Source organism: Acidovorax sp. LjRoot66 (genome assembly GCF_964253305.1).
GTDB lineage: Bacteria > Pseudomonadota > Gammaproteobacteria > Burkholderiales > Burkholderiaceae_C > Acidovorax.
In genome coordinates this window covers 109,038-165,747 of the sequence record NZ_CAXUQU020000001.1, presented here as the reverse complement: position 1 = coordinate 165,747, position 56,710 = coordinate 109,038, and the positions used below count along the sequence as shown (strand labels likewise).

Here is a 56,710-nt window from a genome sequence, read left to right as displayed (position 1 = left end):
ACGTTTGTGATGTGACAAGAATGTCGTCCAGGGGTTCCAAGGGATGGCCAGGCAACACTTCGGGGACAATTGACCCATTTGGGGGAGGGGTTCAGACGCTGTGTAGTCAGCTTGGCGGGGTGGCACGGAACCTGCTCAGGGAAAAGTAGCCTGGAGAAATTTTCGACAGGTGTTCACTTGCAACCGACTCCCAGGAGAATTTATATGAAGCGTTTCATGCAAAAGGGCTTTACCCTTATCGAACTGATGATCGTTGTTGCGATTATCGGTATTTTGGCCGCTGTGGCACTTCCTGCCTACCAAGACTACACCGTGCGCACCCGCGTGACGGAAGGTTTGAACCTGGCTCAGGGTGCCAAGAACATGATTGCCACCGATGGCACCAGCACCGCAGAATTGGCTAATGTTGTTACCACTTGGAATGCTCAGAATGCTGGCACCGGTGCCAATTCCAAGTTTGTTAACAAGGTTTTGATTGGTGCAGGCGGTCCCATCACTATCACCTACAATCCCACCTCTACTGGTGTGGCTGCAGCGGCAAACACGCTGGTGGTTGCTCCATATGTTCGTTCTGCAGCAGCTGGTACTTCGATCACTCTGGCCGCAGCATTGACTGCTGGAACCAGTGGTGCTTTGGATTGGGCATGTGCGTCTACGACTCAAGTGTCTGCAACGAATGCCAAGATGGCGGGTGTTCCAGCAGGTACTCTGCTGGCAAAGTACGCTCCTGCTACCTGCCGTTGATCCGGTAGACTAGCCTCTCCGGAGGCTTTAAAGAAAGAGAGTGCTCCTGCACTCTTTTTTTTTGGAGAATGATAATGGCATTGGATTTGGATCGCTGGAGATTTGCCGCTCGAGTGGCCGGCTGGCATTTGGTAATGAGCGTATTGATTGTAGGTTCGGCTGCGGCACTCATCTTTTTCGGCTGGTATCCCGGACCCTTCCGTCAAATTTTCGATTTGCAAATCGTTGTTGGTATCTTGGTCATCGTAGATCTGGTATGTGGGCCGGCACTCAATTTTCTGCTCAGCAATCCTCGAAAAACCCGCATTGCATTGCGGATTGATTGGGTGACGATTGCAATCATACAGATGTCCGCATTGCTCTATGGTGTTTATTCAGTTTCTGAAGGACGTCCAGTTATGGTGGTATTTGAAATAGACAGATTTGTTGTGGTTACAGCGGCTGAAATAAATAGCCAAGATCTTGATGCCGCGCCGTTCGAATTTCAAAAATTGCCATCAATTGGTTTCAAATTGGCGGGAACTAGGTTGCCTAAAGATAATAATGAATTTATTATTAGCATTGAGCAGTCTCTTCAAGGGGTAGAGCCCAGTGCTCGACCCAATTGGTGGATCGCATATCAAGATGCGTTGCCTAAAATATCGCAGGCAGCAAAGCCGTTAGAAGAACTTTTGCAACGCAAGCCAACCACAAAGCATGCGTTGGAAATTGCAGTAATAAAAACGGGAAAAGAACTTGGCGAGCTACGATATCTGCCTTTGACCAGTCGTAAAAGTAAGGAGTGGATAGTATTACTGGATCGAACGGCTTATCCGGTAGGGTATGCTCCAGTCGATGGATTCTAATGGGAGTTAACCTATAATTGATTTGGCATTCCTTCTCAGCCAAAAGAAGAGCTGTTGGATTTGAGGTGGGCTCTATTACCGGGCGGATTCAAATCTGAAGTGCAACACCTGCCAACCTGTAAGGTCCGCAGATGCACAACTCCTCCCGTTTCAGCCACTACAGCCAGCTGCAGCCCGAAGACCGAGTCACCATTGCCAGCCTGAAGTAGCAGAATTTCAGCGTGCGGGCCATCGCAAGGCAACTGCTGCGCTCACCGGCCACCATCAGCCGGGAGCTGGTGCGCAACGGCCATCCATCGGGCCATCCATCGGACTATGGCAGCGTCAAGGCGCAGAGTCTTTGCCTGCAGCGCAGGCGCGCTGGTAGGCCCGCAGTCAAGCTGCACGCTGACTCCATCCTGTGGGCCCTGGTGGGCCATTTGCTGCGGCTTCACTGGTCGCCCGAGCAGATTGCCCTGACACTGGCACGCTTGCATCCCAAAGGCCATAAGCACCGAGTGTCACACGAGACCATCTACAACTGCATCTATGCCATGCCCGTGGGCGAGCTGCGCAAAGAACTGATCGCCACCTTGCGGCACGCCCACAACAAGCGCGTGCCGCGCAGCAAGGGCAAGGACCGCAGGGTCCAGATCCCGGACATGCTGAGCATCCATGTGCGTTCTCCAGAGATCGAAGACCGCCAGTACCCCGGGCACTGGGAAGGCGACTTGATCAAGGGCGAAGGCAATGCCAGTGCAGTAGGGACGTTGGTGGAGCGCACCAGCCGATTGGTCATGCTGGTCAAGCTCCCTGAGTTCAAGCCGGCCGGTGCTGCCAACGTCTTGCAGGGCTTCACGGACAAGCTGCTGGGCATGGCGCAGCCGATGAGACTGAGCATCACGTACGACCAGGGCAGGGAGATGAGCATGCACAAGAAGCTCAGCGAGCACACCGGCATAGCGGTGTACTTCTGCGACCCGCACAGCCCCTGGCAAAGGGGCTCCAACGAGAACATGAATGGCCTGGTGCGCCAGTACCTGCCCAAGGGGACCGCCCTGAGCATCTACAGCCAGCAGCAACTCGATGCGATAGCCGATGAGATCAACAACCGTCCCAGAAAGGCGCTGGGGGTACGATCATCGTTGGCCGTGTACCGCGAGTTGCTGATCAACAACCCGCAGCACTCCACTCTTGTTCATTGAAATCCAGGGTGTTGCGCTTCGCTTTTGAATCCGCCCCGCTATTGACAAGCGAGAAATGCTAAGTCAAAAGGCGAAAGCCTGCGGCGGGCGAGTTTATACAAATGGTCCAGATCGATTTTAGCGTAGACTAATCAAGAAAACATAGCACTGAGACATCGGTGCTGCTAGACGTGCTGATAAAGCAGTCCCGAGCAAGCACTCGATTTGTTCGAAACAAGCGTGATTGTGCTCGCGTTGCAAGACATCATTGATTAAAAAATCGCCGCATTAGGTGATTGCTATCATAAACGGCGATTGTGGATAAAATGATTAATTCAATTGCTTTTGCTTGGTGTATTCGATAGCAATCGACTGAAGAAGCATACGCTGCAGACCATAATGTCCTACAGGAGTGACCTGTCCACCGAAGGACTTTTCTGCTGCCACAACATCGTCCCAGCGCTCTTGATGCGCAAGGCCAAGCAATAAATTAGAAAGAGCGATAGGGCCAAACTCTCCCTTAAGAACTTGGTCTGCTGGTAATTTCTCAAACCAAAGTTTGCCTTGTAATTCCATTTGCGAATAGTCTCGTCTGGCTACAGCATCAAGGAGTGAAAATACACGAGTGAATTCTTCAGGGATATTTTTGCATTTAAGCCAAGAATGCCCTATCCAGACGCCTTGCAGAGCATCGGGGGGCAAAAGGGCTATCGTCAAATCTGCTACTTCCCGCATTCGTGTTGCTACTGTGTAACGCTCAATTTCACTCCAACTATTTTTGCAGATAGATGCAGAAATATCTTTGAGTAAGGTCGCAGGATCTAAAGCCGATCTTGTGCTCAACCCCTGCATGAGATGCTCAGTTGGTTCCCCTTTCAATTCGGCCGCCAAAGCGCGCGCTCTTCGCGTCATCATCTCGGGAACGAAGTGATTTAATCGAGTCGTAGGCGTGGAACTTGAAAGGGGCTTTCTAATGTTAAGAGCTTCAAGCATTGGCGCTGCATGCGTGGGCAAGCTTGTAAATGCCTCCGCCTGCTTGCTTTTATAACGCGTTTTAGGCGCATTTAGGCCAAGGATAGGAGAATAATCGGAATTTACTGGCCTGTTACTATAAAGACGACCTAGGCCGCGTACTATCCGTCCATCTCCAATCTGTCGAAAAGAAAATTGATCCTGACTGGCTATTCCAAGTCGAGCCAGCTCCGCAGCCAGTGGTCCTTTAAGTAAACGATGAAGCTCGGCTTTAGGTACAGGACCTTTGGGGCTGGCAATTATCAGGAGATCTGAAAAATTTGAAAGCCAGGCTGAATAATCTTCAAATGCTGGGGTCATTGCATTGAGAATAGATCCAACTAATGGCTCGTCAATTTCGTATAGCTGAACCCACTGAACAAATAATCCGCCCTCGTTAAGGTGGCGAGGTATGAACTCATAAAATTCTTTGGAAAAAAGTGAACCGACCCCTGAAATCCAGGGGTTGGATGGCTCGGAAATTATTAAGTCATATTTCTCTTTTTGGCCTGCAAAGTGCGCTTTTGCATCATCAATGACAATATTCGAACGAGGGTCTTCGTAGGCGCGGGCTACACGGGGCCCAAATGCTCGGGCACCCTGAATCATCGCTTCCTCGATTTCTATAGTATCCACCTTTTCGAGGCGGCTATCTCCAAGAAGTGTATGCGTTGTCAAGCCAGAACCAAAACCTATAACGCCAACCCGTTTAGGTGACTCAAGCATTGAAAGCGGCAGAGCTGCGGCAAGAGCCATTGTGGGTTCATCAAGGCGGGGAGCCTCATCTTTTCTCAAAGAAAGAGCTGCATCAATTTTTCCATTGGTAGCAATTTGAATTCCGCCGTCTGATGCCTCTGTTACAGAAATACTTGCCGTCTTTCCATCTCGATAATAGATGACCTTCATGTCATTATCTATCATGGATTTTCCGTGGCGAAATACCCCAGAGGCAAGTTTCATGGGGTCAAATGGAATACGCACTGCAATCATCAGTGCTACTGCAGATAAAGCCAATGCCATGCCAAACCGTAATAAGGATCCTTTATTGGTTGCCTGCATTCTCAATAGTGCTAGACCAATGGCCAGATCAATTATGGCGGCAATGCAAAGGGTGAGCTTTAAACCAACAATGGGAATAAATAAATGAATTGCCGAAAAGACTCCAACGATTGAACCCAAAGTATTCCACGCATAGACTCTGCCAATTGCTCGCTCGCCTTGACCTTCTCTAAGAAGAGCAATTGTAAATAGTGGCAAGGTAGTGCCGGCAAAAAAAGCTGCTGGCAGCATGATTGCAATGGAAATCGCCGCCGTTCCAGCATTAAAAAGAACATAGCCCCCATCGGTCTTCGCAAGGGATTCAATTAACCAACCCACCCATTCGAATGCGTTGGCATACACAGCTAAGGAGGCAAGAGCCGCGACTCCCATTCCAATCTGCATCATACCAACAAGCCGCAATGGTGAGTCAGTTCTATCGGCTTGATTTCGCACCCACAATCCACCAAATGCTATTCCAGCAATAAAAGAAGCGAGCATTAGTTCGAAAGCATGCATTGTGCTGCCCACAGCCATGCTCAGCATACGAATCCAAACGATCTCGTAAATAAACGATGCAGCACCCGAAAGAGCAGTGCCGAAAAGTACAACACGCAAGAGCGAATTGCGACTAATTCTATCTTCAGGTTGAGAAACGCCTGCTTTTACATTCAAAATCACTGGTTCTGGTTCACGTGCCAACCACCATGCAAGAGCTGCAACCACAAAATTTAATAGTGCAGCAGCTATCATTGCACCCTGCAAACCTATCCAGGGAAGAAGAATAAAAACGGCAGCTAGAGCACCGACTGCTGCACCGATACTGTTAGTAAAATAGAGACCACCCAAAAGGCTACCATCACGTCCGGGAAATCTACGTATCAATCCACCACTCATAAGTGGGAAGGTCATCCCCAGTAAAATCGTTTGTGGCAAAATTAAAATTGCAGCCACCACCCAACGCAGGGAATTAATGGCTAATGGGGATGTGACGGCGGGTATTAATGTGTCGTAACTAAATTCCGTTACATTGATGAACGCATAATGAAAGGCCAAGCCAAAAACTCCAATTATTATTTCAATAATTGCATAGCCTCGGATGAGATTGCGCCATTTCTGACCTGCACGAGCTATCCATGAAGCACCTGCTGCCATGCCACCCATAAATATCGCCAAAACCAATGCCTGAGCATAGGCGGCATGCCCAAGAAATAATCCGAGATAATGAGACCAAATTGATTGATATATTAGTCCTGCAAATCCAGATAAGACAAAAATTGCGAGCAACCAAGCTCGATATCGGTATTTTTCTACTGTCACAGATAATATCTCCATATTTAATAATCAAAATGGTGGATTCCATAAACTAAAAATATTTCTGGTATCCGTGCAAACAAAGAATTTTTCTAGCACGAAGCGATAACCATTGCGTCACTTGAGTACGGAAGAGCAATTCTTGTTCCATACGCAAGAAAATTTGAGACTATCGGCTTCCCCCTTTCTTCTCCACCACCCTCACCCCCTCCACCGCCATCCCCCGGTCCACCGCTTTACACATGTCATAGATGGTCAGCAAGGCAATCTGCACCGCAGTAAGTGCCTCCATCTCGACCCCCGTCTGGCCCACTGTTTCAACGGTGGCCGTGCAGGCGATCCCGATCACGCCAGGATGCTGCACACCAGCCACCTCAAACTCCACCGCCACCCGCGTCAACGCCAGCGGGTGGCACAACGGAATCAGATCACTGGTCTTCTTCGCCGCCTGGATGCCGGCAATCCGTGCAATACCCAGCACGTCGCCCTTCTTGGCGGTGCCGGCTTCGATGATGGCCAGCGTGGCCGGCTGCATCTCGATCCGGCCCGTGGCAACCGCGATGCGGTGGGTCGCGGGCTTGGCGCCCACGTCCACCATGTGGGCTTGGCCCTGGGCGTCGAAGTGGGTGAGGGTTGGCGTGGTGGTCTGATCAGGGTTGGACATGGATCTTTTGCTGGAGACGGCTATGGCAGGCGGCAGGCGATTCTTGGTAACCAGTTGAATCCTCGGGGAAACACTGGAGCGTCAGGGCATCATACGGTCCATGCGGAAAATCCCAAGCGTGGCGACCCTCCCCACCCTGCCTATTCAACTTGTTTGTGGCCCGGCAGCGGGAAACCCTACTGGCGTGGCCCACCGCCTCTGGCGTGCGCGAGCGGTAGTGACATCCCTGGCACTCGCCCTGGCCAGTACGGCCATTCTTCCCGTGCGTCTGGCCCATGCCCAGCTCCCCACGCTGGGCGACGGCAGCGAGCTCACCACCAGTGGCGAGCGGCGACTGGGTGACCGCATCATCCGAGAGCTGTACCGCGACCCGGACTATATCGACGATGCCGTGCTGTCCGAGTATGTCCAGAGCCTGTGGCTGCCGCTGATGGATGCGGCGCGCAAGCGCGGTGAACTCTCGCCGGAGCTGGACGAGCGCTTTGCGTGGGAGATTCTGCTCGGGCGCGACCGCTCGGTGAATGCCTTTGCGTTGCCGGGCGGCTACCTGGGCGTGCACCTGGGCCTGATCGGCGTGGTGACTTCGCGCGACGAACTGGCCTCGGTGCTGGCGCATGAGCTCAGCCACGTCACCCAGCGCCATATCTCTCGGCTGATCGCGCAGCAGAGCAAACAGACGCCCCTGCTCCTGGGTGCCATGATCCTCGGGGCCCTGGCGGCCAGCAAGAACCCGGGTGCCGCGCAGGCCATGGTGGTCGGGGGGCAGGCGCTGGCCATGCAGACGCAGCTCAATTTCTCGCGCGACATGGAGCGCGAAGCCGATCGTGTCGGCTACGGGCTCATGGAGCCTGCGGGGTTTGCTCCCCAGGGCTTCGTGAGCATGTTCGACAAGCTGCAGCAGGCCAACCGCATCAACGACAACGGCTCCTGGCCCTACCTGCGCAGCCACCCGCTGACCACGCAGCGCATGGCCGACATGCAGTCGCGTCTGCCGCCGGGCAAGGCACAACAGCCCGCCCCCGTGTCCACGCAGGAGCACGCCATGGCCTCCGCGCGGGCGCGGGTGCTCTCCAATCCAGGGGTGGACACCCAGCGCCAGTGGATCGCGGAACCGGCCAGCACCGGCTTTGCCAGCCAGAGCGCGCCGCGCAAGGCGGCCATCCTCTATGCCTCGGCCCTGGGGAGCAGCCAGCTGCGCGATGCCAAGGCGGCACGCACGACCTGGGCGCTGCTGGAGGCGCAGGTCCGTGGCGACCTGCCAGCCCAGCGGCTGGCGCAACTGCTCAAGGCAGAAATCGAACTGGCCGCCGGCGATGCAGACGCGGCCCTCGCTGCGCTGCCTGCTGGGGCCGCCAACGACCACCGGCCGGAGCTGCTGCTGCGCACCCGCGCGCTGGTCAAGCTCGGCCGCTCGGGCGAGGTCACCGGGGCGCTGCAGACCTGGATCGCCAACCACCCGCGGGACGCCACCGTGTGGCAGTTGATGGCCACCGTGTGGCAGGCCAACGGCCAGCCCCTGCGCGCTGTCCGTGCCGAGGCCGAGGCCCATGCCACGCGCTATGACTATGCCGCAGCGGTAGACCGTTTCAAGGCGGGGCAGGACCTGGCCAAGCGCAGCGGTGCGTCAGCGGACCACTTCGAGGCGTCCATCATCGACACCCGCCTCAAGGCCATGGAATCACTTCTTCGTGAACAGGCCGCCGAGCGCTGATTCGATCACCACGCCGAGCAGCGAGTAGATCAGCGAGCCGATCAGCGCGGCAGCAAAGCCGGTGACCTGGAAGCCATCGAGCACGCTCGCCGCAGCCCAGAACATGAGCGCGTTGATGACAAAAAGGAACAGCCCCACCGTCACAATGGTCACGGGCAGTGTCAGCACCACGAGGATGGGGCGCAAGATCACATTGAACAGGCCGATCACGAAAGCTGCGATCAGCGCCGACGGGAAGCTCTGCACCACCACACCGCTGTAGACATAGGCCACGAACAGCAGCGATGCGGCGCTGAGCAGCCATTTCAGAAGAAGTCGGATCATGGGCCACAGGATAGCATTTGGCTGTGGCGAGAGGGGGGGCGCGCAGGCGGCCGGAACACTTCGACCACCTTCCCCTCGAAGCCTGGTTACTCGGTGCCCAGCACCATCAGCAAACCCACGCTGGCAAACAGGCTGCTCAGCGTGCCCGGCAGCGACCAGCGGCCGCCGGCCGGCACGGGCGTGCCCGCATCGGGGGCCATTGCATCCAGCTTGGGGCGGCGCGCGTCCACCACCTGGGCCTTGGTGCTGCCCATGTCGGCCTGCAGCCGGTCCGTCAGCTCCGGCAGCGGGCCCTTGGCCAGCACCATGGTGACGTGGTCGGGGTGGGCCCTGAGGCCCGGCACCACCTGGGCGAACAGCTTGTCGGCCCATTTGGCGCGCCAGTTTTCGCGCGCGCTGTGGCTGACCCACTTGCTGATGCGATGGGTCATGCGTGGCGCGCACGCCACCAGCACCCAATGCGTATTGCCCGCCGAACCGCGCGCAAACAGGGGCGCGAGGATCTGCTGTGCATGGTCTGCGTCGTCCACGTACACGATGACTTTGTCCATATGCGTAAGCTCCCTGGTCGGGGGCTGCCGCCAAAGGCGCTCGGCGAGCGCCCCGCAGTCAGCCCATGGGGTCATTGAAGTCCGCTTAACCGTGTTCCACCGGGGCGGCAGTGGCAGTGCGGCGTGCCAGGATCATCTTGCCAAGCGCCAGCACCAGCAAGGCACCTGCCACGCTTGCACCATACCTGATCATGTCGGTCTGCGGGATCTTGATCATCCACTGCCACTTGTCAGGATTGGAGAAGACCGGGTCGGTCACCAGCATGCCGCCAGCGATCCAGCCCAGCAGCATCCCGCCCAGCGTGATGATGAACGGGAAGCGCTCCATCAGCTTGATCACCAGCTGGCTGCCCCAGACGATGATCGGGATCGAGATCAGGAGGCCCAGCACCACCAGCAGGAACTGGTGCTCGCCGGCGTTCTGTGCAGCGCCAGCGATGGCGATCACGTTGTCCACGCTCATCACCAGGTCGGCGACGATGATGGTCTTGATGGCGGCCAGCAGCTTGTCGCTGCCCTGCACGTCACCGTGGCCATCTTCATCGGGGGCCAGCAGCTTGACGCCGATCCACACCAGCAGCACCGCGCCCACGAACTTGAGGAACGGCAGCGCCAACAAGGTCATGGCGAAGGCGATCAGGATCACGCGCAGAACGATGGCGCCTGCCGTGCCCCAGATGATGCCTTTGGTACGCTGCGCGGGGGGCAGCTTGCGGCAGGCCAGGGCAATGACCACCGCATTGTCGCCACCCAGCAGGATGTCGATGATGATGATCTGTCCCAGCGCGAGCCAGAATTCGGGCGAAGCCAAAAATTCCATAAATTCCTCAATATCGGTAGATAAAAGGAGGGCTTGGCGACAATGTAGCGCCAAGTCCATCCGGGGGATAGAGGGCCTGCGGTCGGAGGATCAAGGGCTCGCCCGCGTTGCGCGGGTCGTCGAATCGGGAGGGCGGCCTTGATCAGCCCACAGAGGGCCCATCAAAGGTCTTGCTCGGCCCAGCGCCTTTCCTGCGCGCTGCACCCGGCCTGCCGGAAGCGGTGTTTCGCTTCGTATTGACGACAGGTCCGATGCCACGCGATGGCTGTGCCCTGTGGGCGCAGTGCGGGTGCGTGGCGGGAGCTACTCCCCTTCGAAGCCGCAATTGGACCATCCCCCGGCCGTGAACGCAAGCCCCGCAGAGCGCGGCCGGCTGGCACCCAAGGGATAACGAGCACATGCCGCCACGCATTTTGATCGGCACCTTTTTGCCTTTGCGGTGTGACAAAACCGTGACTATCATGTGTTTCGCCATGCATCTGCACCACCCGCAGGCTGCATCCCCGCCTTTCCCCACTGGATCGAGGACCGAGACCCATGACCATCTCCACTACCGGGCGCCGCTGGCAGCTCGCCCTCCTCAGCGCAGCCGCCGTGGCCGCTCTGGCTGCCTGCGGAGGCAGCAACGACACCCCCATCGCCGAGCCCGTGGAGCAGTACGTGCCGCCCGAGCCGCCCTCGGGCTACACGCCCAAGACCATCGCCTATGCCAACAAGGACATGGTCGCTGCGGCCAACCCGCTGGCCGTGCAGACCGGCACCGCCATCCTGGCCAAGGGCGGCAGCGCCATCGATGCGGCCATCGCCGTGCAGATGGTGCTCAACCTGGTGGAGCCGCAATCGTCGGGAATTGGCGGCGGCGCCTTCATGCTGCACTTCGACAAGGGCGCCAACCGGCTGCTGGCCTATGACGGCCGCGAGACTGCGCCCATGGCTGCCACGCCCAACCTGTTCATCGGTGCCGATGGCAACCCGCTGGCCTTCCTGACCGCGGTGGACGGTGGTCTCTCCGTGGGCACCCCAGGCGTGCTGCGCATGCTCGAAGCCGCGCACAAGGCGCACGGCAAGCTGCCCTGGAAGGACCTTTTCGATCCCGCCATCAAGCTCAGCGAAGATGGCTTTGCGATCTCCGAGCGCATGAGCGTCTCCATCGCCGGCTCGGCCGCGCGCATCAAGGCCCAGGGCGAGCCCGGCGCCAGCTACTTCCTCAAGGCAGACGGTACGGCCAAGTCCACTGGCACACTGCTCAAGAACCCCGAGCTGGCTGCCACGCTGCGCACCATCGCGGCGGGCGGTGCCGATGCCTTCTACAAGGGTGCCATCGCCGCCGACATCGTGGCCAAGGTCTCGGGCCACCCCACCAACCCGGGCAAGCTCGCGCTGTCCGACCTGAACAACTACACGCCCAAGGTGCGTGAACCCGTGTGCGGCGTGTACCGCACCAAGTACCGCGTCTGCGGCATGCCCGCGCCCAGTTCGGGCGGCATCGCCGTGCTGCAGACCCTGGGCATGCTCGAAAGCTTCGACCTGGCGGCGATGAAGCCCAACACGCTTGACTCGGTGCATGTGGTCTCCGAGGCTTACCGCCTGGCCTATGCCGACCGCGCCCTGTACGTGGCCGACCCGGACTTCGTTGCCGTGCCCCAGGCCGGCATGATCAATGCCGACTACCTCAAGGGCCGTGCGCGCCTGATCGACATGCAGCGCAGCATCGGCACGCCCGTGGCCGGCACGCCTCCCGGCGTGGTGGCAACCCGCGGTGCCGACAGCTCACTGAACTTGCCCTCCACCACCCACCTGTCCATCGTGGATGCCTCGGGCAATGCCGTATCGATGACCACCACCATCGAGAACGGCTTCGGCAGCCTGCAGATGGTGCGTGGTTTTCTGTTGAACAACCAGCTCACCGACTTCTCGTTCACCGCCACCGACTCCGCCGGCAAGGCCATCGCCAACAGCGTGCAGCCCGGCAAGCGGCCACGCAGCTCCATGGCGCCGACCATCATCTTCAACGCCGCCACCGGCGACTTCGAAGGGGCCATCGGCTCGCCCGGCGGCAGCGCCATCATCCAGTACACCGCCAAGAGCATCCTGGGCATGACCGACTGGGGGCTGAACGTGCAGCAGGCCATCAACCTGCCCAACTTCGGCGCGCAGACCAACGCCACCACCTCCATCGAGAAGGGCTCGGTCATCGACACGGCCGCCATCCGCGATGGCCTCAGGGCCCGTGGCCACACCGTGGCGCAGACCGATACCTTTGCCAGCGGCCTGCACGGCGTGGTGTTCAACGGCGTGCGTGCCAACGGCAATGCCGGCCTGCTCTCGCGCAACCCCGCAGCGGGTACTTACGCCGGCGGCGCTGATCCGCGGCGTGAGGGCATTGCGCTGGGCAACAACTGAGCCGATTAACCTCCTTGCCCGCATGCCGGGCAAGGCCGGTTATGCTCCGGGCCCCTGCCGGTTAGAACCTGGCGGGGGCTCTTTTTTTATGCCCCCCTCGTCCATCCACATCACCGACATCGAAGCCGCCATCAACCACTGGCGCGAGCGCTCCCCTTCGCCCGATGGCATGACCCTGGCGCCGCAGATCCGGGCCCTGGCCGAGGTGTATGCGCTGATGGTCTACTGGCACGAGGACGAGGCGGACGAGGCCAGCTTTCCGCCAGAGGCCATGGCGGCATGGAAGGCCTGGTACGACACCACGCCCGACACCCCGTGCATCGCCATCTGCTCCACCAGCCAGGGCGATGACCAATGCAAGGGCTGCGGCCGCAGCTTCGACGAGGTGCAGCACTGGCTCGCCTACACCGCAGCTGAAAAGCGCAGTGTGTGGCGCCGCATCACGCTGGAGCACTCGGCCTGGCGCTTCAACCGGTACTCGGAGCGCGCGGCAGAAGGGCCATCGGCGAAGCCCCCGGTGCCTGAGGCCGCTGTAGGCTTACCGGGGCCCCCGGCACGGAGCCGGCTCCGCCAGGCATAGCGGCCCCTGTACGCCGCGCCCCCAAACCGGTATGGTGGGGCCATGCTGCGACTGACCCAGGCCCCCAACATCGCGATTGCCACGCTCTGGGCCGACATCCTGTGCGAGGCCGGCATGACCGCCTCGGTGCAGCGCCAGTATCTGGGCGCCGTCGCTGGCCACCTGCCGCCCGACCAGTGCCTGCCCGAGATCTGGCTCGAATACGATGAGCACGCCACGCGTGCGCGCATCCTGCTGCAGGACCTGCAGAACATCCCGCAGCGCCGCTGGGTGTGCCGTTGTGGTGAGACGGTGGAAGGTGGTTTCGAGCAGTGCTGGCACTGTGGTGCCCTGATGCCCCTGGACTGAGCGGAGCGGGCTCCGCTACCGCCCTACTTCCAGCGCACCGGCTCCACGACCACGCTGCCCAGATTGCTGCTCAGCGTCAGGGCGCTCTCCTGTACCGTGGCCTGCAGCTGCATGCTGCGCTCGGCCAGGGCCGCAAGGGCCTGCGATGCCTCAGTGGGGATGCGCCAGACCTGCAGTTTTTCCAGACGCGAGAGTTTGGTCTCGATGCCCTTCCACCAGATCTCGGCCGCGTGGTTGAAGCAGTACACCACCACGCTGTCGGACTTGCTGCAGGCCTTGGTCAGCGGCTTGTCCTCGGGCTGGCCGACCTCGATCCACACGCGCTTCCTGCCCGTGAAATCGGTCAGCGACGCGTCTGGATCGTCCGGGTCCGACAGACCGGCGCCAAAGGCCAGCGTGCCGTCGCCATTGCAGATGTCGTTGAGGTCGTGCGCATGGATGGCCAGCGCCGCCAGGCGCACCATCATGCGCTCGTCGGTCTCGCTCGGGTGCCGCGCCAGCGTCAGCGCATGGTCCGCGTAATAGCCGTGGTCGATGTCGGCGATCTGCAGATTCGCCTTGAAGATGGTGGATTTGATGGCCATGCGGTCTCACTGAACAACAATTGACCGCTGCCCATGCCCGTGTGCAGGCAACAGAGGCCGTGAAAATAGGAAATCACCATGCGCCACAGGGCACAGGCGATTTTCGTCGCGGGCATGCCGCGCCTGGGCCGCTGGGCTCAGGGCTTGCGGCAGAAACTGCTCAGGCCCGACGGGCCAGCGCTGCTGCCTTGCCGGTGTAGCTGCCCGGCGTCATCGCCAGCAAGCGGTCCTTCTCGGCCTGCGGGATTTCCAGCGACTGGATCAGCCCGTGCAGCGCCTCGGCCGTCACGGTCTTGCCGCGCGTGACTTCCTTGAGCTTCTCGTACGCGCCCTGCACGCCAAAGCGGCGCATCACCGTCTGGATCGGCTCGGCCAGCACTTCCCAGGATGAGTCCAGATCCTCGGCCAGGGCTTCCTCGTTGAGCTCGAGCTTGTTCAGGCCGGTCAGCAGCGAGGCATACGCCAGCGCGGCGTAGCCCAGGGCCACGCCCATGTTGCGCAGCACCGTGCTGTCGGTCAGGTCGCGCTGCCAGCGGCTGACGGGCAGCTTTTCCGACAAGTGGCGCAGCAGCGCATTGGCCAGGCCCAGGTTGCCTTCGGCGTTCTCGAAGTCGATGGGGTTGACCTTGTGCGGCATGGTGCTGGAGCCGATCTCGCCGGCCTTCAGGCGCTGCTTGAAGTAGCCCAGGCTCACATAGCCCCAGATGTCGCGCGACAGGTCCACGAGGATGGTGTTGGCACGTGCCACGGCATCGAACAGTTCGGCCATATAGTCGTGCGGCTCGATCTGGATGCTGTAGGGCTGGAAGGTCAGGCCCAGGCCCAGGGGCTCGGGGGTTTCGATGACCTTCTTGCTGAACGCTTCCCAGTCGAAATCGGGCCAGGCCGACATGTGGGCGTTGTAGTTGCCCACGGCGCCATTCATCTTGCCCAGAATCTTCACGCCGGCAATGCGTTCGCAGGCGGCCTGCAGGCGCACCACCACGTTGGCCATCTCCTTGCCCACGGTGGTGGGGCTGGCCGTCTGGCCGTGGGTGCGGCTGAGCATGGGCACGTCGGCGTAGGCATGGGCCATCTCGCGCAGCTTGAGCACCACGCGGTCCAGTCCTGGCAGCACGACCTGGTCTCGGCCCGAGCGCAACTGCAGCGCATGGCTGGTGTTGTTGATGTCTTCGCTGGTGCAGGCAAAGTGCACGAACTCGGCGGCCTTTTCCAGCTCGGGGCGCGCCTCGAACTTGCTCTTGATCCAGTATTCCACGGCCTTCACGTCGTGGTTGGTGGTCTTCTCGATGTCCTTGATGGCGGCCGAATCGGCTTCCGAGAAATTCTTCACCAGGCCCAAAAGGTAGGCACGCGCGCCGGTAGTCAGCGGCTTGAACTCGGCAAAGCCTGCGTCCGACAGCGCGATGAACCAGGCCACTTCCACCTGCACGCGCCGGTGCATGTAGCCGTGCTCGCTCATGATGGGGCGCAGGGCGGCGAGTTTGTTGGAATAGCGGCCGTCGAGCGGCGACAGGGCAGTGATGGTGGACAGGCTCATGGGGCCAGATTGTAGGCTGCACGCACGGGGAAACCCCAATCCGCCCAGTGCACCCGGTGGCCTGGTGCGCCGCAGACAAGCTGTTGCAAATCTGCACCAGTGCGCTGCAGCTCTCGTGGCAGGCCGCTACAGGCGCTCCTGCGCGTTCTGGTATCCCCCATGCGGGGGGCTTGCGGGACAGGCGCCAGGGGGCGCAGCCGATAGAATCGGTCGTGTAACGTCAGCTTATCCCGCGCACTGGAAACCACCCCATGAAATTGATCGGAGCCTCCGCCAGCCCTTATGTACGCAAGGTGCGCGTCGTCATGGCCGAAAAGAAGCTCGACTACCAGTTCGTGCAGGAAAACGTCTGGGCCGACGACACGAGCATCGCCACCTCCAACCCGCTGGGCAAGGTGCCCTGCCTGGTGATGGAAGGCGGCGAGGCCGTCTTCGACTCGCGCGTGATCGTCGAGTACCTGGACACCCTCTCTCCTGTGGGCAAGCTCATCCCCAGCCAGGGCCGTGAGCGTGCCGAGGTCAAGACCTGGGAAGCCCTGGCCGACGGTGTGGTGGACGCGGCCATCCTCGCCCGCCTGGAAGCCACCTGGGCCCACCGCAAGGACAGCGAGCGCAGCCAGGCCTGGATCGACCGCCAGATGCGCAAGGTCAACGACAGCCTCAAGTCCATGAGCCAGGGCCTGGGCGACAAACCCTACTGCAGTGGTATCCACCTGAGCCTGTCGGACATCGCCGTGGGCTGCGCCCTGGGCTGGCTCGAATTCCGCTTCCCGGACGTAGCCTGGCGCAGCGAGTACCCCAACCTGGGCAAGCTGCTGGACAAGCTCATGCAGCGCCCGAGCTTCGCAGACACCAAGCCCTCTTGATCGCACCGGAGGGGCCAGAGGGGCTGGCCCTTGCCGTATGCTTGGCGCATATGGACGAAACGGTTCAAAATCCCCAGCCATCCGCCAGTGCCAGCCGCCCGGCGCGGCAACGCGCTGCGCGCGAGGCTGCGGCCACCCCCGGTGCCGAGCGCGTACGCGTGAACGACCCCGACCGCACGATGGCCAACATCCTGCAGGTGGCCACGGCGGAGTTCGCGGACAAAGGCCTGGCCGGTGCCCGCATCGATGAGATCGCGGCGCTCACCAGCACCAGCAAGCGCATGATCTACTACTATTTCGGTAGCAAGGAAGGCTTGTACGTCAAGGTGTTGGAGGAAGCCTATCGCCGCATCCGGCAGATCGAGTCGGAGCTGCACCTGGAAGACCTGGCGCCCGAGCAGGCCCTGCGCACCCTGGTCGGCTTCACCTTCGACTACCAACTGGCCAACCCCGACTTCATCCGCCTGGTGATGAACGAGAACATGCACCGCGGCGAGTACATCAGCCGCTCCACGACCATCCAGGAGCTCAACATCCCGGTCATCCATGCGGTGCACAAGGTCTACCAGCGCGGCGTGGGCGCAGGCGTCTTCCGACCCGACGTGGACCCGGTTGATCTGCACATGTCGATCTCGGCGCTGTGCTTCTTCAACGTCTCCAACCGGCACACCTTCGGCGCCATCTTCAAGCGCACGCTCGACTCGCCGGCCGCCATGGCCGAGCGCCGCGAATCCATCGTCGAGATGATCGTGCGCTTCCTGCGCCCCTGAGCTTTCGCGGCAACCACGCCCCGGCTGCGGGGGATCAGGGTTTGTACCTGGATTAAATACTAACCAGTTCGTACAAAATCTCGATCACAACGACCGGAGACTGGCAATGCTGGAATGGACCGACCGCCTGCTGGGGCGATACACCCGCTTGCTCGACATGCTCGGAGGCCTTTGCCTGGCCCTGATGGTGGTGCTGGTCTTCGGCAACGTGGTGGCGCGCTATGCGCTCAACTCGGGCATCACCATCTCCGAAGAGCTTTCGCGCTGGCTGTTCGTGTGGCTCACCTTCATGGGCTCCATCGTGGCACTGCGCGAGCACGGCCACCTGGGCACCGACATGCTGGTGTCGCGCCTGCCGCCCGTCGGCAAGCGCGCCTGCCTGGCACTGGCCCAGGCGGCCATGCTGTTCGTATCCTGGCTGCTGCTGTCGGGCAGTTGGGCGCAGATGCTGATCAACTGGGAGACCGAGGCCCCCGTCACCGGCGCATCGGTGGCGATCTTCTACGCCAGCGGCGTGCTCATGGGCGCCTCGGGCATCGCCATCCTGCTGCGCGATCTGCTGCGCACGCTCTTCACCCCGCTGTCCGAACAGGAGCTGGTCATGGTGCAGGAGAGTGAGGAGTTGTCCGCGCTGGCACAACGCAATGGGGTCGATTCCGATCTGCCTGCCAAGCGCCCCTGATCCGCCGCACCGCACGCCCACAGGACACCTGCCCATGACCGTCGCCATCTTCCTCGGATCCCTGCTGCTCGCCATGGCGATCGGCATCCCCATCGCCTATGCGCTGCTGCTCAGCGGCGTGGCGCTGATGTGGCACCTGGACCTGTTCGACGCGCAGATCCTGGCGCAGAACGTCATCAATGGTGCCGACAGCTTTCCCCTGCTGGCCGTTCCTTTCTTCATGCTGGCCGGCGAGATCATGAACGTCGGCGGCCTGTCGCGGCGCATCGTCAAGCTCGCGCTGACACTGGTGGGGCACGTGCCTGGCGGTCTGGGCTACGTAGCCATCATGGCCGCTGTGCTCCTGGCCGCCGTCTCGGGCTCGGCCGTGGCCGATGCCGCAGCCCTCGCCTCGCTGCTGCTGCCGATGATGGTGGCTGCCGGGCACGACAAGGCCCGCTCTGCCGGCCTGATCGCATCGGCCGGCATCATCGCCCCGGTCATCCCGCCTTCCATCGGCTTCGTGATCTTCGGCGTGGCCGCCAACGTGTCCATCAGCAAGCTGTTCCTCGCGGGCATCGTGCCCGGCGTGCTGCTGGGCCTGTCGCTCGCGGTCACCTGGTGGTGGCTGGTGCGCAACGAAAAAGTACAGCCCCCGCCCAAGGCTTCGCGCGCCGAACTGCTCAAGGCGCTGCGCGAAGCCGTCTGGGCCCTGGGCCTGCCCCTCATCATCCTGGTGGGCCTGCGCATGGGCGTATTCACCCCGACCGAGGCGGCCGTGGTAGCTGCCGTGTATGCCCTGCTGGTGGCGATGTTCGTTTACCGCGAGATCGGCGTGCGCCAACTGGCAGGCATCTTCCAGGCCTCGGCCCGCACCAGTGCCATCGTGATGTTCCTGGTGGCTGCCGCCATGGTCTCGGCCTGGCTGATCACTGTGGCCGACCTGCCCACCAAGGTCATCGGCATGCTGGAGCCTTTCATGGGCAACCAGACGCTGCTGCTGGTGGCCATCATGGTGCTGGTGATGGTGGTGGGCACGGCGATGGACATGACGCCCACCATCCTCATCCTGACCCCGGTGCTGATGCCGGTGGTCAAGGCCGCCGGCATCGACCCGGTGTACTTCGGCGTGCTGTTCATCATCAACAACGCCATCGGGCTGATCACGCCGCCGGTGGGCACGGTGCTCAACGTCGTGGCCGGGGTGGGGCGCATCTCCATGTACCAGGTCACGCGTGGCGTGCTGCCTTTCATGCTGGCCCAGTTCTTCGTGATGTTCCTGCTGGTGGTGTTCCCCTCCATCGTCATGGTGCCGCTGCGCTGGCTCACCGGCTGAAACTGTCACCGTCGTCGTTCCGTTCTGCTACCCACTACACCAAGGAGACTTTCATCATGAACCTCGTGAAGACCCTGCTGGCCACGGCCCTGGTCGCTGCATCGCTGCTGTCCGGCGCCCACGCCCAGGAGCGCACCATCAAGTTCGCCTTCCAGAACCAGAAGGAGCACCCTCAGGCCCAGGGCGCGCAGAAGTTCGCCGACCTCGTGGCCGCCAAGACCAATGGCCGCATCGCGGTCAAGCTCTTCCCCGGCGGCACGCTGGGCGGTGACCTGCAGACCGTCTCGGCGCTGCAGGGCGGCACGGTGGAGATGACCGTGCTCAACGCCGGCATCCTCTCCGCCCAGACCAAGGAATTCGGCATCTACGACTTCCCCTTCCTGTTCGCCTCGCCGCAGGAAGCCGATGCTGTCACCGACGGCCCCTTCGGCAAGAAGCTGCTCGACAAGCTGCAGGCCAAGAACCTGGTGGGCCTGGGCTACTGGGAGCTCGGCTTTCGCAACCTGACCAACAGCAAGAAGCCCATCACCAAGGCAGAGGACATCGCCGGCCTCAAGATCCGCGTGATCCAGTCGCCGATCTACATCGACATGTTCAACGCACTGGGCGCCAACGCCGTGCCCATGCCCTTCCCCGAGCTCTACACCGCCATGGAGCAAAAGGCGGTGGACGGCCAGGAGAATCCGTTCTCGACCATCCTCTCGTCCAAGTTCGCCGAGGTGCAAAAGCACCTCACGATCACGCGCCACATGTACAACCCGCAGGCCGTCATCGTCAGCAAGAAGTTCTGGGACAGCCTGAACCCGGCGGACCAGAAGGCTGTTACCGAAGCCATGGCCGAGGCCACCACCTTCCAGCGCAGCGTCTCGCGCTCGCAGGCCGATGTGGCGCTGGAGGAACTCAAGAAGGCCGGCATGCAAGTGACCGAGTTCTCGCCGGCCGAGGTCGACAAGCTGCGCGCCAAGGTCAAGCCCGTGGTGGAAAAGCACAGCGACAAGGTCGGCGCCGAGACGGTGCAGGAGGTCTACGCCACGCTGGCCAAGCTGCGCGGCGGCAAGTAATCCGGCAACCCGCATGGTCCCGGCTTCGGCCAAGGCCATGCGGCAAGGCCTGTATCCCATGGACACCCTGCTTCTCGACTCCCCGCCCACCATGTCTTCCACAAGCCCCCGCAAGGTACTGATCGGGCTGATCGGTGCAGGCATCCAACAATCGCTGTCGCCCGCGCTGCACGAAGAAGAAGCGCGGCACCACGGCATGCGCCTGCACTACCAGCTGATCGACCTGGACCGATCCGCATCTTCGCCCGCGCAGCTGCCCACCCTGCTGTCGGCGGCACGCATCATGGGCTATGCCGGCTGCAACGTGACCTATCCCTGCAAGCAGGCCGTAATCGCGCATCTCGACGACTTGTCCGAGGAGGCGCGGGCCATGGGTGCCGTGAACACCGTGGTAGTGCAGGATGGCCGGCTGGTGGGGCATAACACCGACGGCTCGGGCTGGGCCTGGGGTTTTCAACGCGCATTGCCAGAGGCCGATCTGGCCCATGTGGTGCTGCTGGGCGCAGGCGGTGCTGGCGCGGCCATTGCCCATGCCGTGCTGCGGCTGGGCGCGCAGCGCCTGGCCATCGTGGATGCGCAGCCCGAGCGCGCCGCGCAACTGGCGGCGGACGTCAATGCGCTCTACGGTGCAAGGGCCCGTGCCAGCGACATCGCCACTGCCATGGCGCAGGCCACGGGGCTGATCCACGCCACGCCCACCGGTATGGACAAACTGCCCGGCGTGCCTCTGGATGTGGGCCTGCTGCGCCCCGCCATGTGGGTGTCCGAGGTGGTGTACTTCCCGCTCGAAACGGCCCTGGTGCAGGCCGCACGCGCCCTGGGTTGCCGAGTCTCGGACGGCGGCGGCATGGCCGTGGGCCAGGCCGTCGGGGCGTTCGAATTGTTCACCGGCGTCGCCCCCGATCCTGCGCGCATGGATGCGCACTTTCGCCAACTGGTCACCAGGCGCTGACCCGGTGCGTCCACCCTTTCTCAAGGAGCCCCGCCCATGAGCCCCCCGATGACGGCCGACCGTGAATCCCTGGGCAACCTGCCCAACCCCCTGGGCCTGCAGGGCGTGGAGTTCATCGAATACGCCACGGCCCGCCCCCAGGCACTGGGCCAGGCGCTGGAGCGCATGGGCTTCAAGCCCGTGGCGCGCCACCGCTCGCGCGAGGTGCTGCTGTACCGCCAGGGCGGCATGAACATCATCGTCAACGCCCACCAGGGCGACGAGCCGGCCCGTGACGCGCAGGCGCCCGGTGATGCCCCGGTGCTGGCCGCCATTGCCTTTCGCGTCGGCAATGCTGCCGCCGCTTACCGGCGCGTGCTGGAGCTCGGCGCCTGGGCCGTGCATACCGAGGTCGAGGTCATGGAGCTCAACATCCCGGCCATCCACGGCGTGGGCACCAGCCGCATCTACTTCGTCGACCGGCACCGTGAGTTCTCGATCTACGACGTGGACTTCGTACCGATACCGGGGGCGGACCCACGCCCGCCAGCCCAGCACGGCCTGCACCTGTTCGGCCTGGTGCAGTACATCGGCCTCGATCGGCTGGCCGACTGGACCGCCTTCTATGGTGAGCTGTTCGGCTTTGCCGAGCTGCCGCCCGAGCAGAGCTTTGGCGTGCTCACGCAGGGGCGCATCCTCGCCAGTCCCTGCGGCACGCTGTACTGGCAGCTCATCGAGCCGCTGATCGACGCGCTCGATGCCGACCCCGGCGAACTGCTGCAGCGCGTGGCCTTCGGCACGGGCGACGTGCTGGCCACGGTGGCAGCCCTGCGCGCACAAGGGGTGGATTTCGTCGAATCGCCCACGGGCGTGCACAGCGAAGTCCGAGGAGCGCTTACGCGTGCCGATGCGGGTGGCGCCAGCTTCGAGCTGGTGCTCGACCCGCGATGAAAACGGCACTCCCCATGCGCGCCCAGGCCATGCAACGCAACGTCGCCGATTTCGGCATGGACACCATCAGCCTCGCCGGTCCGCTGGAGGCCAAGCTGGCCGCCGTGAAGGCCGCCGGCTTCGGCCAGATCATGCTGGCCGCGCGCGACCTCGTCGGCCACCCCGAGGGTATCGACGCTGCCGTGCAGGCGGTGCGCAGCAGCGGCCTGCGCGTCACGGGCTTTCAGGTGCTGCGCGATTTCGAGGGGCTCTCGGGCCACCTGCACAGCTACAAGCTGGGCATCGCCCAGCAGATGATCCTCATGGCGCGCGCGCTGGGCACCCGGGTGCTGCTGGCCTGCAGTTCCACTTCGCTGCATGCCACGGACGATCCCGAAGCGATTGCGCGCGACCTGCGCAAGCTGGCCATGCTGGCGCTGCCCCACGGTATCCGCATTGCGTTCGAGGGCCTGTCCTGGGGCCGGCACATCAACGAGGTGCACCAGGCCTGGGCCGCGGTGCAACGGGCCGATTGCCCCAACCTGGGCCTGGCCATCGACTCCTACCACCAGTTCGCCACCAGCACGCCGCTCGAAGCCCTGGAGGGCGTGGACCCGGAGCGCATTTACCTGGTGCAGCTGTCGGACTTCATGTGGCAGGAGACGCGCACGGTGCAGGAGCGCATCGACACGGCGCGGCACTTCCGCGTGTTCCCGGGCGAGGGCGTGCACAGCCAGGCGCTGGTCGATTTGGTGCGCAAGCTCGACGGCTTGGGCTACCGGGGCGACTACAGCTTCGAGGTCTTCAACGACGACTACCAGCAACTGCCCCTGCCCTATGTGGCCGGCCGCGCCTGGAACAGCGCGGTGTGGCTGGCCGAAGGCGTGCTGCAGCGTGCCGTGCCCTTGCCTGGGCATCTGCGTCTGCAAGCGCGTCCGTGACGACGGCTGTGCTCAGCTGTTGGCGCGTTTCTTGAGCCAGCGCATGAGCCCACCCACCACGGGCAGCTTTTCGTACAGCTCCTCGGCTGCATCCCAGTAGTCGCGGTGCAGCGTGACCAGGCCCTGGTCGTCGAACACCAGGTGCGAGGCGCCGCGCACCGTCTGTGCCACGCCCTTGTGGAAATTGCGGAAGGCGAACAGGAACTCCCAGGTCAGGAAGCACTGCTGCCCCTGCACCACGCGGCCCGTCACCACGAAGCGCGGCTGCTCCAGCGCCACGAACATGTGCTCGAAGATGTGCCGGATGGCGGGCAGGCCCTGCACCTCGTTGAACGGGTCCTTGAAGCGCGCATCGGCCGCATACAGGCGGCCCAGTGCCGCCACGTCGGCCGGGGCCAGGGTCTCGAAAAAGGCGATCACGCGGGTGACGGCTTCTTCGGTGGATGGGGTGGTGTCTGGCGGCGGCATGGGGCTCACAGTCCGGTGAACTTGCGAATGGCCGGAAAGTACCACCCATACGGCAGCACGCGCAGCATCTTCATCACGCGCGTGAAGCGCTTGGGGAAGTGGATGTCGAACGCGCCTTGCCCCCAGCCCTTGAGGATGGCCGTGGCCGCCTCTTCGGGCGTGATCAGCGCGGGCATGCGAAAGTCATTGCCCTCGGTGAGCGGCGTGGCCACGAAGCCGGGGTTGACCACGCTCACGCCCATGCCCAGGCCGTGCAGGTCCAGGTACAGTGCCTCGGCCAGGTTGATCAGCGCCGCCTTGGTCGGGCCGTAGGCCAGGCTCTTGGGCAGCCCGCGAAAGCCGGCCACGCTGCTGACCAGGCTCACATGCCCGGGGCGGCCCGACTGTGCGGCGGCCAGCATGTCTGGCAGCACGGCGGCCAGCAGGTGCAGCACGCCTGTGTAGTTCACCTGTTCGTGGCGCAGCATCACGGGCAGGTCGAACTCCGTGGCTCGCATGTGGTGGTAGGTGCCTGCGCAGTAGCACACCAGGTCCAGCGGTCCACCCGCCAGCACCTGGGCTGCGGCCGCCTTCACGGCCTCCGGTACGGCGGTGTCCAGCGGCAGGGCGACGCTGCCAGGGTGCTGCACGGCGAACGCGTTGAGCGCCGCTTCGCTGCGGGCCGAGACGATGACCTCGGCCCCGCGCGCATGCAGGGCCGATGCCGTGGCCCGGCCGATGCCGCTGGAGGCGCCCACCAGCCAGGCCCGGCGGCCCTGCCAGTCGCGCAGGCGGGGATTCAGGCTCATGGCGCCCGCCGGGTGAACGACAGCGTGATCTCGCCCAGCCGCACGCCGAACTTGCTCATGGTGGCGCGGTTGAGCATCACGCGCTCGTCCATGAGGTACATCCAGTCGTCCAGGTCCACGTGGTAGACCGTGCCATCCACGGGCAACGCCAGCGTGTAGTTCCAGCGGAAGGCGTTGCCGCGCACCTGCCCCACGGCCTGGCCGATCACGTCGCCGGCCGTGCCTGTGTAGCGGCCATCGGCCTCACGGGTGAGGCGCCAGATGCGCCGCTCCGTGCTGCCGTCCGAATAGGTGAAGGCCTCGTCCAGCACGCCCTGGTTGCCCGTCCACTGGCAGTTCATGACCACGGTGAAGCGTTTGACGATCTTTCCGCTGCGGTCCTGGAACATGCCGTGCGCGTCGATCACGCCATTGAAATACTGCGCCAGGTCGAGCACGGGCTTTTCGGCCGCGTAGTCGGCCAGGTTCTGGCCCGCGCAGCCCGACAGCGCCACGGGGGCGGCCACGGCGGCCGCCGAAAGGAGTAACAAGCGTCGCTGCATCATGGTTTGCCTTGGAGGGATGGAATGGCTGCGGCAAGGGGTGATTGCCGCAGGATCAGGAAGTACAGCGCTGCCGCGGCCACCAGCTTCAAGGCGCAGGGCAGCACGGCATAGGCCAGGCCCAGCGTCTGCAGACCCTCTGCGCTGCGCGTGCCGGGCGTGTAGCCCAGTGCGTCGAGCAGGGGCAGGGCCAGGCCTGCGGCGAGTGCCAGGTTGAGCTTGGTGGCAAAGTTCCACCAGCCGAAGTAGGCACCCTCGTGCTGGCCGCTGTCGCCTTCGGCCGCCACCACCCCGGCCAGCAGGGCTCCGGGCAAGGCGAGGTCGGTGCCCAGGGCCACGCCCGAAAGCGCGCACACGGCAAGGAAGGGCATGCTGTCGCCAGTGCCGAGCCCAGCCGTCCAGCCAAACACGGCCACGGCCAGCAGCATGCCCCCCAGCCAGGTGCGGGCCAGCCCCCAGCGCGCCACGGCGCGCAGCCACAGCGGGATCGAGAGCGCTGCGCAGAGGAAGTACGCGGCCAGGAACATCGGCTCCTGGCCCGGCGGGGCCTGCAGCCGGTCCTGGATGAAGAACAGCACCAGTGTGGCCGGTACGGCGCTGGCAATGCCGTTGAGCACGAACACCGCCAGCAGGCGGCGAAAGGCGGGCCGCGTCCAGGGCCGCCAAAGGTCTGCACGGTCTGTGGCGTGTGGCGCAACTGGCGCGGGCCGGGGTGCGCGCAGCCACGCCAGCCAGCCCAGCACCAGGGCGGCCGCAAACACGCCCAGCATCACCGGCAGGCCCAGCAGCGCGGGCAGTACCGAGGCGAGCACCACGCCCACCAGGGCCGCGCCCTCGCGCCAGGCGACGATGCGGCTGCGCTGCAGCTCGTCACCGCCCAGGCGCGCACCCCAGGACTGGTGCGCAATGCCGAGCTGGCTGTAGGCCAGGTAGGTGACCAGCAGGCAGACCAGCGCCCAGGCCGCGAGCGCGCCCTGGCCCTGCACCTTGGGGAAGAACAGCGCGGTGAGCCCGACGGCCAGCACCACGGCCGAGACCGCCCCCGTGGAGAGAACCGCCAGCGGCGAGCGCTCGAACAGCCGGTCGGCCCAGCGGCCGAGCAGCGGGTCCGAGACGGCATCGAACAGGCGCGCGGCCAGCAGCACACCGCCCAGCGTAGCCAGCGGCATGCCGAACTCACGCGCGTAGTGGTTGGGCAGCAGCACGTACAGCGGCAGCGCCACGAAGGCCAGCGGCAAGCCGAGCAGGCCATAGGCCAGCCCCTGGCGCCAGGGCAGCAGCGCGCCGGCGGTCACGGCGTCCCCGCAGCAGAGGGTGCAGCGATCAGCGCCTGGCGCAGCGCCGGCTCGGAGGTGCGCGGCGACAGCCAGATGCCGAAGAACAGGCGCGAGAACTCGGGGTCCTTGACCTCGCCCACGACCTGCCCGCCCATCTGGAACACGGCGCCCGCCCCGGGCTGGTAGATGCCGGTGAGCTGGTCGCCCGCCTTCACGTCGGGCAGGGCGGCCTGCAGGGCCTGTTGCCAGCGTGTGGCCTGGGCGGGGGTGAAGCGGCCCACGCGGCGCATTTCCTGGATGGAGCGCCCGGCAATCGCTTCGGCCGTGAAATCCCGCTGGTACGCCAGCTGGAGCACCAGGGGTTGGGCGGTGTAGTCGCTGGCGTCAAAGCCGGGGCTCACCCACAGCTGGGCGCTGTAGATTTCAAAGCCCAGGAAGCGCAGCGTGCCCTGGCCGGCCTGGCGCAGGCCGGCCAGCGGCGCTGCAGCCGGCGCCTGCGCCAGGGCCAGGCCCGGGCAGAGCAATGCCAGGACCAGGGTGAGCACGGCGGCTTGCGTCATGGCCATGGCTCAATCTCGCACCAGGGTGTACTGCACGAGGTTGATGTTGGCCATGGCAAAGGCCGCTTCGCAATAGGCCAGGTAGAACTCCCAGATGTGCAGGAAGCGCTGGTCGAAGCCGAGCTGCAGGATCTGCGCACGCTGGGCCAGAAAGCGCTCGCGCCAGCGCCTGAGGGTCTCGGCATAGTCCTGGCCGAAGGCGAACTCATCCACCACGCGCAGGCCGGCGGCCTCGGCCTCGCGGCGGAACTCGCGCGGGCAGGGCAGGCAGCCGCCCGGAAAGATGTACTGCTGGATGAAATCGGTGGAGCTGATGTAGCGCTCGAACAGGCCGTCGTCGATCACGATGCTCTGGATGCAGGCCTTGCCGCCGGGCTTGAGCAGGCGCCGCACGGCCTGAAAATAGGTCGGCCAGTATTCGCGGCCCACAGCCTCGATCATCTCGATGGAGCAGACCGCGTCGTAGGGCCCGTCGGTGATGTCGCGGTAGTCCTGCAGGCGCAGATCGGCCTTTGCGGCCACGCCGCTCGCGTCCATGCGCTGGCGCGCAAACTCCAGCTGCTCGGTGGACAGCGTCACGCCGGTCAGCGAGGCGTCGAACTCGGTGGTGGCCATCTCGGCCAGCGCGCCCCAGCCGCAGCCGATCTCCAGCACCCGGTCGCCCGCTTGCACGCCCGCCATGCGCAGGGCGCGGCGCACCTTGGCATGCTGGGCGGCGCGCATGTCGCCACCGGCATCGCCCTCGAACCAGGCCGACGAGTAGTTCATCGTGTCGTCCAGCCACAGCGTGTAGAAGGCATTGCCCAGGTCGTAGTGGGCGTGGATGTTCTTCTGGCTGTTGGCGCGCGTGTTGCGGTTGAGCAGGTGCTTGATGCGGTACAGCAGCCGCCCGGCCCAGCTGCCATAGATCACACCCTCCACCTGCTGGCGGTTGGCGATGAACACGCGCAGCAGGTCCGTGAGGTTCGGCGTGGTCCAGTCGCCAGCGATGTAGCTCTCGGCAACGCCGATGTCGCCGGACTTGAGGGCTGCCTTGCAGACGTTCCAGTTCCTGAGCGTGATGGCCGCTGCCGGCCCGTCGCCATGGTGGTTGCCGAAATGCTGCAGCGTGCCGTCGGGCAGTTGCACCGTGAGGCTGCCGTGTTGCAGGCGCTGCATCAGGCGCAGGGCCGTGCGGGCGGCGGCAGGGGTGCCCCTTGGCAGGGCGGGTGCGAGGGTGGTGCTGTTCATGGCGGGCCGGATGGAAGAGGGGTTTCGGGACGGTGCGTGCCGGGCTCAGCGGGTCACGGCGGAGGCGGGGGCCGCGGGCTTGCGGTGAAAGCGCACCCGCTTGGCCCACAGACGGAGGGCCTGCCAGTGGATGCGGGCGATCACCGCCAGCGTCATCGCCGGGTAGCCCCACAGCGCCTGGCGCAGGGTCTCGCGGGTGATGGGCGAGAGCGTACCGCTCACGCTGGTCTGCAGCAGCGGGCCGCTGGCGTCGTCGTGGTCGATGCGCACCACGGTGCGCTCCTGCCCGCCCTGCACCGTGCGCAGGAAGCGGAAACGGTAGCCGCCGCTGATGTCGCAGAACGGCGAGACGTGGAACACCTTGCGCGCATGCTGCTCGGCGCCGTAGCGCGGCTGGTCCAGCAGATAGCAGTGGCGCTCGCCAAAGGTGTTGTTGACCTCGACCACGATGGCGCGCAGGCTGCCGTCCGGGCGGTGGCAGTACCAGAAGCTCACGGGCTTGAAGGTGTAGCCCAGCACGCGCGGGTAGCAGTGCAGCCAGACCTCGCCCGTGGCGTCCGCGATGCCTTCGGAGCGCAGCAATTCGTCGATCCAGGCGAGTGCACCGCCCTGGGCGTCGCTGCGGCCGTCGCCATGGTCGGCATCGTGAAAGCTGATGGCGCCCCTGCGGTTCACGGCCAGCAGCCCGGCTGCCTGTGCGCGCAGTGAGCGCATGGGCAGCATCAGGAAGAAGGTGGGGTAGGCAAATGCATGCCGCTGGGGGCGCAGGCGCGTATGGCGCACCTGGCCAAAGCCCAGCAGCGGCTCGGCGGTGCGGGTGTCCATCAGGCGGCCTCCGCCAGCGGTGCCGGCTTGCGGGCCAGCAAGTGCTCGGCCACGGCCAGGCCCGACTTCAGCCCGTCTTCATGGAAGCCATAGCCCGTCCAGGCGCCGCAGAACCAGGTGCGTTCACGGCCCTGGAGCTGCGCGACGCCCTTTTGCGCACGGATGGCCGCCAAGTCGAAGACCGGGTGGGCATAGTCGTAGCTGCCGATCACCTGGTCGGGGGCGATCTCGCCCACCGGGTTGAGCGAGACAACGACCGGCTGCGCGAAGGGCACGGGCTGCAGCTGGTTGATGAGGTAGTGCAGGCACACGCGCGCCGACTCACGGCTGCGCTCGGGTGCGCGTTCGTAGTTCCACGCGGCCCAGGCGGCACGGCGTTCGGGCAGCACCGAGGTGTCGGTGTGCAGCACGGCGCGGTTGGCCTGGTAGCGGATGGCACCCAGCACCGCGCGCTCCTGCAGCGTGGGCTGGGCCAGCAGCGCCAGCGCCTGGTCCGAGTGGGTGGCCAGCACCACCTGGTCAAAGCGCTCGGTGTTGCCGGTAGTCACCACGCGCACGCCCGCAGCGTCGCGCTCGATGCGGCGCACGGGGGTGTCAAGGCGCTTGTCTTCGATGCCCGCCACGATCTTGTCCACATAGTGGCGCGCGCCACCGGCCACCGTCCACCACTGGGGCCGGTCGCTCACCTGGATCAGGCCGTGGTTGTGGCAGAAGCGGATCATCGTGGCCACCGGGAACTGCAGCATCTGGTCTGTGGGGCAGCTCCAGATGCAGCCCAGCATGGGCAGGAAGTACCAGTCGCGGAACGCGTCGCCAAAGCGGTGCTCCTTGAGGAAGTCGGCCAGGGGCTGCATCAACGCGGCGTCGGCCTGGGCTTCGGCCAAGCGCGTGCACAGCCGGTTGAAGCGCAGCAGATCGCGCAGCATGCCCAGGAAACGCGGGTTCACGAGGTTGCCGCGCTGGGCGAACACGGTAGACAGGTTCGTGCCGCTCCACTCCAGCGTGCGCCCGCCGCCCAGGGCCTGCGGTACTTGCACCGAGAACGACATGTCGGATTTGGCGGTTTCCACGCCCAGGTCGGCCAGCAGGCGGATCAGGTTCGGGTAGGTGCGCTCGTTGAAGACCAGGAAACCCGTGTCGACGCCGCAGTGCACGGCGTCGCCCTCGGGGCCCGGCAGGGTCACGTCCACCGTGTGGGTGTGGCCGCCGAAATAGCTGCCCGCTTCGTAGAGGGTGATGTCGGCCTGGCCGCGCAGCCGGTGGGCCACGGCCAACCCGGAAATGCCGGAGCCGACGATGGCGATCTTCATGGCCGGCTCCCTCTGGCCGGCAGGCTGAATAAAAAAGTTGCGAAGCGTCCCGAAACGAATAAGAGAGGGAGGGAGGAGAAGCGCTCCAGGAGAACAGTCGGAACCTGTGGGACCGAAAGGCTTCGCAACGTTAAAACGGGGGGACGCTCAACACGTCCTTGCTGTGGATAGAGTAAGGGCGTTCTGCAGAAGTTCCAGAGCTTCTCCTGCATTTTTTTGAAGAAATGTAAAGAAAACATTACGTTCACCGAGTTGGTGCAGTGGCCAGCTGTTGTTCGATGGCGCGGACCAGTCCCTTGCTGTCCGGCGCGGTGAGGCTGGTGTAGCTGTCCACCAGCTTGCCGTCGCGGCCCAGCAGGTACTTGTGGAAGTTCCAGCGCGGCGGGCCGGACATCTGGGCCAACTGGCGAAACAGCGGCGAGGCGTCGGCACCGGTCACCACGCTCTTGGCGAACATCGGAAACTTCACGCCGAAGGTGTTTTCACAGAAATCCGCAATCTGCTGGTTGTTGCCGCTTTCCTGCGAGAAGTCGTTGCTGGGAAAGCCCAGCACCACCAGGCCCTTGTCCTTGTAGCGGGCATAGAGGTCTTCGAGGCCCTTGTACTGCCCCGTGAAACCACAGAAGCTGGCCGTGTTGACCACCAAGACAACCTTGCCGCTGTACTGGCACAGCGATTGCGGCTTTTCATCCTGCAACCGGGGGAAGGTGTGCTGCAGCGTGGCTGGGCAGGATTCGGGCGGGGCCGCGAAGGCGGAGGGAGCGAAGCCGAAAAACAGCAGGGCACCCGTGGCATGGGCCAGGGCCAGAAAGCGCGGGAATTGGGTCATGGGGACACCTGCCTAGTTGGATGGGGCCAATTTAACCAATGAATCATATTTTGTCCACATAAGTTTTTATTTGTACTGATTGGTATTTGCGTGGAATTGCCGGTCGATGCCTCGGCCCGACCGGCGCGGGGGACCCAACCCACAGCGCTGCGATTGCCGCCTGCCTGCACGGTAGTACGCGCCCCGGGACCTTTCGGATGCGCGCGCCTCCCCAGCGGCCAGGCAGGCAGCCGCGCAAAGGGGTGGAAGGTGACCGCCATGGTGGACCTGGGCAGAGGTGCCGTCCAGCAATGGATGGTGTGGCGCAGTGGCCGTGCAGGCCCTGCGGGTGCCGGCCTGCGCCGCAGGCTCAGACGAGAGGGAGCAGCCGGTTGAGCGACAGCTGGACGCGCACGTCCTTGTGCGCGACCACGCCAACGATCTTCCACTGGGGCTGGGAGGTGTCACGGGGTATCAGCTCACCGGTGGGCATGCCCAGCCGGTTGGTGACCACGGCCACGCGCGGCGTGGTGCCGCTGGCGCCACGGCGCAGCACCACGGCGACTTCCTGGCTGGCGAGCTTCACGAAGGCCCCCGGCGGGTAGATGCCCAGGGCCTTGACCAGGGCGGCGCCGGCCTCGTCGACCTTTTGTTCCTCGTCGTAGTAGCTGGCCTGCATGGCGGCGGTCACCGGCATGGGCGAGCGCGCAGCGCGCGGCGCCAGCCGGGCACCGAAGACGTCGGCCCGCTGGATCAGCCGGGCCATCTGCAGGCCGGGGCTCTTTTGGCCGAACGCACCCGGGGTGCGGTGGTGGTGGTGGCGCACGGCCTCCAGCCACAACTCGCTGTGCACGCCCAGTTCGCGCAGCAGTGCTTCGGAGCGGGCCGCGTGGTCCTCCACGGCAGTGATCTGGGCCGAGGTCAGGGGCTGGGTCTGCTGGGCCAATTGGTCCTGCAGCTCGGTCATGGCGATGTTCATGGAGAGGGCTGCCTGCCCCACCACCTGCACCTGGGCCGGGGGCCAGCGCAGCATTTCCTTGGCCACCACCATGCAGACGCAGGCCACCAGCATGGCGTGGGTGCCGCTGTACATGCGCGTCTCCTGCGCCGACAGGTAGATCAGCGCCAGCAGCGTGGCATCGGGCGACTGTTCGCAGTTGCGCGCCAGTTCGGCATGCAGGGGCTGGAAGCGGTCCGGAAAATCGGCGGCATGCGGGCTGCGCAGCAGCCGGGTCGCGCGGTCCTGCAGGGCGGGCCAGTCCACCACATAGGGCGGGGCATCGCGCTCGCGCGGGGCGGCCTGGGCACCGGCAGTCATCTTGATGGACGCCAGTTGCCCGAGGTTGGTGTCCTGCCGCAGCATGCGCTGCAGCTGGGCGACGTAGGCGCGGTAGCTCTCGCCGGACTCTTCCACGTCCACGCACAGCTGCCGGCCCCGGGCCAGCATGGTGCCCAGTTCATCCTGCGACTGCACCACGAAGCCCTTCTGGGCCAGCAGCGCGCCGTCGGAACCCCGCAACGCGAATGGCAGGGGGTGGCCGAGCTGGATGGAATCGACGTTGATGGTGACGAGGTTCATAGCGGTACGCCATTATCCCGCCGTGCCGGCACTGTTAAAGGGCGCAAACCCGGGTGGTTGGCGCCCTTTTTGCACGGATTCGGGGCCCGCGTACGGGCCCCCGTCGTCAGGGAATCGCCGGCGCCTCCTGCGGCCTGGATGCGGGGGCCTTGGGCGGCAGGCCGCGCAGGCGCCGCAACATGCGGCCGAACCACTGGCCCACGTCGTCCACGCCCGTGAACACGGCCGGGATCACCAGCAGGCTCAGGAAGGTCGAGGTGATCAGCCCGCCGATCACTGCCACCGCCATCGGTGAGCGGAAGCTGGCATCCGCCGCGCCGAAGCCCACGGCAATGGGCAGCATGCCCGCGCCCATGGCCAGGGTGGTCATGATGATCGGGCGCGCGCGCTTGTGGCAGGCGTCGATCAGCGCCTCGAAGCGCGTCATGCCATGCTCGCGCCGCGCCAGGATGGCGTACTCCACCAGCAGGATGGAGTTCTTGGTGGCAATGCCCATGAGCATGATGAGCCCGATCAGCGAGGGCATCGAGAAGCTCTTCTGTGCGATCAGCAGGCCCACGAAGGCCCCGCCCAGCGATAGCGGCAGCGCTGCCAGGATGGTCACCGGGTGCAGGAAGTCCTTGAACAGCAGCACCAGCACGATGTAGATGCACAGCACGCCGGTGAGCATGGCCAGCCCGAAGCTGGCGAACAGCTCGCCCATGACCTCGGCGTCGCCGATGGTGATCTGGCGCACGCCGGGCGGCAGGTTCTTGATGGACGGCAGCAGGTCCACGGCCTTGGTCACGTCGCCCAGGGGCAGGCCCGAGAGTTCGATCTCGAAGTTCACGTTGCGCGCGCGGTCGTAGCGGTCCACCACGGCCGGGCCGCCGCTGAACTCCAGCGTGGCCACCTGGCCGAGCATCACCGGGCCTTTGGCGCCGGGCACGGCCAGGCGTTCGAGCAGCGACAGGTCCTTGCGTGCATCGTCCTGCAGCTTGACGACGATGGGCACCTGGCGCGAGGCCAGGTTCAGCTTGGGCAGCGACACGTCGTAGTCGCCCACGGTGGCGATGCGCAGGGTCTCGGCGATGGCGCTGCTGGTCACGCCCAGGTCGGCGGCGCGCGCAAAGTCGGGGCGCACGGCGATCTCCGAGCGGATCAGGCTGGCGGTGGATGACACGCTGCCCAGGCCGGGGATGGTGCGCAGGTCCTTCTCGACGGCCAGGGCCGCCGTCTGCAGCGCCTGCGGGTCGTCGCCCGTGAGCACCAGCACGTACTTCTCACCCGAACCCCCCAGGCCCACCTTGCTGCGCACGCCGGGCAGGCTCTCCAGCGCGGCGCGGATCTGGTTCTCGATGCCCTGCTTGCGCGGCCGGTCCCCCCTGTCGGCCAGCAGGATGGTGAGCGTGGCCTTGCGCGTCTCGGCGTTGGCGCTGCCCATGAAGGGGTCGGAGCCCGCCGAGCCGCCACCGATGGTGGTGTACACGCTCTTGACGTGGTTCACCGCCGCCACGCGCTGGCGCGCATCCTCGGCCACCGTGCGGGTCTGCGCCAGCGTGGCGCCGGGCGGCAGCTCCAGGTAGACCTGGGTCTGCGAGTTGTCGTCCGGCGGGATGAAGCCCGTGGGCAGCAGCGGGATCAGCGCCAGCGAGCCGATGAAGAAGGCACCCGTGGCAATAAAGGTGATCCATCGGTGCTTGATGCACCATGCCGCCCAGCGCAGGTACACGCCCATCCAGCGCGGGTCCTTGTGCTCGCCCACGATGGGCTTCAGGATATAGGCCGCCATCATGGGCGTGAGCACCCGCGCCACCACCAGGCTGGCGAACACCGCCAGCGCCGCCGTCCAGCCGAACTGCTTGAAGAACTTGCCGGCGATGCCGCTCATGAAGGCGGTGGGCAGGAACACGGCGATCAGCGTGAACGTGGTGGCCACCACGGCCAGGCCGATCTCGTCGGCCGCTTCCATGGCCGCCTGGTAGGGCGTCTTGCCCATGCGCAGGTGGCGCACGATGTTCTCCACCTCCACGATGGCATCGTCCACCAGGATGCCGACCACCAGCGACAGCGCCAGCAGCGTGATCACGTTGATCGAGAAGCCCAGCAGGTACATGCCGATGAAGGCCGGGATCACCGACAGCGGCAGCGCCACGGCCGAGACAAAGGTCGCGCGCCAGTCGCGCAGGAACAGCCACACCACCAGCACGGCCAGCAGTGCGCCTTCGTACAAGAGGTGCATGGAGCCGTCGTATTCCTCCTGCACGGGGGTCACGAAGTTGAAGGCTTCGGTGATCTCCAGGTCCGGGTGCTGGGCGCGCATCTCGGCCAGGGCCGCCTGCACGGCACCGCCCACTTCCACCTCACTTGCGCCCTTGCTGCGGGCCACCTCGAAACCCACCACGGGTTTGCCGTTGAGCAGGGCCATGGCGCGCGGATCTGCAAAGGTGTCGGACACCGTGGCCACCTGGTCCAGCCGCACATGGCGGCCGTCGGACAGCGACAGCGTGAGGCCCGCGAGTTCCTGGGCCGACTGCACGGTGGCCAGGGTGCGCACGGGCTGCTCGCTGCCGCCCAGGTCGGTGCGGCCGCCCGCACTCTCGGTCTGCACCAGGCGCAGCTGGCGCGAGACGTCGGCCGCCGTGGCGCCCAGCGCCTGCAACTTGATGGGATCGAGCGCCACGTGCACCTGGCGGTCGACGCCGCCCACGCGGTTCACGGCACCCACTCCGCGCACGGCAAGCAGCTTCTTGGCGATGTCGTTGTCGACGAACCAGGACAGGGCCTCGTCGTCCATGCGGCGCGAGGCGATGGTGAAGGCCAGCACCGGCTGGGCCGCCAGGTCCATCTTGGTCACGATGGGGTCGCGCACGTCGCCGGGCAGGTCGCCGCGCACGCGCGCCACGGCCGAGCGCACGTCATCGAGCGCTTCCTGCGTGGGCTTTTCCAGCCGGAATTCGGCGGTGATGGTGGCGCCGCCGTCCTGCACCTTGGTGTAGATGTGCTTCAGGCCCTGCAGCGTGGCGATCGCGCTTTCGACCTTGCGCGCCACGTCGTTTTCGAGCTGTGCGGGCGAGGCTCCGGGCAGCGACACGGTCACCGAAATGGTGGGCAGGTCGATGTCTGGAAAATTCTGTACCTTCATGCCATTGAACGACAGCAGGCCGCCGAAGGTCAGCAGCACGAACAGCATCAGTGCCGGTATGGGGTTCTTGATCGACCAGGTAGACACATTCATGGTGAATGCTCCTTCTTACTTGGTGGCCGAGGCCGGTGCGGCCGGGGCGCCGGCAGCGGCGGGCGCAGCGTTGGACACGCGCACCAGATCGCCATCGTTCAGGAAACCGGCACCGCGCACGGCAATAGCGGTCGATGCCTTCAGGCCCGACAGCACTTCCACCCGGTCGGCCACGCGCCGACCGGTCTGGATCTTGCGCTGCTGCACGCGCTGGTCGCTGCCCAGCGCGAACACGTACGAAAAGCCGTCGCGCACTACCACCGCTTCCTGCGCAATGGTCAGGGCATCGCTGCTGCCCAGTGCGAACTCGCCGCGCGCAAACATGCCGGGCAGGATGGCCGAGAGCGAGGTCTTGGCATCCGTGGGCGTGTCCATCGCCGTGGCGGGCAGGTCCACGTAGACCAGGGCGTTGCGGGTCTGGGGGTCCACCGTCGGGCCGACCATGCGCACGGTGCCCTGCACGGTGGTGCCGCTGGCCGCCGTCACGCTGACCTTGGAGCCGGGCTGGATGCGCGCGATCTCGGTCGATGTGACTTCGGCGCGCCACTCCAGGCGGCCCTTGCGCACCATGCGGAACAGCTCGGTGCCGGCGCCCACCACAGCGCCCACCGTGGCGTTGCGGGCCGAGATGATGCCGCTGTCGGGCGCCACCACCTGGGTGTATTTGAGCCGCAGCTGCTGCGCGTTGAGCTGGGCCTGGGCCGCTTCCACGCGCGCCTGGGCGGTCTTCTCGGCGGTGGTGTACTGCTGGATCTGCTGCTGGCTCAATGCGCCCGAGGCCTGCAGCGAGCGCGCGCGTTCGGCATTGGCGGCGGCCTCGGCGGCCGTGGCCTGGGCTTCGAGCACGCTGGCGCGGCCCTGGGCCACTTCGGCCTGTGTGGTCTCGGCCGAGAAGGTGGCCAGCACCTGGCCGCGCTTGACCACGTCGCCCACATTCACGCGCACGTCGGTCAGGCGCAGGCCATTGCTTTCGGCACCGATGATGGCCTCCTGCCAAGCCGCGACATTGCCGTTGGCGGCCAGGCGCAGGGGCACGGCGATGCGCTGGGGCTGGGCCGTGGTCACCGTCAATGCCGGACGGGGCTGGTTGGCCTTGGGCTCGTCGGCCGCGCGCGAAGCGCCCGAGAACACCAGGGCGCCGGTGGCAGCCAGGACGCAGGCAGCAACGACGGCCAGCGTGGAAGCGGAGAGTTTGAACTGGTTCATGAAAGCGGTCCGTTCATGCGGAAGGTGTCAGGAAAATAAGGGGCCGGGGTCAGCGGGTGCCGGCCTGGGCGGTTTCTGCCATGTCGGGGGCCGTGCTGTCCCAGCCGCCGCCGGCGGCGCGGTACAGCGCGATCCAGGCGGACTGGCGTTCGTGCTGCAGGGCCAGCAGCGCGTTCTGCGCGGCCAGCGCCGTGCGGCGCGCATCCTCCAGCTCGACCAAGCTGGCCAGGCCGCCGCGCCAGCGCGCGTCGGTGGCGTCGAACGAGATGCGGTAGCCCTCGGCCGCGGCGCGGGCGCTGGCATTGCGCTCGGTCGTGCTCTGCAGCCGCACCAGGGCCTGCTCCACCTCGCTCACGGCCTGGCGGATGCGGGCGCGGTAGAGCGCCACCGACTCCTCGTAGCGCGCCCGGGATGCATCGACCTGCGCGGCGCGGCGACCACCATCGAACAGCGGCAGGCTCAAGGCCAGAGGGCCCAGGGTCCAGGCGTCCACATCGGTCGTGGTGCCACCCGTGCGGACCCAGGCCCTGCCGATATTGCCGCTGAGCGACAGGCGCGGGTAGCGCTGGGCCTGGGCGTTGCCCACTTCGGCACTGGCGGCGGCGACTTCGCGCTCGGCGTTGTAGACGTCGGGGCGCTGGGAGATCACCTGCGCTGGCAGGGCGGCAATGGCGAACAGGCTGTCGGGCGCCGGGACCACGGGCGTGGCCGTGATCAGCTGGCGCAGCGCGGCCTCGTCCTGTCCGGTCAAGGCCACCAGGGTCTTGAACTCCACGTCGCACTGCATGCGCTGCTGCGAGGCGCGGGCCGTGGCCTCGGCAGCGCTGGCGCGTGCCAGGGCGGCGGTGGCCGGGGCGGTGAAGCCGGCGCGCTCGCTCAGGCCCGACAGGCGCGAGGTCTCGGAGCGCGAGCGCGCATCGCGCTCGGCCACGTCCAGCTGCTGCAGGCAGGTGCGCAGGCTGCTGGTCTGCAGTGCCACCTCGGCGGCCACGCTCACGCGCGCCTCGTGCCACAGGGCCTGGGCACCGGCCAGCCGCTCGCTGGCCGCATCGCGCGTAGCGGCGGCGCCGCCGAACAGGTCCACTTCCCAGGCGGCCTGCAGGCCGGCCTGGCTGGTGGTGGCCAGGCCACCGATCTGCGCGTTGGCGCCACGGCTGCTTGTCGCCTGGGCATCGAGCGTGGGCAGCAGGGCTGCCCGGGCTGTGGTCTGCGTGGCGCGGGCCTGCAGCAGGCGCGAACGGGCCTGGGCCACGCTGGGGCTGATGCCCTGCGCGGCCTCGATCAGCGGCACCAGGGCCGGGTCATTCCATTGGCGCCACCACTGGGCCAGGTCGGCCATCTGTCCGCCATGCGGCAGGGGCGCTGCCCAGCCCGCAGGCGCCTGCACCGGGACCGCCTGGGGCGGCCGCGCGGTGCTGCAGGCGCCCAGCAGCAGCACGCTGCACACGCCCAGGGTTCGAACAAACCATGTCATTCCTCTTCCTCCTTGTTGTTGTGTCCGCGCTGTTCGCGCAGTGCCTGGCGGCGTGCCACTTCGCCCTGGATCATGGACATGGCATAGCCGGTCAGGCGCTCGGCCCAGGCGTCCGCGGTGGCGGGGCCTGCGAGTTGGGGGGCGATGGCCTCAATGGCGTCGCGCTGGGTCCACAGCAGCATGACCAGCCCGCCGATCGAGAACGCCAGGCGGTGCATGTCATCGTCGATCTCGGGCACATCCATGTGCCCGCACAGCAGGCGTGCCAGCGCCATGTGCGGGGCCTTGCATTCGCGCTCTATCAGCTCGGGCCAGACGTGGGTGGGTTCGAGCAGCTCACGCACATGCAGGCGCGTGGCTTGCCGCACCAGGTCGTCGTGCTTGAGTGGCTCCAGCAGCCCAGTGAAGTAGTGCTGCAGGGCCTGCTGCAGGCTGAGCCCGGGCGCAGCAAACACCTCGATGAGGTCGCTGCCACTGCCAAAGGGCTCGTAGAACGTGGCCGTGTACAGCTGTGCCTTGTCGCCGAAATGGTAGCCAATGGCGGCCACGTTGGTGCCAGCCGCGACGGCGATGGCACGCACCGAGGTGCGGGCGAAGCCGTTCTCGGAAAACAAGCGCAGTGCGGCCTGCAGCAGGCGTGCGCGCGTGTCGTCGCCATCGCTGCGCGCGGCACGGGCGGGGCGCGCTGCGCGCTTGGCGGCAGGCTGGGAAACGGGCGGGGTGGAGCGCATGGCGGTGGATTAAACCACCATAATTCAAACAAGTGTTTAAATTAGCGTGACAATCGGCAACAGGCTACCGCCCGCCAGGAACGGGGGCTCAATGGCCGTTGCCGAACACTGCCGTCCACAACGCCAGCACCGCGTCGCGCTCGGCCTGCAGGGCCGGGGGCGTGACCTGGGTGGGGGCTTCGTCCAGGCGTGCGCGGTGCTGCACACGGCGCAGCTCGCGGTAGGCGTCGGCCGCCGCGTGGCCCACGCCGGCCGGCAGCAGGCCGACCTGCTCTGCGCGCTGCAGCAAGGCAATGTTGCCCACGTTGGCCACCAGCTCGGGGTGCGCCGCCGATTGCGAAAGCACCAGGTACTGCACGGCGAATTCCGCATCGACCATGCCGCCCCGGCTGTGCTTGACGTCGAACTGCCCGTCGCGCGTGGGGTGGGCCTGGCGCACCTTCTCGCGCATGGCGACGATCTCGCCGCGCAGCAGCGCCGGGTCGCGCGCCGAGGTGATCACGGCGGTGCGCACGGCGTCGAAGCGCGCTTCCAGCTCGGGCGTGCCCATCACGAAGCGCGCGCGCGTCATGGCCTGGTGCTCCCAGGTCCAGGCGGTGTTGCTGCCGCGCCGTTCCTGGTAATTGGCGTAGGCCTCGAAGCGCGTCACCAGCAGACCCGAGCTGCCATTGGGGCGCAGCGCGGTGTCGATCTCGTAGAGGTCGCCCTCGCCGGTCTTCACCGTGAGCCAGTTGATCAGCTTGCGCACGAAGGCGGCATACACCTCGGGGGCGCGCTCGTCGTCGTCGTCGAAGACGAACACGATATCGAGGTCGCTGCCGTAGCCCAGCTCCTTGCCGCCGAGCTTGCCATAGCCGATCACCGCGAACTGCGGCACCTCGCGGTGGCGTGTCTTGAGACGGCTCCAGCACCACTGGGCGGTCACGCGCAGCACGCTGTCGGCCAGGGCGCTCAGGTCGTCGGCCACCTGCTCGACCGTGATGCGGTGCTCCACGTCGCGTGCCAGCGTGCGAAAGGTCTCTGCGTGCTGCGCCCGGCGCAGCAGGTTCAAGAGGGTCTCGTCGTCGTCCTCGCCTGTGGAGGTGATCGAGGCCAGGCGCATGGCCAGCTCGCGCTCGAAATCGGCCACCGAAAAGCGCTCGGCCAACAGCGCGTCGCCCACCAGCTCGTCGATCACGCCGGGGTGCTGCAGCAGGTAACGCGCGGGCCAGCGCGCGGCGCCCAGCAGGTGCAGCATCTGCTCGTGCACGGAGGGGCGTTCCAGCAGCAGGGCCAGGTAGCTGTCGCGGCGCAGCAGGGGTTCGAGCCAGTTGGCCATGCGCACGGCGGCCTCTTCGGTCACCCGGCCCTCGGTGAGCCACTGGGCGGTGCGCTGCACCAGGCGGAACAGCCGCGCACGCGTCTCGTCGCGCAGGCCCTGTACGCGCGGGTGGTTGCGCCACTCGGCCACGCGCTCGCGGAAACCGGGGGGCAACTGCTCCAGCAAGGCTTCCAGTTCGGGCGGCGGGGGCGCGGCCGCGCGCGGGCCGCCGCAGCCGCCCTTGCTGCACTGCTTCTTGCCGTTGCCGCCCAGCAGGGTGTCGAACTCCTGCGCCACCAGCTCGCGGTGCGCGTCGAGCTCGTGCAGGAAGGCGCAGCAGTCGGGGTAGCCCATGGTGCGGGCGATCCAGGCCAGGTCGTCGTCGCGCGTGGGCAGCACGTGGGTCTGCTGATCATCCAGGTACTGGATGCGGTGCTCCACGCGGCGCAGGAAGACATAGGCGCGTGCCAGGGCATCGGCCGTCGGCTGCGGCATCAGGCCGGCCTGGGCCAGGCGCTGCAGGGCGTCGAGCGTGGGGCGCCGGCGCAGCTCGGGGAACTGGCCGCCGCGCACCACCTGCAACAGCTGCACGGTGAATTCAATCTCGCGGATGCCACCGCGCGAGAGCTTGACGTCGTTGGCGCGTTCGGGATGGCCTGCGCTGCGCTTGGCGGCGTGGTCGCGGATCTGGCTGTGCAGCAGGCGCAGCGCATCGAACACGCTGTAGTCCAGGTAGCGGCGGAACACGAAGGGCAGCACCACGCCGCGCAGTGCCTGCACCTCGGTGCTGGCAATGCAGTCGCGCGGCGCCACCACCCGGCTCTTGAGCCAGGCAAAGCGTTCCCATTCACGGCCCTGCACCTGCAGGTATTCCTCCAACGCTGCCAGCGAGACCGCTGCAGGGCCGGAGTTGCCGTTGGGCCTGAGGGCCAGGTCGACACGGAACACGAAACCGTGCTCGGTGGTGTCGCCCACCAGGCTGTAGATGGCCTTGACCGCGCGGGCAAAGTATTCGTGGTTGGAGATCTTGCCCCGGCCGTCGGGCGTGCCGGCGGTGTCGCCGTCATGCTCGTAGACGTAGATCAGGTCGATGTCGCTCGATACATTGAGCTCGCGCGCGCCGAGCTTGCCCATGCCGATGATCCACAGCTGCACGGCCTGGCCCTCGGGGCCCTGGGGCGCACCGTGGCGCGTGTCGAGTTCCTGGCGGGCATGCCGGCAGGCGCGGTCCAGCGCCAGTTCGGCCAGCTCGGTAACGGCGCAGGTGATGTCGGACAGCGGCGCCTGGCCATCGCAGTCGAGCTGGATCAGGCGTTCCATGACCAGCTGGCGCAGCACGCGCAGGGCGGTGCCAGTGTCGTTGCCGCGTGCCAGCAGGGCGTCGCAGACCGCATCCATCGCCGCGCGCCGGGGTGCCCCGTCGGGGAGCAGGGTCAAATCACTGCCGTAGCGCCGGTGCAGGCGCTGCAGGAAGCGGGAATGCCCGGCCAGCGGTTCGCCGTCCTGGAAGGGGTCGTTACAGGGTAGGGGCATGGTGACGGACATGGGTGTGGCGGGTGCCGCAGAGGGCCTCGGGCACGGGGCCAAGGGCTGCTGCACACACAAGGACACTGGTTCTCATTGAACCCACAAGGAAACCGCGGGTCATAATTCCTGCCACATTCAATCCCACCATGATCGATCCCACCCCGCACCCCTCACGCCTGCTCAAGACAGTGGCAGGCTTTGCGCGGTGGTCACTGGGGTTGCTGCTGGCCTTCTGGCTGCTGCTGACCATCGCCTGGGGGGCCCTTCATGGCTGGATTGTGCCGCGAATCGGCGAGTTCCGCCCGCAGCTGGAAGCGCATGCCGCACGGGCGCTAGGGGTTCCCGTGCGCATCGGGGCCATCAGCGCCCGCTCGGAGGGGCTGATCCCTTCCGTGGAGCTGGTGAATGTGGCGCTGCTGGACAGCGCCGGCCGCGAGGCACTGCGCCTGCCGCGCGTGGTCGTGGCCCTGTCGCCGCGCTCGCTGCTGAACTTCGGCTTCGAGCAGCTCTATATAGAGAAGCCGGACCTGGACATCCGCCGCGCCAGCGACGGCCGCATCACCGTGGCCGGCCTGGCCATGAAGGACAGCGGCAGCGACAGCAGCAGCGCGGCGGACTGGTTCTTCTCGCAGGGCGAGGTGCTCATCAAGGGCGGCACCCTGCGCTGGACCGACGAGATGCGCAACGCACCGCAGCTGGCGCTCACCGATGTGGATCTGCTGGTGCGCAACGGCAACTGGAGCCACCGCATGCGCGTGGACGCCACGCCGCCGCCCGACTGGGGCGACCGCTTCACCCTGGTCGGCCTGTTCCGCGCGCCGCTGCTGCGCGCGCGCGACGGCAACTGGCAGCACTGGAACGGCCAGGTCTACGCCGACTTCGCGCGGGTGGACGTATCCCGGCTGCGCCACCATGCGGACCTGGGAGTGGATGTGGCCCAGGGCCGTGGCGCCTTGCGGGCCTGGGCCGACGTGAAGAGCGGCCAGATCGTGGGCGGCACGGCCGACCTGGCACTGGCGGACGTGAACGCCACCCTGGGCCTGGGACTGGAGCCCCTGGTGCTGCCTTCCATCGCCGGGCGTCTGGGGGGCCGCCAGCTCAAGGGCGGCTTCGAGTTCTCCACGCAGGGCCTGCAGTTCACCACCGATGACGGCCTGCGCTGGCCCGGGGGCAACGTGAAGCTGGTGTACACCGATGCCACAGCCAACGTGCCCGCGCAGGGCGATTTCCGTGCCGACCGGCTGGAGCTGGCAGCCCTGGCGCAGATCGCCAGCCGCCTGCCCCTGGGCAGCACCGCCCACGACGCCGTGCGCCAGTACGCACCCAAGGGCCTGGTGAACGAGATCCAGGCCAACTGGAAGGGCCCGCTCGATGCGCTGCAGCAGTACCAGCTGCGCGGCCGCATCCAGGGCCTGGCGCTGGCGGGGGAGCTGAACAACGGGGCCGCCCAGAGCCTGGGGCTGCGCGGTGCCACGGTGGACCTGGACATGACGCAGGGTGGCGGCAAGGCCCAGCTCGCCATCGAATCCGGTGCCCTATTGCTGCCCGGTGTGTTCGAAGACCCCCTGCTGCCGCTGGACCGCCTGAGCGCCGAGGTGCGCTGGCAGCTGGAGGACGAGCGCATCGCGGTGCAGGTCAATGACGTGAAGTTCGCCAATGCCGATGCCCAGGGCGAGGCGCGGGCCACCTGGCATACCGCCGATGCGACGAAGCCACCGCACCGCTCGCGATTTCCGGGGGTGCTGGACCTGTCGGGCAAGCTCACCCGGGCCGACGGCACGCGCGTGCACCGCTACCTGCCGCTGTCCATCCCCGAGGATGCCCGCCACTACGTGCGCGACGGCGTGGTGGCCGGTACGGCCAGCGGGGTCGATTTCAAGGTCAAGGGCGACCTGCACGACCTGCCCTTCAACGACCCGCGCCTGGGCGAATTCCGCATTGCCGCGCGCGTCAAGGATGTGACCTATGCCTTCGTGCCCCCCCAATTGCATCCGAACGACCCGCTGCGCTGGCCGGCGCTCACGCAACTGCAGGGCGAGCTGATCTTCGAGCGCTCGTCCATGCAGGTGCGTGGCGCCAGCGGCAGCTTTGCAGGCACGTCCGGCGTGCGCGTGTCGCGGGTGGAGGCCTCCATCCCCGATCTTTCGCACACCGTGGTCGGTGTCAATGCCGACGCGCGCGGTCCGCTGTCCGAACTGCTCAGCGTGGTGAACACCTCGCCGCTCTCGCGCCTGACGGGCAATGCCCTGGCACAGGCCAGCGGCACTGGCCAGGCCGACCTCCAGCTCAAGCTGACCCTGCCCATCAGCAACATCGACAAGTCCCGGGTGCAGGGCGGTATTACCCTGGCCGGCAACGACGTGCGCATCACCCCCGACACGCCGATGCTCGGCCGTGCGCGCGGCGCGGTGCAGTTCAGCGAGACGGGGTTTTCGCTGGTCGGCGTGCAGGCCCGGGCGCTGGGCGGCGATGTGCGCCTGGAAGGGGGCATGCGCGCCCTGGCCGCCAATGCCCCGGCCACGGAAGCGGCCATCCAGCTGCGTGCGCAGGGCACGGCTACCGCCGACGGGCTGCAGCAGGCGCCGCAGATGGGGCTGCTGTCGCAACTGGCCAGCCAGGCCACGGGCAGCGCGCCCTACACACTGGCACTGGCCTTTCGCCGCGGGGTGCCCGAGGTGCAGGTGACGACCAGCCTGCAAGGCATGGCGCTGGCGCTGCCGGCGCCGCTGGGCAAGACGGCCGAGACCACCCTGCCGCTGCGCTACGACAACTCGCTGGCGCGCGAGTCGCTGACCGGCACGGTGACCGCCGCAGGCACGCCACCCCCCCTGCGCGACCAGATCACGCTGGACCTCGGGGCCCTGGGCTCGGCCACCTACCACCGAGACGTCAGCGGCGCCCAGCCGCGCGTGCTGCGCGGGGCCATCGGCATGGGGCTGGCGCCCGGCGAGTCGGCGCCCATGCCCACCGAAGGGGTGACGGCCAACATCCAACTGGCCAAACTGGACATCGACGCCTGGGAGGACCTGCTCAGCCCGCCGCGCCCGGCAGGCAGTGGAGCGCGCACCCCAGGCACGCCCTCCACCTTGACCAGCACCACGCTGGACTACCTGCCCACCACCGTGGCGCTGCGCGCCAAGGAGCTGTCGGCGCAAGGGCGCACCTTGCACAACGTGGTGGCGGGCGGGCAACGCGATGGCCCGGTCTGGAAGGGCAACATCGACGCCAGCGAACTCAGCGGCTTCGTGGAGTTCCGCGAGGGCGGGGGGGGCGATTCGGGCAACGGGCGGCTGTTTGCCCGCCTGTCGCGGCTGAACATGCCGCAGAGCGACGCCAACCAGGTCGAGGCACTGCTGGAGGAACAGCCCGGGTCGCTGCCCGCCCTGGACATCGTGGTCGACGATTTCGAGCTGCGTGGCCGCCGGCTGGGCCGGGTGGAGATCGAGGCGCAGAACCGGGGCAGCGACACCACGCCGCGCGAGTGGCGCCTGTCCAAGTTCAACATCACCTCGCCCGAAGGCAGCCTGACGGCCAGCGGCAACTGGGCCCTGCTCAACCAGGCGCGGATGGCGGGGAGTGGGGCCGGCGAGCGGCGCACGGTGCTCAATTTCCGGCTCGACATCCGCGATTCGGGCGACCTGCTCGCGCGCTTTGCCATGCCGGGCGTGCTGCGGCGCGGCAAGGGCCGCATGGAAGGCCAGGTGGCCTGGGTGGGCGCACCCTTCAGCCCCGACTACCGCTCGATGACGGGCCTGGTCAACGTGAATATCGAGGCCGGCCAGTTCCTCAAGGCCGATCCCGGCCTAGCCAAGCTGCTCAGCGTGCTCAGCCTGCAGTCGCTGCCGCGGCGCCTGACGCTCGACTTCCGCGATGTCTTCAGCGAAGGCTTTGCCTTCGACTTCGTGCGCGGCGACCTGCGCATCGAGCAGGGCGTGGCCACCACCAACAACCTGCAGATGAAGGGCGTGAACGCCGCCGTGCTGATGGAGGGCAGTGCCGACATCGACCGCGAAACGCAGGACCTGCGCGTGGTGGTGGTGCCCGAGATCAATGCCATGACGGCCTCGCTGGTGGCGACCGCCATCAACCCGGTGATCGGCCTGGGCAGCTTCCTGGCCCAGGTGTTCCTGCGCGGCCCGCTCATCGAGGCGGCGACCCAGGAGTTCCGCATCGATGGCTCCTGGTCCGACCCGCGCGTGGTGCGCGTGCCCCGGCGCACCCGCGTGTCGGGCACTGCGGCGGACACCGGGCCGCCGCCCCCCGCCCCCCGAACCGGAGAGCCCTCATGAAAGTCGCCGCCCTGCAGATGGTTTCCGGCACCCACCTCGACGACAACCTGAGCGCCGCGCGGGCCCTGCTGGAGCAGGCAGCGCGCGAGGGCGCCGAGCTGGCCGTATTGCCCGAATACTTCTGCATCATGGGCAGGAAGGACACGGACAAGCTGGCGCTGCAGGAGTCGCCTGGCGAAGGACCGATCCAGGACTTTCTCGCACGGGCTGCGCGCGAGCTCGGCCTGTGGGTGGTGGGTGGAACCCTGCCGCTGCGCGGCAACGACCCCGTGCGCGTGCGCAACACCACGCTGGCCTTCAACCCCGAGGGTGCCTGCGTTGCGCGCTACGACAAGATCCACCTGTTCCACTTCGACAATGGCCACGATCAGTTCTTTGAGAGCCGGGTGATAGAGCCTGGGGACGAGGTGGTGCAGTTCGAGCTGCGCTCGCGCGAGGGCGAGCTCTGGCACGTGGGCCTGAGCGTCTGCTACGACCTGCGTTTTCCCGAGCTCTACCGCGCCCATGCCCGTGCCGGGGCCGACCTGCTGCTGGTGCCCAGCGCCTTCACCCACACCACGGGCAAGGCGCACTGGGAGGTGCTGCTGCGTGCCCGCGCCATCGAGAACCTGGCCTACGTGCTGGCACCGGCCCAGGGCGGTGTGCACGAAAACGGCCGGCGCACCTGGGGCCACAGCATGCTGGTCGACCCCTGGGGTGAGGTCGCAGCGCTGCACGCAGAAGGCGCCGGCATCGCCCTGGGCACGCTGGCCAGGGCGCGCCTGCGCGAGGTGCGCAGCCAGCTGCCTGCCCTGGGCCACCGCGTGCTGTGAGCAAGCCGCGCCGAACCCTGTGGCAGCGCTGGCGTGGTGCCTGGCGGCGCTGGTCGCTGTGGACGCTGCTGGTGGCCCTGGTGGTGGCCATGCTGGTCACCGTGGTCTGGCTGGCCGGGCGCTACGAAGCCAGCCAGGTGCAAAGCCGGCTCGAACGCGACACGTCAGACGCCGTCTCGGACGTGCGCGTGGCCCTCACGCGCAACCTGCAGAGCCTGCAGGCCCTGCATGCCGATGACCCGGGCATCCTGGCCTGGGAGGTGAATGCCTCCGAGCTGCTGCGCGGCCACCGCGAACTGGTGCGCCTGGAGTGGCGCGACACCGGCATGCGGCTGCGCTCGCAGGTGCAGACACCGTACCGCCCCGTGTACTGGGACCGGGGCACGCGCGAGAGCGCCCACTCCGATGCCTCGCTGGCTTGTGCCAATGCGCGCCGGCTGAGCGGGCCGGCGTATTCCAGCAGCTACTTCCAGCCGCATGGCGACGGCCTGGGCTCGGAGATGATGGAGCTGTGCCTGCCCATCACGTCGGGCGGGCGCAGCACCGGCTTCCTGGTGGCCACCTATGCGCTCAACGCCATGCTCGAAGACCTGGTGGGGCACAGCCTCACGCGCAGCCAGGAGGCTTCCTTCACCGAGGCCGACGGCACGCGCCTGGCGGTGCTGGGCGCGGCGCGGCGCGGCTCGCGCATGTTCACGGCCACGCACCTACTGGACCTGCCCGGCGCCACCCTGGTGCTGCGCATGGACACCTGGCACAGCGCCCCGAGCCTGTTCCCCAACGTGCTCACGGCGCTGGTCACGGCCATGTCCATCGCGCTGGTCACGGTGATGGTGGTGCTGGTGCGCGACAACCGCCGGCGCCTGCGCGCCGAGCGCGACCTGGGGGACGCGCTGGCGTTTCGCAAGGCCATGGAGGATTCGCTGGTCACGGGTCTGCGTGCGCGCGACCTGGAGGGCCGCATCACCTACGTCAACCCGGCGTTCTGCGACATGGTGGGCTTTGCGCCGCAGGAGCTGCTGGGCCTGAGCGTATCGGCCCCCTACTGGCCGCCCGAGCGCGTGGAGGAATACCAGCAGCGCCAGGCCATCCGCTTTGCCGGCTACATGCCGCCGCGCGAAGGCTTCGAGTCGGAGTTCATGCGCAAGGATGGCACGCGCTTTCCGGTGCTCATCATCGAGGCGCCGCTGATCAATGCCCAGGGGCTGCACACCGGCTGGATGAGCGCCTTTCTCGACATCAGCGAGCAGCGCCGCATCGAGGAACTCTCGCGCGCCTCGCAGGAGCGCCTGCAGGCCACGGCGCGCCTGGCCACCGTGGGCGAGATGGCTTCGCTGCTCAGCCACGAGCTGAACCAGCCGCTGGCGGCCATATCGAGCTACGCCACGGGCTCCATGAACCTGCTGCAGGCACCCGCTGGCGCGGGTGAGGTGCCGCCACCCGAAAGCCTGCAGGACGTGCGCATGGCCATGCAGCAGATTGCGCGCCAGGCCGAGCGTGCGGGCAAGGTGATCAAGAGCGTGCACGACTTCGTGCGCCGCCGCGACCAGGCGCGCGAGGCCGTCACGGCGCAGCAATTGCTCGACGCCATCATGCCGCTGGTGAGCCTGCAGGCGCGCAAGATCGGCGTGCGGGTCCACACCGTGATGGAGCCCGAGCTGCCCGCTGCGCTGTGCGACCGCACCATGGTCGAGCAGGTGCTGCTCAACCTGGCGCGCAACGCCATGCAGGCCATGGACGTGCCGGGCATCTCCAAGCGGGTGCTGGAGATCCGGGCGCGCCGCGCCGCATCGAACGCGCACCAGGCCTGGATCGAATTCTCCGTGGCCGACCTGGGTGCCGGCATCGAACCCGATGTGGCCGAACGCCTGTTCACCCCCTTCTTCACCACGCGCGCCGAGGGCATGGGGCTGGGCCTGAGCCTGTGCCGCACCGTCATCGAGCAGCATGGCGGCTTTCTCGGTTTTGCCGCCAACGAACCGCGTGGTACGGTATTCACCTTCACGCTGCCCGTCTACCAACCTGCACCCTCCTGATGGAACCCGTCTCCAATGCCACCGTGTACATCGTCGACGACGATGCGGGCGTGCGCGAAGCGCTGGCCTGGATGCTGCGCTCGCGCCGCCTGCCCAGCGAGTCCTTCGACAGCGCCGAAGCCTTCGATGCCGCGCTGCAGTCGCGCCCGGCGCAGCGCCAGCCCTGCTGCCTGCTGCTGGACGTGCGCATGCCGGGCATGAGCGGCCTGGCGCTGTTCGACCTGCTGATCGTGCGCGGCGACCTGGCGACCATGCCGGTGATCTTTCTCACCGGCCATGCCGATGTGCCTACCGCCGTGGATGCGGTCAAGCGCGGCGCCTTCGACTTCTGCGAAAAGCCGTTTTCCGACAACGCGCTGGTGGACCGCATCGAGCAGGCGCTGGCGCAATCAGCCGCCCACCTGGCCGCGCTGCGCGAGCGCAGCGACCTGCAGGTGCGTCTGGCGGACCTGACCGAGCGCGAACGCGACGTGATGGACCTGGTGGTGGCGGGCCTGCCCAACAAGCTCATCGCGGACCAGCTCGACATCAGCGTGCGCACGGTGGAAGTGCACCGCGCGCGCGTGTTCGACAAGATGCAGGTGAAATCAGCCGTGGAGCTGGCCAACCTGCTGCGCCTGGGGCATTGATACCCGCGTTCAGTCCTTGGGTGTCGGCGCGCTGGCGTCCTTGCCTTCCTCAGGTTCTGGGGCCTTGAGTTCGCCGCTGCGGCGCCCCGAAAACATGGTCCACCAGACAATGGCCACCAGCACCACCAGCGCCAGCAGCGCTTCAAGCAAAATCAGACCCATGAAATTGACACTCCTGCGCCTTGTGATGACGGCGCTGATTGTAGGAACGCTGGCCGCCTGTGCCTCCCGGCCTGCCCCCACAAGCCCCTCTTCGCCTGGGGCCATCTTTCCCGCACCCGTGCCCGGCGCCGTGTTCGTTCCGGGAGACAACGGTCCCCTGCCGCCCGCCATGGCACAGCCCAAGAGCCGCTGGATCCCGGTGCGCTGGGCCGAGTTGCCGGGCTTTGCCAACGATGCGTTGCACGAGGCCTGGAACGCCTGGATCAAGAGCTGCGAGCGCCCTGCGCCGCAGTTCACGCTGCTGTGCGGCGAGGTGCGCCAGCTGAGCATCGCCACGCCCGAGGAGCAGCGCGCCTGGATGGTGGCGCGGCTGCAGCCCTACCGCGTGGAGTCGGTCGAGGGCAACCCCGAGGGCTTGCTCACCGCCTACTACGAGCCCATGATCGACGCCGCGCGCCAGCCCGGCAACGGCTTCACCGTACCGGTGTACCGCCTGCCGGCGGGGCATGGTGCGCGCAAGCCCTGGTACACGCGCCAGCAGATCGACACGCTGCCCGAGGCGCAAGCCGCGCTGCAGGGCCGTGCCATCGCCTGGCTGCGCGACCCGGTCGAATCGATGGTGCTGCACATCCAGGGCTCGGGCCGCCTGCGCGTGGCCGAGCCCGATGGCTCGGTGACCCTGGTGCGCGTGGCCTACGCCGGCACCAACGACCAGCCCTACCAGAGCGTGGGCCGCTGGCTGCTGGACCAGGGCGCCACGCGCGACGCCACCTGGCCCGGCATCCGCGCCTGGCTGGCGCAGAACCCGCAGCGCACCAACGAGCTGCTCTGGGCCAACCCGCGCTACGTGTTCTTCCGCGAAGAAACGCTCGACGGCATGGAGGCCGGCTTCGGTCCCAAGGGCGCGCAGGGCGTGGCGCTCACGCCGGGCCGCTCCATCGCGGTGGACCGCCAGAGCATTCCCTACGGCACGCCCGTGTGGCTGGCCTCCACGGGGCCGCAGGTGCAACTGAACCGGCTGGTGCTGGCGCAGGACACGGGCAGCGCCATCCTGGGTGCCGTGCGGGCCGACTACTTCACGGGCTGGGGGCAGGAGGCCGGCGACATCGCCGGCCGGCTCAAGCAGGGGCTGCGGCTGTGGGTGCTCTGGCCCAAATAGGCATCACCATGCCTTGCCCCGCTCCAACCAAGGGGGATAAAGCGGCATGCGCGTGACCGAGCAGCAACTGCGCACGGTGGTGCTGGCCCAGGCGATCGAACATGTCGATACCGAGCGCATGCTCATCGGCCAGGCCGAGATCGACGATGCCACACGCAGCGCCATCGCTGCGGCCCGCGAGCGCGGCGTGCAGCGCGTGGACGTGGGCGACATTGTGCTCGACCGGACTGCCGCCATCGTCGCGCGTGCCAGTGGCAGGGACGCCGCCATTGCGGCGCTGGAGCGGCCCAGTGTGCGCCTGCAGTGGTTGGCCCGCGCCCTGCCCCTGGCCGCCCTGCTGCTGGGGCTGGCCATCGACCGCATCGCCAACGCGCACCGCGTGGACCTGCTCTCGGCCCCGCTGCTGCTGGTGCTTGCCTGGAACCTGGCCCTGTATTGCTTGCTCGCCTACCGTGCCGCGCGTCCACCGACCGGTGGCGAGCGGGTGATGCGGGCGATGCCGGCGTTGTGCCACTGGGTATGCGCGCCCAGCGCACGCGCGGGGCGGCGGAGCCTGACGGCCCGCATCGCGGCGCAATTCCATCAGCGATGGTTCGCCCACACCGCAGGACTCTTCGCGCAGCGCACTTCAGGCGTGTTGCACCTGTGTGCGGCGGCCTGGGCAGCGGGGATCGCGTCCTCGCTGCTGCTGCGGGGTCTGGTCGTTCGCTACCAGTTCGGCTGGGAAAGCACCTTCCTCGATGCCGGGCATGTGCACGCCATCGTCACGGTGCTTTTCTGGCCGCTCACCGCCTTGGTCGGCCTAGCCCCGTTCTCGCTGCAGGACATCGCCGCCACCCAGGACTTTGCGGGCGAAGGCGTCGCAGGCAGCCGCTGGGTGTGGATGTACGTGGGCTTGCTGGCCCTCGTCGTGGTGCTGCCTCGGCTGGCCCTGGTGGCCTGGGCGCGCTGGCAACAGGCCCGGCTGACCCGGTCATTGCGCATCGACCCGCAGGACAGTGCCTTCGACACGGTGCGCCAGGGGATGCCGAGCGACATCCTTGTCGGGCTGCAGTCCTCGGACGCCGCGCAAGCCACCGCCCTGCACGGCATTGTGGCCTGGCACGCGCAGCAGGGGGTGGTGCACAGTGCGCAGGGTGATCGCCTTCGCTTCGTTGACGCCGCCGGAACCGCCGACAGCCAGCCGGTCGATGCGGTACTGGCCTGGGGCAGCGTGCCGGGTGGCGCACCTGTTCCCCCTGCCTGGCAGGCAGCGCCCTTGCTGGAACTGCGCTGGCAGGAGTTCGCCGAGAGCTGGGTGCTGGAGCCGGCGCTGTTCGACCGCCTGGGCGCCTTGCTGCCCCGGCACCAGCCGGCGCTGGGGAGGCTGCGCCAGGCCTGGGTGGCGCGCAATGAAGAGCGCTTTGAAACATCGCTGCAGGCCCTGGCGCAGCACCTGCGCGCTGTTGCCAGCCTCAGCGCGGGTGGGGGCGCGAATGACCATGCCGCGCGCTATGCGCAGCAGGTGCAGGCGCTTGATGCCGTGCTGTGGTCGCTCCATGGGCATGGTGCCGTGCCACAAGGGCCGGCGCCTTCTGGCCCCCATGGGGTGCCAGCGCGCAAGGCGGATGGAACGGCGATGGTCCTTGGCACATCCGCCGGCGCCGCCGCAGGCGCTGCGGCGGGTGCCAAGGTTGGAGCGCTGATCGACATAGGCTCTGGCGGCATGACGCTGGGGGCCGGCACGGCCCTGGGGGCGCTGCTCGGCGGCACCACCGCCTGGGTGTTGCGCAGTTTCCAGAAGAAGGGCGCGGCCGAGGAGGTGTTGCTGCATATGGCCGAAGCGGCCTGCACCCGCTACCTGGTTATCGCGCACCAGGCCCGCGTGCCGATGCAGGATTTTGCGCAGCTCGCGGAACGCTGGCGTGCCGAGGTGACGGCGACCGTGGCCGTGCACGGGGCCGCCCTGGATGGGGCGCTCAAAGCCGGGCCTGCCCCGGCCGACCCCTTGCTGCCGCTGCTGCGCTCCATGCTGCAGGGGGTTCTGCGGCGCAGTTTCAGGCCGGCTGCGCAGGGCGGGGCATAACGCCGCAAGCAGACCGAGAGATCAGCGCTCCACCACGAAGCGCGAGACCACAGGTGGGGCGTCGCCCAGGTGGAAGGCCAGCTTGCGTTCGCGCAGCGCCACGTCGGAGGCGGTGACCCGGTCGAAGCGGCGCAGGTGCTCGGTCCAGGATTCGTCCTCGATCTGCTCCATGTAGCGGGCCGGGTCGGCGATGTCGTGCTGCAGCTGCCACGAGAGCGCGCCCTGGCGCAGGCGGCTGCGGCGGCTTTCCTGCATGAGCGCGCGGAAGTCGGTGGCGCGTGCGGGGTCGATGAAGTACTCGATGGTGACCACCACATGCCCGCGTTCGGGCGGGGTGGGCGCCACGGGGGCCTTGAAGGCCTGGGACGGGCTCAGGTCTTCCTCGATGCTGCGGTCGGCCACCAGGCGCTGCACGACCACCATGGCAATGGTGCCCGTAACGGCGGCCAGCGCGAGGCTGGTGTGCACGCTGGTGAGCGTGGCCACCTGGCCCCACACCGCAGCGCCCAGGGCGGTCGAGCCCATGATGGCCATCTGGTAGATGGACATGCCGCGTGCCCGCACCCAGTTGGGCAGCGCCAGCTGGGCCGACACACTGAGCGAGTTGGCCGTGGTGATCCAGGCCATACCACCCACGAGCATCGCGGGCACGGCCACGTAGACATTGGGCGCCACGGCCATCACGCCAGTGGCTGCCGCCTGCAGCAGGGTGCCGCGCAGCACCAGCACGTCGCGCGGCATGGCCTGGCGTAGGCGCGGCAGGAACATGGCGGCCACGATGGCCCCCGCCCCCATGGATGCCAGAAGCAGCGTGAAGGTGCCCGCGCCGCCGCCCTCCAGGCCCTTGGCCAGCAGGGGCAGCATGGCCAGCAGGGCGGTGGCGTGCAGGAAGAAGATGGAGATGCGCCAGAGCACGGCGCGCATGCGCGGCGACTGGCGCACAAACTGCAGGCCCACGCGCATGGCACTGGGCAGCCGCTCGCGTCCCAGGGGGCTTGGCACGTGGTCGCGCTTCCAGCGCATGATCACCAGGCCCGAGCCCACCGACAGCACCGCGTTGAGCACGAAGACCCAGGCGCTGCCGGCGCTGGCGATGATGGCGCCGGCCACCAGCGGGCCGATGATGCGCGAGGCGTTCATGGCGATGCCATTGAGGGCCAGGGCCGCAGGCAGGTGGGCGCGGCTGACCAGCTCGGGCACGATGGCGGAGAACACCGGCCAGCGCATGGCCAGCCCGATGCCGTTGGCAAAGGTCAGCCCCAGCAGCAGTGGCGCCGTCATGCCGCCGACCAGCACGGCCGCGCACAGCACCAGCGCCACGGCGGCCACCCAGAACTGCGTGGCCATGAAGTAGCGCCGCCGGTCCAGGATGTCGGCCAGCGCGCCGCTGGGCAGGCCCAGCAGGAACACCGGCAGGGTGGAGGCCGACTGCACCAGCGCCACCAGGATCGGTGAGGTGGTGAGCGAGGTCATGAGCCAGGCGGCCGCCACGTCGTTCATCCACATGCAGGTATTGGCCGCCACCCAAGTCAGCCAGAGCATGCGGAACACGGGCACCGAGAGTGGTGCCAGGGTGGACAGCGAGGCCCGCTGCTCGGCGGTCGGACCGGGCTGGGCGGCTGTGGCTTCTTCTGTGGTTCCCTGCGCAGTGCCGGCCCTCACGTTGGTGGGGGCGGGTTCGGGTGCGACGCTGCGCGTGCTTTCGTGGGACGGCAATGGTGGCATGCCCCCCTATTGTGCGACGGTTGGAGTGGCCGTGCTGGGTCAGCGCCAAATAGCCGACTGCAGGCCTGTCTCCTCCCCCAGCACATCTTCACACCGCATCGGTGGGCTCAGCCAGTGCGTGGTTGCCCGCCCGCCTGGTCTGCCGCAGCAGCAGCCAGGCCATGAGCGCTAGCGCCCCCACGCCTGCCAGCAGCACGCCCCACAGCACGGCACTTCGCGTGGAGATGCCGCTGCTGGCGGCTGCAGCAGACACCAGCGCGCTGTCTTTGGGCTTGCCCCCGGTGATGTCGGCCCGCGCTACATCGGCCAGTGCCATGGGCAACTGGTTCTCCTGAGCGGGCTGGTAGCCCGGCACCAGGCTGGCCAGGGGCAGGAAGGCACTGGCCGCCGCGCTGGCGCCGGGCAGCCCAGCCGCCAGTGTGAAGGGCCCTTGCCCGCTGGCCAGGAACACCAGCTGCGCGGGCTCGAACTGCAGCGCCATCTCGGGCGCGGCGGCAAAGCCGGGGGTCTTGGGGTCGGCTTCGATCTTGATCTCGCGCACCGAGGCGCCGCCCAGCTCGATGGGGCCGCTGGCCTGCTCCTTGCCTGCCATGGTCATCCTGTAGACCACCGCGCTCGCCAGCGGCGACCAGGGCTGCTCGCGGTGGTTGCGGCCCAGCACGCGCACAGGGATCAGCACATTGTTGCCGGGCGGCTTGATCTGGAGCGCGGCGACTGGCGTAGCAAACGGCAGCGCAAACACCAGTTCACGCGGATTGGTGCCCAGTGGCGGCACCGCCATGCTGGCGCTGACGCGCTCGCGCGGGCCCGTTTTGGTCGAGGTAGCCAGCTTGACGCCGCGCAAGGTCACGGCAGCGTCGCCCCAGGTCACGCGCAGGTAGTGGTCCTTGAGGTCGGCGCGCTGCAGGTCGATCTGCTCGCTGCCCAGACGGCCTGGTGCCGTGGGTGCCACCGCAGCGTCGGCGCGGTACAGCACGGTCTCGGCCAGTGGGTGCCAGTGCTTGAGGTCCTTGCTGGCCTGCACCTGGAACGTCACGGGTTGGCCTGCTGGCAGATCCGCGTCCAGGGCCATGCGGTTCGCGGGCAGCTGCACATCGCGCGCGTCGAGCAACGCGCCCCGCACGGTTTGTGTGGCTGCAGGACCTGCTGTGCCGGCGCTGTCGATCTGCACCACGCGCTGGCCCTGGCGCTCCTCGATGCGCAGCGACAGGCCTTCCAGCCCTGCCGTCCCCGCGCTGGCAGCGCCCAGGATGGGATAAGCGGGCAAGGTCACTGACTCCTCGGGGGCGCTGGCCGCTGCCAAACCGGCCAGTGCCATGGGCACGGGCTGGCCCGGGCCGTTGAAAAGGCGCAGGTCGCCGTAGCCCGGGCTTTGCAGGCGCACCAGTACCTCGGCGGGCAGCAGCATGCGCTGCAGCGGCGCATCGGCCGCGAGCGTTACGGGAATGCGGATGGCGTAGGCCGCAGGGTTGTTGGCATCGGTCACCGCGTGGGCCGCACTGGCACACAGGGACAGGGCGGCAGCGGCCAGTGCCAGGGGCAGGTTCAGAGCGACAGGCTTCATGGGAGTAGTGCTTCTTGTTGCGATGGCGCCAGCGGTGGCGCAGCAGGCTCCGCGCGGGCATCCGCCTTGGGCGGCAACGGCGCGAAGTAGCCCACCACCAGCATGAGCGCGCCCACGGCGATGAAGGCAATGATGCGTTCGGCACCGCCGGCATTGGACAAATCGATCAGCAGCAGCTTGACCACCACCCCGCCCAGCAGGCCCGCGCCCACCAGCCACAGTGAACGCTGCACGCGCCGGTGCGCCAGCACCATCATGCTGAGCGCCAGCAGCGTCCACAGGATGGCGTAA

General features: G+C 66.4%; 46 protein-coding genes and 1 pseudogene (1 of these 47 running past the window's edge). 21 read left to right on the top strand and 26 right to left on the bottom strand.

The annotated features are described in order from the left end of the window. Positions 1-204: 204 nt before the first annotated feature. The 3 genes and pseudogenes from ACSQ3Y_RS00780 to ACSQ3Y_RS00770 all read left to right on the top strand — a co-directional run bounded on the left by ACSQ3Y_RS00780 (position 205) and on the right by ACSQ3Y_RS00770 (position 2,773). Entirely contained in the window at positions 205-744 is a 540-nt protein-coding gene (locus ACSQ3Y_RS00780) for a pilin (RefSeq protein ID WP_436176116.1), read from the top strand. A 74-nt stretch (positions 745-818) separates the two neighbouring features. Further along, positions 819-1,589, top strand: coding sequence for a TfpX/TfpZ family type IV pilin accessory protein (locus ACSQ3Y_RS00775; RefSeq protein ID WP_436176115.1), 771 nt, complete (start codon positions 819-821; stop codon positions 1,587-1,589). Between the two features lie 131 nt (positions 1,590-1,720). Next, a pseudogene (locus ACSQ3Y_RS00770) lies at positions 1,721-2,773 on the top strand (IS30 family transposase). 309 nt (positions 2,774-3,082) lie between these two features. Here ACSQ3Y_RS00770 and ACSQ3Y_RS00765 read toward each other — a convergent pair. Continuing rightward, positions 3,083-6,121 carry a fused MFS/spermidine synthase gene (locus tag ACSQ3Y_RS00765; RefSeq protein WP_436176114.1) on the bottom strand — a complete coding sequence of 1,013 codons (3,039 nt, stop codon included), beginning with the start codon at positions 6,119-6,121 and terminating at the stop codon, positions 3,083-3,085. A gap of 163 nt (positions 6,122-6,284) precedes the next feature. Beyond that, positions 6,285-6,779, bottom strand: coding sequence for a cyclic pyranopterin monophosphate synthase MoaC (gene moaC, locus ACSQ3Y_RS00760; RefSeq protein ID WP_436176113.1), 495 nt, complete (start codon positions 6,777-6,779; stop codon positions 6,285-6,287). A 100-nt stretch (positions 6,780-6,879) separates the two neighbouring features. Here moaC and ACSQ3Y_RS00755 point away from each other — a divergent pair, with 100 nt between their 5' ends. Then, the gene (locus tag ACSQ3Y_RS00755) at positions 6,880-8,490 is read left to right on the top strand and encodes a M48 family metalloprotease (protein WP_436176112.1); all 1,611 of its coding nucleotides are present in this window, start codon (positions 6,880-6,882) and stop codon (positions 8,488-8,490) included. Here the strand turns inward: ACSQ3Y_RS00755 and ACSQ3Y_RS00750 are convergent. From ACSQ3Y_RS00750 to ACSQ3Y_RS00740, 3 genes are all read right to left on the bottom strand, one after another. After that, positions 8,458-8,811, bottom strand: a complete 354-nt coding sequence (locus tag ACSQ3Y_RS00750; protein WP_057200825.1) for a phage holin family protein — start codon at positions 8,809-8,811, stop codon at positions 8,458-8,460. The genes ACSQ3Y_RS00755 and ACSQ3Y_RS00750 overlap by 33 nt on opposite strands. 89 nt (positions 8,812-8,900) lie before the next feature. Then, positions 8,901-9,365: a hypothetical protein gene (locus tag ACSQ3Y_RS00745; RefSeq protein WP_057200618.1), complete on the bottom strand. Its 465-nt coding sequence runs from the start codon at positions 9,363-9,365 to the stop codon at positions 8,901-8,903. 85 nt (positions 9,366-9,450) lie between these two features. Beyond that, positions 9,451-10,185 carry a TerC family protein gene (locus ACSQ3Y_RS00740; protein ID WP_057200619.1) on the bottom strand — a complete coding sequence of 245 codons (735 nt, stop codon included), beginning with the start codon at positions 10,183-10,185 and terminating at the stop codon, positions 9,451-9,453. 537 nt (positions 10,186-10,722) lie between these two features. Here ACSQ3Y_RS00740 and ggt point away from each other — a divergent pair. The 3 genes from ggt (at position 10,723) to ACSQ3Y_RS00725 (ending at position 13,516) form a co-directional block, all read left to right on the top strand. Further along, positions 10,723-12,588, top strand: coding sequence for a gamma-glutamyltransferase (gene ggt, locus ACSQ3Y_RS00735; protein WP_436176111.1), 1,866 nt, complete (start codon positions 10,723-10,725; stop codon positions 12,586-12,588). Between the two features lie 88 nt (positions 12,589-12,676). Next, the gene (locus ACSQ3Y_RS00730) at positions 12,677-13,168 is read left to right on the top strand and encodes a DUF3717 domain-containing protein (protein ID WP_436176110.1); all 492 of its coding nucleotides are present in this window, start codon (positions 12,677-12,679) and stop codon (positions 13,166-13,168) included. Between the two features lie 42 nt (positions 13,169-13,210). Beyond that, positions 13,211-13,516: a DUF2007 domain-containing protein gene (locus ACSQ3Y_RS00725; protein WP_436176109.1), complete on the top strand. Its 306-nt coding sequence runs from the start codon at positions 13,211-13,213 to the stop codon at positions 13,514-13,516. A gap of 23 nt (positions 13,517-13,539) precedes the next feature. On the opposite strand, the gene ACSQ3Y_RS00720 is transcribed toward ACSQ3Y_RS00725, so the two are convergent. Further along, positions 13,540-14,100 (bottom strand): YaeQ family protein, encoded by a 561-nt coding sequence (locus ACSQ3Y_RS00720; RefSeq protein ID WP_057200623.1) that lies wholly within the window; start codon positions 14,098-14,100, stop codon positions 13,540-13,542. A gap of 160 nt (positions 14,101-14,260) precedes the next feature. Next, complete coding sequence (gene purB / locus ACSQ3Y_RS00715; protein WP_057200624.1) at positions 14,261-15,640, bottom strand: adenylosuccinate lyase; 1,380 nt, start codon at positions 15,638-15,640, stop codon at positions 14,261-14,263. Between the two features lie 251 nt (positions 15,641-15,891). Here purB and ACSQ3Y_RS00710 point away from each other — a divergent pair, with 251 nt between their 5' ends. The 8 genes from ACSQ3Y_RS00710 (at position 15,892) to ACSQ3Y_RS00675 (ending at position 23,136) form a co-directional block, all read left to right on the top strand. Continuing rightward, a complete protein-coding gene (locus ACSQ3Y_RS00710; RefSeq protein WP_057200625.1) occupies positions 15,892-16,506 on the top strand; it encodes a glutathione S-transferase N-terminal domain-containing protein in 615 nt (204 codons plus the stop codon). A gap of 50 nt (positions 16,507-16,556) precedes the next feature. Continuing rightward, complete coding sequence (locus ACSQ3Y_RS00705; protein ID WP_057200626.1) at positions 16,557-17,276, top strand: TetR/AcrR family transcriptional regulator; 720 nt, start codon at positions 16,557-16,559, stop codon at positions 17,274-17,276. 106 nt (positions 17,277-17,382) lie between these two features. Beyond that, the gene (locus ACSQ3Y_RS00700; RefSeq protein ID WP_428003120.1) at positions 17,383-17,958 is read left to right on the top strand and encodes a TRAP transporter small permease; all 576 of its coding nucleotides are present in this window, start codon (positions 17,383-17,385) and stop codon (positions 17,956-17,958) included. Positions 17,959-17,992: 34 nt separating this feature from the next. Then, positions 17,993-19,273: a TRAP transporter large permease gene (locus tag ACSQ3Y_RS00695; RefSeq protein ID WP_436176108.1), complete on the top strand. Its 1,281-nt coding sequence runs from the start codon at positions 17,993-17,995 to the stop codon at positions 19,271-19,273. A 56-nt stretch (positions 19,274-19,329) separates the two neighbouring features. After that, complete coding sequence (locus ACSQ3Y_RS00690) at positions 19,330-20,334, top strand: TRAP transporter substrate-binding protein (protein ID WP_057200629.1); 1,005 nt, start codon at positions 19,330-19,332, stop codon at positions 20,332-20,334. Positions 20,335-20,392: 58 nt separating this feature from the next. Further along, positions 20,393-21,286, top strand: coding sequence for a shikimate dehydrogenase (locus ACSQ3Y_RS00685; RefSeq protein WP_436176107.1), 894 nt, complete (start codon positions 20,393-20,395; stop codon positions 21,284-21,286). A 36-nt stretch (positions 21,287-21,322) separates the two neighbouring features. Next, complete coding sequence (locus tag ACSQ3Y_RS00680; RefSeq protein ID WP_436176106.1) at positions 21,323-22,216, top strand: 4-hydroxyphenylpyruvate dioxygenase; 894 nt, start codon at positions 21,323-21,325, stop codon at positions 22,214-22,216. A 14-nt stretch (positions 22,217-22,230) separates the two neighbouring features. Beyond that, entirely contained in the window at positions 22,231-23,136 is a 906-nt protein-coding gene (locus ACSQ3Y_RS00675) for a sugar phosphate isomerase/epimerase family protein (RefSeq protein ID WP_057200631.1), read from the top strand. Positions 23,137-23,148: 12 nt separating this feature from the next. On the opposite strand, the gene ACSQ3Y_RS00670 is transcribed toward ACSQ3Y_RS00675, so the two are convergent. The 15 genes from ACSQ3Y_RS00670 to glnE all read right to left on the bottom strand — a co-directional run bounded on the left by ACSQ3Y_RS00670 (position 23,149) and on the right by glnE (position 41,984). After that, positions 23,149-23,604 carry a nuclear transport factor 2 family protein gene (locus ACSQ3Y_RS00670; protein ID WP_057200632.1) on the bottom strand — a complete coding sequence of 152 codons (456 nt, stop codon included), beginning with the start codon at positions 23,602-23,604 and terminating at the stop codon, positions 23,149-23,151. A 5-nt stretch (positions 23,605-23,609) separates the two neighbouring features. Next, a complete protein-coding gene (locus ACSQ3Y_RS00665) occupies positions 23,610-24,392 on the bottom strand; it encodes an SDR family NAD(P)-dependent oxidoreductase (RefSeq protein WP_057200633.1) in 783 nt (260 codons plus the stop codon). Next, positions 24,389-24,934 (bottom strand): DUF3833 domain-containing protein, encoded by a 546-nt coding sequence (locus ACSQ3Y_RS00660; RefSeq protein ID WP_057200634.1) that lies wholly within the window; start codon positions 24,932-24,934, stop codon positions 24,389-24,391. Before ACSQ3Y_RS00660 ends, ACSQ3Y_RS00665 begins: the two co-directional genes overlap by 4 nt. Beyond that, positions 24,934-26,229, bottom strand: coding sequence for an MFS transporter (locus tag ACSQ3Y_RS00655; protein ID WP_436176105.1), 1,296 nt, complete (start codon positions 26,227-26,229; stop codon positions 24,934-24,936). Before ACSQ3Y_RS00655 ends, ACSQ3Y_RS00660 begins: the two co-directional genes overlap by 1 nt. Then, the gene (locus ACSQ3Y_RS00650) at positions 26,226-26,771 is read right to left on the bottom strand and encodes a chalcone isomerase family protein (protein WP_057200827.1); all 546 of its coding nucleotides are present in this window, start codon (positions 26,769-26,771) and stop codon (positions 26,226-26,228) included. The genes ACSQ3Y_RS00655 and ACSQ3Y_RS00650 overlap by 4 nt, the downstream gene beginning before the upstream one ends. Before the next feature lie 9 nt (positions 26,772-26,780). After that, positions 26,781-28,001 (bottom strand): SAM-dependent methyltransferase, encoded by a 1,221-nt coding sequence (locus ACSQ3Y_RS00645; protein WP_057200636.1) that lies wholly within the window; start codon positions 27,999-28,001, stop codon positions 26,781-26,783. Positions 28,002-28,046: 45 nt separating this feature from the next. Continuing rightward, entirely contained in the window at positions 28,047-28,826 is a 780-nt protein-coding gene (locus ACSQ3Y_RS00640; protein ID WP_057200637.1) for a DUF1365 domain-containing protein, read from the bottom strand. Next, positions 28,826-30,136: an NAD(P)/FAD-dependent oxidoreductase gene (locus ACSQ3Y_RS00635; protein WP_436176104.1), complete on the bottom strand. Its 1,311-nt coding sequence runs from the start codon at positions 30,134-30,136 to the stop codon at positions 28,826-28,828. Before ACSQ3Y_RS00635 ends, ACSQ3Y_RS00640 begins: the two co-directional genes overlap by 1 nt. 244 nt (positions 30,137-30,380) lie before the next feature. Beyond that, positions 30,381-30,965: a glutathione peroxidase gene (locus tag ACSQ3Y_RS00630; protein ID WP_082604041.1), complete on the bottom strand. Its 585-nt coding sequence runs from the start codon at positions 30,963-30,965 to the stop codon at positions 30,381-30,383. Positions 30,966-31,314: 349 nt separating this feature from the next. Then, entirely contained in the window at positions 31,315-32,523 is a 1,209-nt protein-coding gene (locus ACSQ3Y_RS00625; RefSeq protein ID WP_436176103.1) for an HD-GYP domain-containing protein, read from the bottom strand. A gap of 106 nt (positions 32,524-32,629) precedes the next feature. Continuing rightward, positions 32,630-35,740 (bottom strand): efflux RND transporter permease subunit, encoded by a 3,111-nt coding sequence (locus ACSQ3Y_RS00620; RefSeq protein ID WP_057200640.1) that lies wholly within the window; start codon positions 35,738-35,740, stop codon positions 32,630-32,632. Between the two features lie 15 nt (positions 35,741-35,755). After that, positions 35,756-36,946 carry an efflux RND transporter periplasmic adaptor subunit gene (locus tag ACSQ3Y_RS00615; protein ID WP_436176102.1) on the bottom strand — a complete coding sequence of 397 codons (1,191 nt, stop codon included), beginning with the start codon at positions 36,944-36,946 and terminating at the stop codon, positions 35,756-35,758. Between the two features lie 49 nt (positions 36,947-36,995). After that, positions 36,996-38,420: an efflux transporter outer membrane subunit gene (locus ACSQ3Y_RS00610; RefSeq protein ID WP_057200642.1), complete on the bottom strand. Its 1,425-nt coding sequence runs from the start codon at positions 38,418-38,420 to the stop codon at positions 36,996-36,998. Beyond that, positions 38,417-39,151 (bottom strand): TetR/AcrR family transcriptional regulator, encoded by a 735-nt coding sequence (locus ACSQ3Y_RS00605; protein WP_057200643.1) that lies wholly within the window; start codon positions 39,149-39,151, stop codon positions 38,417-38,419. The genes ACSQ3Y_RS00610 and ACSQ3Y_RS00605 overlap by 4 nt, the downstream gene beginning before the upstream one ends. 88 nt (positions 39,152-39,239) lie before the next feature. Continuing rightward, entirely contained in the window at positions 39,240-41,984 is a 2,745-nt protein-coding gene (gene glnE, locus ACSQ3Y_RS00600) for a bifunctional [glutamate--ammonia ligase]-adenylyl-L-tyrosine phosphorylase/[glutamate--ammonia-ligase] adenylyltransferase (protein WP_436176101.1), read from the bottom strand. Between the two features lie 140 nt (positions 41,985-42,124). Here glnE and ACSQ3Y_RS00595 point away from each other — a divergent pair, with 140 nt between their 5' ends. The 4 genes from ACSQ3Y_RS00595 to ACSQ3Y_RS00580 are packed head-to-tail and all read left to right on the top strand — an operon-like array spanning position 42,125 to position 49,744. Further along, positions 42,125-46,267, top strand: a complete 4,143-nt coding sequence (locus tag ACSQ3Y_RS00595; RefSeq protein WP_436176100.1) for a YhdP family protein — start codon at positions 42,125-42,127, stop codon at positions 46,265-46,267. Next, positions 46,264-47,079 carry a carbon-nitrogen hydrolase family protein gene (locus tag ACSQ3Y_RS00590; protein ID WP_436176099.1) on the top strand — a complete coding sequence of 272 codons (816 nt, stop codon included), beginning with the start codon at positions 46,264-46,266 and terminating at the stop codon, positions 47,077-47,079. The genes ACSQ3Y_RS00595 and ACSQ3Y_RS00590 overlap by 4 nt, the downstream gene beginning before the upstream one ends. Beyond that, positions 47,076-49,115, top strand: a complete 2,040-nt coding sequence (locus ACSQ3Y_RS00585; RefSeq protein ID WP_057200646.1) for a two-component system sensor histidine kinase NtrB — start codon at positions 47,076-47,078, stop codon at positions 49,113-49,115. Before ACSQ3Y_RS00590 ends, ACSQ3Y_RS00585 begins: the two co-directional genes overlap by 4 nt. After that, positions 49,115-49,744 carry a response regulator transcription factor gene (locus tag ACSQ3Y_RS00580; protein ID WP_436176098.1) on the top strand — a complete coding sequence of 210 codons (630 nt, stop codon included), beginning with the start codon at positions 49,115-49,117 and terminating at the stop codon, positions 49,742-49,744. The genes ACSQ3Y_RS00585 and ACSQ3Y_RS00580 overlap by 1 nt, the downstream gene beginning before the upstream one ends. Before the next feature lie 9 nt (positions 49,745-49,753). Here the strand turns inward: ACSQ3Y_RS00580 and ACSQ3Y_RS00575 are convergent, their stop codons facing one another. Then, complete coding sequence (locus ACSQ3Y_RS00575; protein ID WP_164470713.1) at positions 49,754-49,906, bottom strand: hypothetical protein; 153 nt, start codon at positions 49,904-49,906, stop codon at positions 49,754-49,756. Between ACSQ3Y_RS00575 and mltA the strand changes: the two genes are divergently transcribed. Further along, a complete protein-coding gene (gene mltA / locus ACSQ3Y_RS00570; protein ID WP_164470714.1) occupies positions 49,839-51,065 on the top strand; it encodes a murein transglycosylase A in 1,227 nt (408 codons plus the stop codon). The two genes, ACSQ3Y_RS00575 and mltA, sit on opposite strands and share 68 nt — an antisense overlap. A 46-nt stretch (positions 51,066-51,111) precedes the next feature. Next, a complete protein-coding gene (locus ACSQ3Y_RS00565; protein ID WP_436176097.1) occupies positions 51,112-53,130 on the top strand; it encodes a DUF2868 domain-containing protein in 2,019 nt (672 codons plus the stop codon). Positions 53,131-53,151: 21 nt separating this feature from the next. On the opposite strand, the gene ACSQ3Y_RS00560 is transcribed toward ACSQ3Y_RS00565, so the two are convergent. From ACSQ3Y_RS00560 to ACSQ3Y_RS00550, 3 genes are all read right to left on the bottom strand, one after another. After that, entirely contained in the window at positions 53,152-54,855 is a 1,704-nt protein-coding gene (locus tag ACSQ3Y_RS00560) for an MFS transporter (RefSeq protein ID WP_436176096.1), read from the bottom strand. An 88-nt stretch (positions 54,856-54,943) separates the two neighbouring features. Continuing rightward, a complete protein-coding gene (locus ACSQ3Y_RS00555; protein WP_436176095.1) occupies positions 54,944-56,419 on the bottom strand; it encodes a DUF3999 domain-containing protein in 1,476 nt (491 codons plus the stop codon). Then, positions 56,416-56,710: the 3' end of a DUF2339 domain-containing protein gene (locus ACSQ3Y_RS00550; protein ID WP_436176094.1), read on the bottom strand. 2,615 nt of this gene lie beyond the right edge of the window; the window shows 295 of its 2,910 coding nt (coding positions 2,616-2,910); its start codon lies beyond the right edge, outside the window; it ends in the stop codon at positions 56,416-56,418. The genes ACSQ3Y_RS00555 and ACSQ3Y_RS00550 overlap by 4 nt, the downstream gene beginning before the upstream one ends.

Excerpts from the sequence above, each read along its gene's own strand:
- ACSQ3Y_RS00780 (WP_436176116.1), top strand. The coding sequence starts at position 205 with ATGAAGCGTTTCATGCAAAAGGGCTTTACCCTTATCGAACTGATGATC.
- ACSQ3Y_RS00775 (WP_436176115.1), top strand. The coding sequence starts at position 819 with ATGGCATTGGATTTGGATCGCTGGAGATTTGCCGCTCGAGTGGCCGGC.
- moaC (WP_436176113.1), bottom strand. The coding sequence starts at position 6,779 with ATGTCCAACCCTGATCAGACCACCACGCCAACCCTCACCCACTTCGAC.
- ACSQ3Y_RS00755 (WP_436176112.1), top strand. The coding sequence starts at position 6,880 with ATGCGGAAAATCCCAAGCGTGGCGACCCTCCCCACCCTGCCTATTCAA.
- ACSQ3Y_RS00745 (WP_057200618.1), bottom strand. The coding sequence starts at position 9,365 with ATGGACAAAGTCATCGTGTACGTGGACGACGCAGACCATGCACAGCAG.
- ACSQ3Y_RS00740 (WP_057200619.1), bottom strand. The coding sequence starts at position 10,185 with ATGGAATTTTTGGCTTCGCCCGAATTCTGGCTCGCGCTGGGACAGATC.
- ggt (WP_436176111.1), top strand. The coding sequence starts at position 10,723 with ATGACCATCTCCACTACCGGGCGCCGCTGGCAGCTCGCCCTCCTCAGC.
- ACSQ3Y_RS00730 (WP_436176110.1), top strand. The coding sequence starts at position 12,677 with ATGCCCCCCTCGTCCATCCACATCACCGACATCGAAGCCGCCATCAAC.
- ACSQ3Y_RS00725 (WP_436176109.1), top strand. The coding sequence starts at position 13,211 with ATGCTGCGACTGACCCAGGCCCCCAACATCGCGATTGCCACGCTCTGG.
- ACSQ3Y_RS00720 (WP_057200623.1), bottom strand. The coding sequence starts at position 14,100 with ATGGCCATCAAATCCACCATCTTCAAGGCGAATCTGCAGATCGCCGAC.
- purB (WP_057200624.1), bottom strand. The coding sequence starts at position 15,640 with ATGAGCCTGTCCACCATCACTGCCCTGTCGCCGCTCGACGGCCGCTAT.
- ACSQ3Y_RS00710 (WP_057200625.1), top strand. The coding sequence starts at position 15,892 with ATGAAATTGATCGGAGCCTCCGCCAGCCCTTATGTACGCAAGGTGCGC.
- ACSQ3Y_RS00705 (WP_057200626.1), top strand. The coding sequence starts at position 16,557 with ATGGACGAAACGGTTCAAAATCCCCAGCCATCCGCCAGTGCCAGCCGC.
- ACSQ3Y_RS00700 (WP_428003120.1), top strand. The coding sequence starts at position 17,383 with ATGCTGGAATGGACCGACCGCCTGCTGGGGCGATACACCCGCTTGCTC.
- ACSQ3Y_RS00695 (WP_436176108.1), top strand. The coding sequence starts at position 17,993 with ATGACCGTCGCCATCTTCCTCGGATCCCTGCTGCTCGCCATGGCGATC.
- ACSQ3Y_RS00690 (WP_057200629.1), top strand. The coding sequence starts at position 19,330 with ATGAACCTCGTGAAGACCCTGCTGGCCACGGCCCTGGTCGCTGCATCG.
- ACSQ3Y_RS00685 (WP_436176107.1), top strand. The coding sequence starts at position 20,393 with ATGGACACCCTGCTTCTCGACTCCCCGCCCACCATGTCTTCCACAAGC.
- ACSQ3Y_RS00680 (WP_436176106.1), top strand. The coding sequence starts at position 21,323 with ATGAGCCCCCCGATGACGGCCGACCGTGAATCCCTGGGCAACCTGCCC.
- ACSQ3Y_RS00675 (WP_057200631.1), top strand. The coding sequence starts at position 22,231 with ATGCGCGCCCAGGCCATGCAACGCAACGTCGCCGATTTCGGCATGGAC.
- ACSQ3Y_RS00670 (WP_057200632.1), bottom strand. The coding sequence starts at position 23,604 with ATGCCGCCGCCAGACACCACCCCATCCACCGAAGAAGCCGTCACCCGC.
- ACSQ3Y_RS00665 (WP_057200633.1), bottom strand. The coding sequence starts at position 24,392 with ATGAGCCTGAATCCCCGCCTGCGCGACTGGCAGGGCCGCCGGGCCTGG.
- ACSQ3Y_RS00660 (WP_057200634.1), bottom strand. The coding sequence starts at position 24,934 with ATGCAGCGACGCTTGTTACTCCTTTCGGCGGCCGCCGTGGCCGCCCCC.
- ACSQ3Y_RS00650 (WP_057200827.1), bottom strand. The coding sequence starts at position 26,771 with ATGACGCAAGCCGCCGTGCTCACCCTGGTCCTGGCATTGCTCTGCCCG.
- ACSQ3Y_RS00645 (WP_057200636.1), bottom strand. The coding sequence starts at position 28,001 with ATGAACAGCACCACCCTCGCACCCGCCCTGCCAAGGGGCACCCCTGCC.
- ACSQ3Y_RS00640 (WP_057200637.1), bottom strand. The coding sequence starts at position 28,826 with ATGGACACCCGCACCGCCGAGCCGCTGCTGGGCTTTGGCCAGGTGCGC.
- ACSQ3Y_RS00635 (WP_436176104.1), bottom strand. The coding sequence starts at position 30,136 with ATGAAGATCGCCATCGTCGGCTCCGGCATTTCCGGGTTGGCCGTGGCC.
- ACSQ3Y_RS00630 (WP_082604041.1), bottom strand. The coding sequence starts at position 30,965 with ATGACCCAATTCCCGCGCTTTCTGGCCCTGGCCCATGCCACGGGTGCC.
- ACSQ3Y_RS00625 (WP_436176103.1), bottom strand. The coding sequence starts at position 32,523 with ATGAACCTCGTCACCATCAACGTCGATTCCATCCAGCTCGGCCACCCC.
- ACSQ3Y_RS00620 (WP_057200640.1), bottom strand. The coding sequence starts at position 35,740 with ATGAATGTGTCTACCTGGTCGATCAAGAACCCCATACCGGCACTGATG.
- ACSQ3Y_RS00615 (WP_436176102.1), bottom strand. The coding sequence starts at position 36,946 with ATGAACCAGTTCAAACTCTCCGCTTCCACGCTGGCCGTCGTTGCTGCC.
- ACSQ3Y_RS00610 (WP_057200642.1), bottom strand. The coding sequence starts at position 38,420 with ATGACATGGTTTGTTCGAACCCTGGGCGTGTGCAGCGTGCTGCTGCTG.
- ACSQ3Y_RS00605 (WP_057200643.1), bottom strand. The coding sequence starts at position 39,151 with ATGCGCTCCACCCCGCCCGTTTCCCAGCCTGCCGCCAAGCGCGCAGCG.
- glnE (WP_436176101.1), bottom strand. The coding sequence starts at position 41,984 with ATGCCCCTACCCTGTAACGACCCCTTCCAGGACGGCGAACCGCTGGCC.
- ACSQ3Y_RS00595 (WP_436176100.1), top strand. The coding sequence starts at position 42,125 with ATGATCGATCCCACCCCGCACCCCTCACGCCTGCTCAAGACAGTGGCA.
- ACSQ3Y_RS00590 (WP_436176099.1), top strand. The coding sequence starts at position 46,264 with ATGAAAGTCGCCGCCCTGCAGATGGTTTCCGGCACCCACCTCGACGAC.
- ACSQ3Y_RS00580 (WP_436176098.1), top strand. The coding sequence starts at position 49,115 with ATGGAACCCGTCTCCAATGCCACCGTGTACATCGTCGACGACGATGCG.
- mltA (WP_164470714.1), top strand. The coding sequence starts at position 49,839 with ATGGTCCACCAGACAATGGCCACCAGCACCACCAGCGCCAGCAGCGCT.
- ACSQ3Y_RS00575 (WP_164470713.1), bottom strand. The coding sequence starts at position 49,906 with ATGGGTCTGATTTTGCTTGAAGCGCTGCTGGCGCTGGTGGTGCTGGTG.
- ACSQ3Y_RS00565 (WP_436176097.1), top strand. The coding sequence starts at position 51,112 with ATGCGCGTGACCGAGCAGCAACTGCGCACGGTGGTGCTGGCCCAGGCG.
- ACSQ3Y_RS00560 (WP_436176096.1), bottom strand. The coding sequence starts at position 54,855 with ATGCCACCATTGCCGTCCCACGAAAGCACGCGCAGCGTCGCACCCGAA.
- ACSQ3Y_RS00555 (WP_436176095.1), bottom strand. The coding sequence starts at position 56,419 with ATGAAGCCTGTCGCTCTGAACCTGCCCCTGGCACTGGCCGCTGCCGCC.